Origin of the sequence: Dactylosporangium sp. NPDC006015, assembly GCF_040614215.1 — a bacterium.
Classification (GTDB): domain Bacteria; phylum Actinomycetota; class Actinomycetes; order Mycobacteriales; family Micromonosporaceae; genus Dactylosporangium; species Dactylosporangium maewongense.
The window spans coordinates 55,955-98,813 of sequence record NZ_JBEXUD010000047.1 but is presented as its reverse complement, the minus strand read 5'-3'; the positions used below and the strand labels follow the sequence as shown (position 1 = coordinate 98,813).

Annotated in this window: 32 protein-coding genes and 1 pseudogene (1 of these 33 only partly in view); 15 read left to right on the top strand and 18 right to left on the bottom strand. The window is 74.0% G+C overall.

Translation table 11 applies throughout. The annotated features are described in order from the left end of the window. A partial coding sequence (locus ABZ321_RS47460) for an Hpt domain-containing protein (RefSeq protein ID WP_354902966.1) occupies positions 1-1,307 on the bottom strand: 1,307 nt, incomplete at its 3' end. Positions 1,308-1,558: 251 nt separating this feature from the next. On the opposite strand from ABZ321_RS47460, the gene nhaA reads away from it, so the two are divergent. The 3 genes from nhaA (at position 1,559) to ABZ321_RS47445 (ending at position 4,326) form a co-directional block, all read left to right on the top strand. After that, positions 1,559-2,743 (top strand): Na+/H+ antiporter NhaA, encoded by a 1,185-nt coding sequence (gene nhaA, locus ABZ321_RS47455; RefSeq protein WP_344512960.1) that lies wholly within the window; start codon positions 1,559-1,561, stop codon positions 2,741-2,743. 184 nt (positions 2,744-2,927) lie between these two features. Next, positions 2,928-3,923 (top strand): sodium:calcium antiporter, encoded by a 996-nt coding sequence (locus ABZ321_RS47450; RefSeq protein WP_344512958.1) that lies wholly within the window; start codon positions 2,928-2,930, stop codon positions 3,921-3,923. Positions 3,924-3,957: 34 nt separating this feature from the next. After that, on the top strand, positions 3,958-4,326 hold the full coding sequence (locus tag ABZ321_RS47445; protein WP_344512956.1) for an STAS domain-containing protein: 369 nt from the start codon (positions 3,958-3,960) through the stop codon (positions 4,324-4,326). A gap of 78 nt (positions 4,327-4,404) precedes the next feature. Here the strand turns inward: ABZ321_RS47445 and ABZ321_RS47440 are convergent, their stop codons facing one another. From ABZ321_RS47440 to ABZ321_RS47430, 3 genes are all read right to left on the bottom strand, one after another. Next, on the bottom strand, positions 4,405-5,184 hold the full coding sequence (locus ABZ321_RS47440) for a hypothetical protein (protein ID WP_354902962.1): 780 nt from the start codon (positions 5,182-5,184) through the stop codon (positions 4,405-4,407). Between the two features lie 241 nt (positions 5,185-5,425). Continuing rightward, positions 5,426-6,085 (bottom strand): hypothetical protein, encoded by a 660-nt coding sequence (locus tag ABZ321_RS47435; protein WP_344512952.1) that lies wholly within the window; start codon positions 6,083-6,085, stop codon positions 5,426-5,428. 120 nt (positions 6,086-6,205) lie between these two features. Then, a complete protein-coding gene (locus ABZ321_RS47430; RefSeq protein WP_344512950.1) occupies positions 6,206-7,492 on the bottom strand; it encodes a citrate synthase in 1,287 nt (428 codons plus the stop codon). Between the two features lie 254 nt (positions 7,493-7,746). On the opposite strand from ABZ321_RS47430, the gene ABZ321_RS47425 reads away from it, so the two are divergent. Continuing rightward, positions 7,747-8,220, top strand: a complete 474-nt coding sequence (locus ABZ321_RS47425) for a hypothetical protein (protein ID WP_344512948.1) — start codon at positions 7,747-7,749, stop codon at positions 8,218-8,220. Next, a complete protein-coding gene (locus tag ABZ321_RS47420; RefSeq protein ID WP_344512946.1) occupies positions 8,217-8,888 on the top strand; it encodes a class F sortase in 672 nt (223 codons plus the stop codon). The genes ABZ321_RS47425 and ABZ321_RS47420 overlap by 4 nt, the downstream gene beginning before the upstream one ends. On the opposite strand, the gene ABZ321_RS47415 is transcribed toward ABZ321_RS47420, so the two are convergent. Continuing rightward, positions 8,848-9,900 carry a hypothetical protein gene (locus ABZ321_RS47415; RefSeq protein ID WP_344512944.1) on the bottom strand — a complete coding sequence of 351 codons (1,053 nt, stop codon included), beginning with the start codon at positions 9,898-9,900 and terminating at the stop codon, positions 8,848-8,850. The two genes, ABZ321_RS47420 and ABZ321_RS47415, sit on opposite strands and share 41 nt — an antisense overlap. A 332-nt stretch (positions 9,901-10,232) precedes the next feature. On the opposite strand from ABZ321_RS47415, the gene ung reads away from it, so the two are divergent. The 3 genes from ung (at position 10,233) to ABZ321_RS47400 (ending at position 13,830) form a co-directional block, all read left to right on the top strand. Further along, the gene (gene ung, locus ABZ321_RS47410; protein ID WP_354902959.1) at positions 10,233-10,907 is read left to right on the top strand and encodes a uracil-DNA glycosylase; all 675 of its coding nucleotides are present in this window, start codon (positions 10,233-10,235) and stop codon (positions 10,905-10,907) included. Between the two features lie 7 nt (positions 10,908-10,914). Next, complete coding sequence (locus ABZ321_RS47405) at positions 10,915-12,627, top strand: DUF5931 domain-containing protein (protein WP_354902957.1); 1,713 nt, start codon at positions 10,915-10,917, stop codon at positions 12,625-12,627. Between the two features lie 570 nt (positions 12,628-13,197). Then, on the top strand, positions 13,198-13,830 hold the full coding sequence (locus tag ABZ321_RS47400; RefSeq protein ID WP_344512967.1) for a response regulator transcription factor: 633 nt from the start codon (positions 13,198-13,200) through the stop codon (positions 13,828-13,830). Positions 13,831-13,832: 2 nt separating this feature from the next. Here ABZ321_RS47400 and ABZ321_RS47395 read toward each other — a convergent pair whose 3' ends face one another. Then, on the bottom strand, positions 13,833-14,132 hold the full coding sequence (locus ABZ321_RS47395) for a hypothetical protein (protein ID WP_354902956.1): 300 nt from the start codon (positions 14,130-14,132) through the stop codon (positions 13,833-13,835). A gap of 109 nt (positions 14,133-14,241) precedes the next feature. Between ABZ321_RS47395 and ABZ321_RS47390 the strand changes: the two genes are divergently transcribed. Continuing rightward, entirely contained in the window at positions 14,242-18,411 is a 4,170-nt protein-coding gene (locus ABZ321_RS47390) for a hypothetical protein (protein WP_354902954.1), read from the top strand. Positions 18,412-18,485: 74 nt separating this feature from the next. On the opposite strand, the gene ABZ321_RS47385 is transcribed toward ABZ321_RS47390, so the two are convergent. The 6 genes from ABZ321_RS47385 to ABZ321_RS47360 form a co-directional block, all read right to left on the bottom strand. After that, positions 18,486-19,379 (bottom strand): Gfo/Idh/MocA family oxidoreductase, encoded by an 894-nt coding sequence (locus tag ABZ321_RS47385; protein WP_344512934.1) that lies wholly within the window; start codon positions 19,377-19,379, stop codon positions 18,486-18,488. 57 nt (positions 19,380-19,436) lie between these two features. Further along, positions 19,437-20,423, bottom strand: coding sequence for a 1-acyl-sn-glycerol-3-phosphate acyltransferase (locus ABZ321_RS47380; RefSeq protein ID WP_344512965.1), 987 nt, complete (start codon positions 20,421-20,423; stop codon positions 19,437-19,439). After that, a complete protein-coding gene (locus tag ABZ321_RS47375) occupies positions 20,423-21,247 on the bottom strand; it encodes a patatin-like phospholipase family protein (RefSeq protein ID WP_344512932.1) in 825 nt (274 codons plus the stop codon). Before ABZ321_RS47375 ends, ABZ321_RS47380 begins: the two co-directional genes overlap by 1 nt. 39 nt (positions 21,248-21,286) lie before the next feature. Then, complete coding sequence (locus ABZ321_RS47370; RefSeq protein ID WP_354902952.1) at positions 21,287-22,966, bottom strand: serine/threonine-protein kinase; 1,680 nt, start codon at positions 22,964-22,966, stop codon at positions 21,287-21,289. 129 nt (positions 22,967-23,095) lie between these two features. Continuing rightward, a complete protein-coding gene (locus tag ABZ321_RS47365; protein WP_344512929.1) occupies positions 23,096-24,367 on the bottom strand; it encodes a glycosyltransferase family 4 protein in 1,272 nt (423 codons plus the stop codon). A gap of 206 nt (positions 24,368-24,573) precedes the next feature. Next, positions 24,574-26,496, bottom strand: coding sequence for an amylo-alpha-1,6-glucosidase (locus ABZ321_RS47360; protein WP_354902949.1), 1,923 nt, complete (start codon positions 26,494-26,496; stop codon positions 24,574-24,576). A gap of 147 nt (positions 26,497-26,643) precedes the next feature. Here ABZ321_RS47360 and ABZ321_RS47355 point away from each other — a divergent pair, with 147 nt between their 5' ends. After that, a complete protein-coding gene (locus ABZ321_RS47355; protein WP_344512925.1) occupies positions 26,644-29,301 on the top strand; it encodes a glucosidase in 2,658 nt (885 codons plus the stop codon). A gap of 7 nt (positions 29,302-29,308) precedes the next feature. On the opposite strand, the gene ABZ321_RS47350 is transcribed toward ABZ321_RS47355, so the two are convergent. The 3 genes from ABZ321_RS47350 to ABZ321_RS47340 form a co-directional block, all read right to left on the bottom strand. Then, the gene (locus tag ABZ321_RS47350) at positions 29,309-29,773 is read right to left on the bottom strand and encodes a hypothetical protein (RefSeq protein WP_344512923.1); all 465 of its coding nucleotides are present in this window, start codon (positions 29,771-29,773) and stop codon (positions 29,309-29,311) included. Between the two features lie 49 nt (positions 29,774-29,822). Beyond that, entirely contained in the window at positions 29,823-32,486 is a 2,664-nt protein-coding gene (locus ABZ321_RS47345) for an EAL domain-containing protein (RefSeq protein WP_354902947.1), read from the bottom strand. 95 nt (positions 32,487-32,581) lie between these two features. After that, on the bottom strand, positions 32,582-33,097 hold the full coding sequence (locus ABZ321_RS47340; protein ID WP_344512919.1) for a TetR family transcriptional regulator: 516 nt from the start codon (positions 33,095-33,097) through the stop codon (positions 32,582-32,584). 82 nt (positions 33,098-33,179) lie between these two features. On the opposite strand from ABZ321_RS47340, the gene ABZ321_RS47335 reads away from it, so the two are divergent. Continuing rightward, complete coding sequence (locus tag ABZ321_RS47335; RefSeq protein ID WP_344512917.1) at positions 33,180-34,301, top strand: FAD-dependent oxidoreductase; 1,122 nt, start codon at positions 33,180-33,182, stop codon at positions 34,299-34,301. Between the two features lie 73 nt (positions 34,302-34,374). Here ABZ321_RS47335 and ABZ321_RS47330 read toward each other — a convergent pair. Next, positions 34,375-35,097 (bottom strand): annotated as a pseudogene (locus ABZ321_RS47330) (protein phosphatase 2C domain-containing protein); the annotation flags it as partial. A gap of 63 nt (positions 35,098-35,160) precedes the next feature. Here ABZ321_RS47330 and ABZ321_RS47325 point away from each other — a divergent pair. Continuing rightward, a complete protein-coding gene (locus ABZ321_RS47325) occupies positions 35,161-38,535 on the top strand; it encodes a LuxR C-terminal-related transcriptional regulator (RefSeq protein ID WP_354902945.1) in 3,375 nt (1,124 codons plus the stop codon). Between the two features lie 105 nt (positions 38,536-38,640). Here the strand turns inward: ABZ321_RS47325 and ABZ321_RS47320 are convergent, their stop codons facing one another. Both ABZ321_RS47320 and ABZ321_RS47315 read right to left on the bottom strand, forming a co-directional pair. Continuing rightward, positions 38,641-39,993, bottom strand: coding sequence for a serine/threonine-protein kinase (locus tag ABZ321_RS47320; RefSeq protein ID WP_344512963.1), 1,353 nt, complete (start codon positions 39,991-39,993; stop codon positions 38,641-38,643). A 7-nt stretch (positions 39,994-40,000) separates the two neighbouring features. Then, positions 40,001-41,002, bottom strand: a complete 1,002-nt coding sequence (locus ABZ321_RS47315; protein ID WP_344512913.1) for a substrate-binding domain-containing protein — start codon at positions 41,000-41,002, stop codon at positions 40,001-40,003. A 192-nt stretch (positions 41,003-41,194) separates the two neighbouring features. Between ABZ321_RS47315 and ABZ321_RS47310 the strand changes: the two genes are divergently transcribed. The 3 genes from ABZ321_RS47310 to ABZ321_RS47300 all read left to right on the top strand — a co-directional run. Beyond that, positions 41,195-42,013: a serine/threonine-protein kinase gene (locus ABZ321_RS47310; RefSeq protein ID WP_344512911.1), complete on the top strand. Its 819-nt coding sequence runs from the start codon at positions 41,195-41,197 to the stop codon at positions 42,011-42,013. Positions 42,014-42,205: 192 nt separating this feature from the next. Then, a complete protein-coding gene (locus ABZ321_RS47305) occupies positions 42,206-42,373 on the top strand; it encodes an LPXTG cell wall anchor domain-containing protein (protein WP_344512909.1) in 168 nt (55 codons plus the stop codon). 3 nt (positions 42,374-42,376) lie between these two features. Further along, positions 42,377-42,859: the 5' end (the start) of a glycosyltransferase family 2 protein gene (locus ABZ321_RS47300; protein ID WP_344512907.1), read on the top strand. The gene runs 828 nt beyond the window's last position; only the first 483 of its 1,311 coding nucleotides appear in the window; the start codon lies at positions 42,377-42,379; its stop codon lies off the right edge, out of view.

The following is a 42,859-nucleotide window of genomic DNA, read 5'->3' as shown; positions in this document are numbered from 1 at the left end:
ACATGCCCACCCTCGTGATACGCCCGCAACGTCAGCGTCCCCTCAGGATTCTTCCCAGCCGCGACCCGCTCCTCAGGCGTCTCGATACCGTGATCCACAGCGTTACGCACCAGATGCGTCAACGGATCCTTCACCGCCTCGAGCAGAGACCGGTCCAACTCGGTCTCCTTACCCTCCTGCGCCAACCGGATCTGCTTCCCGAACGTCGAAGACAGATCCCGCACCACCCGCGGCAACTTCGACCACAAATGATCAATCGCCTGCATCCGGGTCTTCATCACCGACTCCTGCAACTCAGAAGTGATGAGATTCAACCGCTGACCCGTCCGCGTCATCGCCGGATCCGCCACCGAACCGATCGCCCGGATCAACTGATTCCGGGTCAACACCAACTCCCCCACCAGATTCATCAACTTGTCCAGCAGATCCACATCCACCCGGATCGACTGATCCGCGACACTCCGCTTCGACACCGCTTCGTCGGCCGCGACTTCCCCACCGCCCGGTCCACCGGGGGCTGCCGGCTTCACGACGGACGCCGGCGCGGCGGCGGGGGGCGTGGGGGCCGTGGGGGCCGCGGCGGCAGGGGCAGCGGCGGCAGGGGCAGCGGCGGCAGGGGCAGCGGCGGCGGGAGCGACCGGCGGAGGCGGTGGCGCGGCGGCCGGCGGCGCGGCGGCCGGGACGGCAGCGGGCGGCTCGGCGGCGGGAGGGGCGGCTGGGGCCTGTGGGGCTTGTGAGGCTTGCGGCGTCGGTGGAATGGACACCACGGTGACCGGCTGCACCACGAGCACCTCGGCGGCCGGGGCGGCCGTCACGGGTTCGACGACGTCTCCGCTCACCGCGGTCGCTGGAGCGCTCCCGGGTACATCGGCAGCAGCGGCCGCCTGAGGAGCCGGGGCGGGCGTCGAGGGCGCGGAGCCGTCGGTGATGCAGGCGTTCACCGCGGCGATCACGCCCGTGTCGTCGCCCTCGAGCTCGCGGCCGTGCTCCTCGATCTCCGACAGCAGGCCCCGGACCGTGTCGACCATCCGCAGCAGCGCGTCGGTCGTCGAGGGGGTCATGCCCTGCGCACCGTCCCTGAGGCGGGACAGGAGCGACTCGCCGACGTGCGTCACCTTCTCCAGGCGGTTGAACGCCAGGAAACCCGAGGTGCCCTTGATCGTGTGGATCGTCCGGAAGATGGACGACAGGAGCTCGCGCGACCCCGGCGCCGCCTCCAGTGCCACCAGATCCCGGTCGAGCTGGTCCAGGTTCTCGTGCGACTCCACGAGGAATTCCTGGACGATGTCACCCAACTCGTCGCTCACTGCCACGCTCCCCTTCTCCGACGGCCCAATCGACCGCCGGAGCGGGAACCTGAGAGCAAAACACGGCCCGAACGCCGCGGGCACGTGGCGGGCCGGGACACGGACATGAGGACCCCGGCGGCGGAGGCGACCGGGCGGCGCGTTGCGGTCCACAGTGGATCGTCGGCCCGATGGGGGTACCATTCGCCGCAGGTGTGCCGGGAAGTCTGGTCGGCGGACAGGATGAGTCTGCCCGCTGGAGGAGGCCCCCGATGGCACGTCGCACCGCACGGCGGCTGGACATGCTGCTGGAGTTCCTGCGCCTGGAGACGACCGGCGGCAGGCTGCTGCTCGTGGCGACCGGGCTCGCGCTGCTGTGGGCCAACCTGCCCGGCGGCACGTATGAGTGGTTCTGGTCGCTGCGCCCGCCGTCCTCGGCGCTGCTCGACGCGCTGCACCTGGACCTGCCGCTGGCGGGCTGGGTCACCGACGGGCTGCTGACCGTCTTCTTCTTCGTCGCCGGGCTGGAGGTCAAGCGCGAGCTGACCGTCGGGGAGCTCGCCGGCTGGCGGGCCGCGGCGCTGCCGGTCGTGGCGGCGCTCGGCGGGATGTTCGTGCCGGCGGTCGTCGCGATCGTCGTGTCCGGCGGCGCCGCCTCGCACGGCGGGGCGTGGGCAATCCCGGTCGCGACGGACATCGCGTTCGCGCTCGGGGTCCTGGCGCTCGCTGGCTCGGCCCTTCCGTCCGGGGTGCGCGTGCTGCTGCTGTCGCTCGCCGTCATCGACGACCTGGGCGCCATCACGCTCGTCGGGGTGTTGTTCGCGCACGACGTCCGGGTGTGGTGGCTGGCCGCCGGTTTGGCGTTGTGTCTGCTGTACGGGCTGCTGCACCGCCTCCGGTACGCCCCCGCCTGGCTCGTCGTGCCGGTCGCGGCCGGCGCGTGGGTGTGCGTGCAGGGCGGCGGCGTCCACGCCACCGTGACGGGCATCCTGCTCGGGTTGCTGACGCCGGTCCGGGCGGCCGCCGCGGACGCCGAGTCGCCCTGTGACAGGCTCCTGCACCGGCTGCACCCCGTCTCGGCCGGCGTGATCGTCCCGGTCTTCGCGCTCGCCGCCGCGGGCATCCCCCTCGCCGCGGCCGGTGACGTCATCGGTGACCCGCTCGCGCGGGGGGCCGCGGCCGGGCTGCTCATCGGCAAGCCGATCGGGATCATGCTCGGCGCGTGGCTGGCGGTGCGGGTCGGGCTCGGCGCGCTGCCGCCGTCGGTCCGCTGGGCTGACGTGCTGCCGGTCGCGATGCTCGGCGGGGTCGGCTACACGGTGAGCCTGCTGATCGCCCGCCTGTCGGTGCCCGGCGGCGGCGCCGACACGGCCGCGGCGGCGGTGCTCGGGGCCTCGATCGTCGCGGCGGTCCTGGCCACGGTCCTGGTCCGGTGGCGCGGCAACGCCCGGTCGTGACCGGCCGGAGAAATGGTGAGACCGGCATCCACGGGGGAAGACGCCGGTCTCGATAAAAACGATAAGGCTCACGAGCGCATTCCGCCAGCCGTGCGGGGGCTGATTCCCCCGGAACCGGTTACGGATCGCGGGATCGACAGGGGGAGGTACTGTGTCGGTCCGTTGACCCGGACCTAGGAGACTGATGTCGACGCTGCTCGTCGTCGGGCTCGGCCTGCTCGGGCTGGCGCTGCTGACCGTGGGCGCCGACCAGGCGGTGGTGGGCGCGAGCCGGCTCGCGACGCTGCTGCGGGTCGCGCCGGTCATCGTCGGTGTCGTCGTGATCGGGCTGGGCACCAGCGCCCCCGAGTTCGTGGTGTCCGGCACCGCCGCGGTCCGCGACAACGCGGGCCTGGCGCTGGGCAACCTCGTCGGCTCCAACATCCTCAACGTGACCCTGGTCCTGGGGGTCGTCGCGGTCGTGTCGCCGGTGATGGTGCGCTCGTCGGTGCCGGTGCGGGAGGCGCCGCTGATGGCGGCCGCGGTCGCGGTGTTCGGCGCGTTCGCGCTGGTCGGGCTGAAGTTCGTGGCCGGGCTGCTGCTCGCCGTCCTCAGCGTCGGCGCGCTCGCCCTGCTGGTGCGGCTGTCCCGGGTACAGGACGGGGATCCGCTGCCCGAGGACGTGGCCGCGTTCGTGTCGCCGGTCCGGGCGCGCCGCTGGTGGGTCTTCTGGTCGCCGGGGCCCCGCCGGTGGTGGGTCGAGGCGCTGCGGACCGTCGCCGGGCTCGCCGCGACACTCGGCGGGGCGCAGCTGCTGGTCGACAACGCGGTCACGCTCGCGCACCGGTGGGGCGTCAGCGACCAGGTCATCGGCTTCACGCTGGTCGCGTTCGGCACGTCGCTGCCGGAGCTGATGACGTCGGTGCAGGCGCAGCGGCGCGGCGAGGGCGACCTCCTCGTCGGCAACCTGCTGGGCAGCAACATCTTCAACAGCCTGATCGGCGGCGCGGTCGTCGGTCTCGCCGCGGGCAGCTCGACGATCGCGCCGTTCGGGTTCGCCGCGGTCACCGCGATGGTGTTCGCCGCGGTCCTCGCGTGGCTGCTGCTGTGGCGGGGCAGCAGGATCACCCGCCCGGAGGCTTGCGTCCTGCTGGCGGCGTACGTGTGTGTCCTGCCACTGCTGATCTCCGCCAACCCGTGAGTTTCCGTTTGGCGGGACTGGGTACGCGACTCGAATGGGCGACGCGATGGTCCGGACACACCGCTCCGGAGACGTACTTGTGGTGGAAGTGTTGGGTCCTCTGGAAGCCGCGACGGTAGGCGCGCTGCGGTCCGTGGTCCTCGACACGATCGACGCCCACCGGCCGGCGGTGCTCACCGTCGACCTGCGGCGCGTCCCGTTCATGGACTCGATCGGCATCGGCACCCTGGTCGCGATCAACAACAAGGCCCGTGACGTCGGCGGCCGGATGGAGGTGCGCAGCCCGTCACCGTTCGTGCACCGGCTCCTGCAGGTCACCGGGCTGACGGAGCTGTTCGGGCTGCCCGACCTTCCCGTCGACGCCCCGGTCTCGGGCGCCGGCCTGATCCTTCCATCGTCCTAGGTCTTTCCGGTTCCGTTTTCCGGCGTCGGTACCGGCGGCGCCGCCCACTTCGATCGCCGTCTTTGATCGGCGTCGGCGTCAGTACCGGTCGACGATGACGCTGGAGACGCCGGCGGTGTTGTCGATCTCGTACCTGTCGGCGGCGGCCGGGTCACCGCTGGAGAACGCGGCGCCGCCGGCCACGCCGTCGTGCCGGGTGCCGTCGAGCGTGACGCTGCCGGCGCCGCCGCCGGCGACGACCTTCACGGGCCCGCCCTGCGGCAGGTGGACGCGGAACGTGGAGGCGCCGCCGCTCATCCGCACGGGCACGACGCCCTTCGCGGCGGGCAGGGTCAGCTCGATGCTCGACACGCCCCCCACGTATTCGACGCCGCCGATCTCACGCAGCCCGCGCAGGTCCGCGGTGTTGCTCGTGGCACCGGCCGTGAACCGGACCGTCCAGCGGACGGCACGGTTGAGCTCGACGCTGACGACGCCCCTGTCGGCCTTGCCGTTTCCCGAGTCCCGCAGTTGCACGCCGACGCGGCCGTCGACGCTGGTGACGCTCGGGACCGTCCGGCCGTCGCCGGGCGTGCTCACCCGGAACAGCGTGTCGCCGAGGTCCGCGGCGGTGACCGTGACCGCGGTGGCCCCGCTGAGCAGGTCCAGGGTCGCCGGGTCACGGCCGGCGACGGGCGCGGTGACGGTGTGCTGCGCGCCGCCGCCCCGGGGATGCTGGATCCGCCAGATGAAGACCGTGACCGCGGCCAGCACCAGGATCGCGAGCAGGATCATCCCGCCGATGAGCCAGACGGTGCGTGGGGACGGCCCGGCGGCGTGCGCGGGGGCCGTGGCGCGGGGGCGGGAGACGGTCACCATGCCGATGTGGTCTCCGCGTCGGTGCGCATCGAAACGCGTCAGCGTCCTACTTCAAGACCGGGGCCGCCGCCACGGGGGAAGCGGCGGCCCCGGCGTCCTTGGGATGCAACGCAATGTACTCCCAACGTGAGCCACTGCACAGCCCCAAACCGTGCCGTCTTCCCACCTTCCGCGGAACTGTCCTATGTAGAGCGTCCGGCCGCACGCAACCGCACACAATCCCACAGCATCAGCCGATTCCTCAGCGGAGTGCCGCGGCGCGGCGGCCGGCCTCGGCCGGCGTGAGCAGTTCGCCGTCCAGCACGACGGCCCAGAAGGCGGACAGCGGGATCCGCTCGAACAGCGGCGAGCCGAGCCCGTCGAAGACCCGCTCCGGCGCCAGCTTCAGCGACGTGGTCACCACGATCGTGGGGATGCTCTGCGCGAGCGCCAGGGTGCCCTTGATGTTGAGCACCCGGGTAGGGCTGATCGCGTCGGCGCCGGCGATGCCGGTCACCGGCAGCAGTCCTTCGGTGCCGGGCGCGTCGACGGTGCCGGCGGGCAGCTGCGCCGCGACGGCCTTCACGAGGGCGCTGCTGGGGGCGGTGCGGGCCCAGCCGCCGCGCTGGTGCAGCAGGCGCGTCGCGGTGGCGACGCTCGCCTCGACGTCGCGGTCGAGCTGCTCGCGGATCGCCCGCAGCGCCGGTCCGGGGTCGTCAGCGTTCGCGGCGCGGGCGATGTGCCACATCGACGCGTACCCGGGCAGCAGGCCCGGCAGGGGCGCCACGACCGCACGCAGCGTGACCGGGTCGTGGACGAACTCGGCGAGTCCGTCGAGGACCTGCCGGGCCACGCCGGTCGCTCCGGACGTACGGTCCTGCACTGCCGCGGTGAGTAGCGGCGACAACGTTGGCGCGCTCATGAAACCGGTCTCCCCTGTCGAAAACGGACAACGACCCCAGATGGACCTCATGTATGAGACAGCCGGGGTCGATCTCCGTCAAGGTACAAACGAGCAAGAACCGGTCGGCGCTGCGGGTCTTTACCGACCAGCAATCGGCGTGTAATCCCGGGCGCCGTAACCGATGTAGACCTGGCGCGGGCGGCCGATCTTGGTCTCCGGGTCGTTGATCATCTCGCGCCACTGGGCGATCCAGCCGGGGAGCCGGCCGAGCGCGAAGAGGACGGTGAACATCGTGGTCGGGAAGCCCATCGCCTTGTAGATGAGGCCCGTGTAGAAGTCGACGTTCGGGTACAGCTTGCGGGAGACGAAGTACTCGTCGGAGAGCGCGATCTCCTCGAGCTGCATCGCCAGGTCCAGCAGCGGGTCGGGCTTCGCCATCCGGCCGAGGATCTCCTGCGCGGCCTTCTTCACCAGCGCGGCCCGCGGGTCGTAGTTCTTGTACACACGGTGACCGAACCCCATCAGGCGGGTGCTGGAGTCCTTCTTGTCCTTGACCCGGCTGACGAAGCTCGCGATGTCGCCGCCGTCGTTGTGGATCTGCTGGAGCATCTCCAGGACAGCCTGGTTGGCGCCGCCGTGCAGCGGGCCGAAGAGCGCGTTGACGCCGGCGGAGACGGAGGCGAAGAGGTTGGCCTGGCTGGAGCCGACGAGCCGGACCGTGGACGTCGAGCAGTTCTGCTCGTGGTCGGCGTGCAGCAGCAGGAGCATGTCGAGGACCTTGACCGCGACCGGGTCGATCTCGTACGGCGTCGCGGGGACGCCGAACGTCATCCGCAGGAAGTTCTCGACATAACCCAGGGAGTTGTCCGGGTACAGCATCGGCTGGCCGATCGCCTTCTTGTAGGCGTACGACGCGATGGTCGGGACCTTCGCCATCAGGCGGATCGTGGAGATCTCGACCTGCTCCGGGTCGAACGGGTTGAGGCTGTCCTGGTAGAACGTCGACAGCGCGCTCACCGCGGAGGACAGCACCGCCATCGGGTGCGCGTCGCGCGGGAACCCGTCGAAGAAGCGGCGCATCTCCTCGTGCAGCAGAGTGTGGTGCTGGATGCGGCCGGTGAACTCCTCCAGCTCGGCCGGCGTCGGCAGCTCGCCGTGAATGAGCAGGTAGGAGCTCTCCAGGAACGTCGAGCGCTCGGCGAGCTGCTCGATCGGATAACCCCGGTAGCGCAGGATGCCCTCGTCGCCGTCGATGTAGGTGATCGACGATACGCACGAGGCGGTGTTGACGAACCCGGTGTCGAGCGTGACCTGACCCGTGTCCTTGAGTAGTTTGGAGATCTCGAGACCCTCGGGCCCTTCCGTCGCCTTGCGTGCCGGCAGGTCGAGCTCGCCGTCCGGGTATGTGATCTTGTACTCACTCATGCGCGTCGTTCCCGTCTCGTCCCGCAGTCCGGCTCCTGGCCGCGGCCGCCATTGCCCGCGACCGGCGCTTATGGCGCCGACGCGCAGGATTCCAGATGCACCCGCCCCACGGTGAGGCGGGTCGCTCACGTGCGACATTTCCTACTCGTCAACCTCTTGACCAATCTTCCCACAGCCGTCGCGGACGCACTTCTCAGCGAGTTCCTCCGGCATGGGTGTTCGGCGGTCACCCCGCCTTGGTGGCCAATGGGAGCATGCGAAGAATCCTGCTGTCCGGCGGCGTGATCGCCGGCACGACGGCCGCGCTCGCCCTTCCCGGCGTCGCGTCGGCCGAAGGCGCCGGCTCGGTCACCCCGGACACGGTGAAGCCGGGCGGGAGCGTCACCTTCAGCACGGTCTGCCCGGACGGCGTGAAGTCCGCCGACGTCTCCGGCACCGTGCTCGGCCTGGCGGCCCGCATCCCGATGGAGGCGAGCAAGACGCCCGGTTCGTTCTCCGTCTCCGTCGACATCCCCGCGTCGATCTCCGCCGGCACGTTCAACGTCAGCATCGACTGCGGGGACGGCAGCTCTTCAGTGGTCAAGCTGATCGTGACGCCCACCGGCGGGGTGCCGACCGGCGGCGGGTCGACCGCGCGGGGCCCCAACCGCTCGCTGATGGCGGTCGGCGGCGGACTGCTGCTGGCCGGTGCCGCCGGGGCGCTGTTCCTGCGACGCCGCACGGTGTGAGGCACCGGCACCGGCCCCGGCACCTGCTCGTCAGGTCCAACGGCACCTGGCGCGGCGGCACCGCCGTGGGCGTCATCACCCTGGCCGTCGCGGGTGTCTCGCTCGTCGGCGCCGGCTACGGCGCGGGCCCGCCACCACCCGTCGTGGCGGCCTCCTCCGGTGCGGGCTCGGCCGGGATCGCGGGCGCCGCCGTGGCCGCGTCCACCCCGGTCAGGCTGCGCATCGGGGCGATCTCCGTCGAGGCCCCGGTCGAGCGGGTCGACGTCGACCGCGACGGCACGCTCATCCCGCCCTCCCTGCGCGAGGCGACGAAGGTCGGCTGGTACGAGCGGGGACCGACGCCCGGCGAGAACGGCAACTCCGTCATCGTCGGGCACGTCGACACCGCCGGCAGCGGGCCCGCGGTGTTCTTCCGGCTCGGCCTGCTCAAACCCGGCGACGCGATCGTCGTGGCGCGGCGCGACGGCTCGTCGGTCACGTTCGCCGTCGACGGCGTGCGGCTGTACTCCAAGCACGAGTTCCCCGCCGGCCTGGTCTACGGCCCGGCCACCCGCCCCCAGCTGCGGCTGATCACCTGCGGGGGCACGTTCGACCGGGCGACGAGCACCTACTCCGGCAACACCGTGATCACCGCGACGATGGTGTCGTGGCGAGCTGGTCCAGGGTGACGGCGTGGATCCGGCCGGCCGGCACCGACCGCTCCAGCAGCATGTTGCGCATGACCCCGACCGCGAGCGGCGAGCCGCACAGGTAGACGTCGTGCGACGTCCACTCGGCGAAGTCCACCACCACCTGCGGCAGGGATCCGCTGAGGTACGGGTGCGCCGGCCCCCTCGCCACCACCGGGTGCACGGTGGCGTGGGCGCAGGCCGCGGCGTGCTCGCGCAGCGACTCCAGGTCGTACAGGTCGTCGCGGGTCGAAACCCCCCAGAACAGGTGGATGACCCGGTCGTCCTGGCGGGCCGCCAGCTCGTCCAGCAGCCCCTTCACCGGGGCGACGTGCACGTCCTCGGCGACGATCAGGATCGCCCGGCCGTGCTGCTCGATGACGAACTCCCCCTCGGCCCGGTGCAGGCGGACCGCGTCGCCGACCCGCGTGCCGTGCACGAGCGCGCCGGTGGCGTCGTCGCCGGGAGTCGCCTGCACGTGCAGCTCCAGCCGGTTGCCGTCGGCCGGCGGGGCGGAGATCCAGCAGGGCCGCCACGCGCCCGGCACCATCGGGTGCTCGATGACGGCGCGCTGCCCCGCCCGGGCCGGGTACGGCAGGTCGGTCGCCAGGCGCAGCACCGCCACGTCGTCGCGGCGCTGGTCGTGGGCGACGACGGTGGCCGTCCAGAACGGGGTGTCCTCCTGCTGCATCGCCTTTGCCTGGCGCAACCAGCCGACGACGAACCGCCAGGCCTCCCGCAGCGTGTCCGGGTCGTCGGTCTGCACCGCCTCGACCAGCGCCGCCTCGAACAGGTCCAGCTGGCGGCTGTGCGGCCCAATCAGCGCGTCGAGCGCCGGTGCCAGCTGCGCGAGCTGCGGCACCACGGCGCTGGGCTGGTCGAAGTGGTCCAGCAGCCACACGAAGCCGCGCCCGGCCGCGGCCTGGTCCGCCGCGATCGCGCTGTGCAGGACCGTGCGCTGCTCCTGGGGCACCTCGGCGAGCCGCGCGACGACCGACCGCACGTCGCGCACGCTCTCACGCAGCCGCTGCTGGAGCTGCGCGAGATAGCCCAGATCGCCGGGTTTCGGCCCTTCCGCCGGCGCGTCCTGTGCAAGACTGTCCTTTGGCTGATCTTGGTGACGCCTGGGCCGCGGTGACGCCGCCCGATCCTGGGCGGCCTGCTCCAGCTGGGCTTGTCGCCATGCCCAGAGCACTGTCAACGGTTCGCCGCCATGTCCGACCGGTCCTACGTGCGCCACGCTTCCAGTCTCCCGGGTTCCGCACGGGAACGCGGGGATATGTCGGAATTGGCAACACTTTGCCCAGCTCCAAAATGTCGTACCTCTTTCGTAGAGTGCGGTGCATGTCGTTGGATTTGCTCGAGCTGCTCCCCGCCGGCTGGCGGGACCTGATGAAGCCGCACCTGGATCTCGAGATCGTGCACAAGCTCGAAGCGTTCGTGGAGGCGGAGTATGCGGCCGGCCCCGTCTATCCCCCGCTGCCCGACCTCTTCACCGCCTTCCGGCTCTGTTCCCCGGAGGCCGCGCGGGTGCTGATCCTCGGCCAGGACCCCTACTTCAAGGAGGGCCAGGCTCACGGGCTCAGCTTCTCGGTGCGCCCCGGCGTGTCGATCCCCCCGTCGCTGCGCAACGTCTACAAGGAGCTCCGCGACGACCTCGGCGTCACCCCGCCCACCAACGGTGACCTCACCGGCTGGGCGAGCGACGGCGTCCTGCTGCTCAACGCGGTGCTCACCGTCCGCGCCGGCAAGGCCGCCTCCCACGCCAACAAGGGCTGGGAGCACTTCACCGACGCCGCGATCGCCGCGCTCAACTCGATGCCCCGCCGGGTCGTGTTCGTCCTCTGGGGCGGCTATGCCCGCAAGAAGGCCGTCCTGGTCACTAACCCCCAGCACAAGGTCATCGAGGCCGGCCACCCCAGCCCGATGAACCCCGCCGGTTTCCTGGGCTCGAAGCCCTTCAGCCAGACCGACGCCGCGCTCGTCGAGGCCGGCCTGCCGCCGGTCCGCTGGGTCTGACCCCGCCGTGAAGGCCCTCGAGGGACCGTTGTGGCGGGCGCTGCTGGTCTTCCGCATCGCCGCGCTCGGTTATGCGGCCGTGCTGATGATCGGCAACTTCCGGCACTACTACTGGCCCCTCGGCGGCTGGCTGGTCCTGTCCGTCATGGCCGCCTGGACGGTGGTGAGCAGCCTCGCCTATGCGCGCCCCGAGCGCCGCGGCTGGCCGCTGCTCACCGCCGACCTGGCCGTCACCGCCTGCTGCCTGCTCTCCACCCGCTGGATCGTCCAGCCCGACGGCCTCGGCGTCGGCGCCCCCACCCTGCCGATGGCGTGGGTGGCGAGCCCGGTCGTCGCCTGGGCCATCTCCGGCGGCCGCCGCCGCGGCGCGATCGCCGCCCTGCTGATGAGCGTCGCCGACGTCGTCGTCCGCGACGGCTTCTCCCAGGCCACCGTCAACGGCCCCGTCCTCATGCTGCTGGCCGGCGTCGGCATCGGCCACATCGCGCGCCTCGCGATCGACGCCGAGGCCCGCCTGCAGCGCGCGACCGAGCTCGAGGCCGCGACCCGCGAGCGTGAGCGCCTCGCCCGCGGCATCCACGACTCCGTCCTGCAGGTCCTGGCCCTCCTCCAGCGCCGCGGCGCCGAGCTGGGCGGCGAGGCCGCCGAGCTGGGCCGCCTCGCCGGCGAGCAGGAGGCCACGCTCCGCGCCCTGGTCACGTCCAGCGGCCCCCTCCAGCACTCCACCGGCCGCTCCACACCGGCCTCCGGCCGCCGCCCGTTCCGCCTGTCCCGCGCCGCCTCGGTCTCCGCCGCCGGTCCTCCACCTCTCCGGGCCTCCCCTCCCGCTGCGACCGCCGCGGTGTCCACGGCTTCGGGCGGCGCGCGGGCAGCCGACGGTTCCGGCAGGTCGGGGGCGAGCGCCACCCGCGGCGCCCCTGGCTTCCTGGCCTGGCGCCGGCGGACGTCACAGTCCGCCGCCTCCCGCGCCGACACCGACCCGCCTTCTGCGGCCGCTGCTGGTTCCGACGCCAGCGCGTCGGGCGGCGCGCAGGCAGCCGACGGTTCTGGCACGTCAGGGGCGAGTGCCACCCGCGGCGCTGGCGCCCCGGCCCTCCAGGCCCCCCATGGCACCGACGCCCGGCCGCCCTCTGCGGCCGCCGCAAGCTCCGGCGCCGCCGCGGTTCCCGCCGCTTCGGGCGGTGCGCGGGCAGTCGGCGGTTCCGGCAGGTCGGGGGCGAGCGCCACCCGCGGCGCCGCTGGGTTCCTGACCTGGCGCTGGCGGGCGTCACGGACCGCCGCGTCCCGCGCCGCCGGCTCCCGGGGCCTGCCCGGCTGGGACGACACCGGGCACGACCTGGTCGACCTGCGCACCCTGCTCGACCGTCACAACGCGACGGGCGTCAGCGTCGCCACCCCCGCCACCGAGGTCCTCCTCCCCGCCCCGGTCGCCGCCGAGGTGGCCGCGGCCGTCGCGGCGGCCGTCGACAACGTCCATCTCCACGCCGGCCCGGCCGCCAAGGCCTGGCTGCTGGTCGAGGAGCTCGACGACACCGTGACCATCACCATCCGCGACAACGGCCCAGGCATCCCCGACGGCCGCCTCGCCGAGGCCGAGCAGGCCGGCCGCCTGGGCGTCGCCCAGTCCATCCGCGGCCGCATCCGCGACCTGGGCGGCACCACCATCGTCACCAGCAGCCCCACCACCGGCACCGAGATCGAGCTCCAAGTCCCCCGCTGACGCCAACCCCGCGCTTGCCAGGACGCTCCCGCCTCTGAGCCGCACGCTGATGTGCGGTTTCCCTGGCGACCCCCAAGCCCACAGCCAGCCCAGCGTCCGCACCGCAACAACAGACGCAGCGCCGAACTCACACCGCCGAGCAGGCCGGCCGTCTGGGCGCCGTCCAGTCCATCCGCAGCCGTATCCGCGACCCTCCGCGGAGCATTGTCAGCGTCTGCCCCATAGGACGCTCCGAAGGCGACCCGGTAACGCAAGACCTGATGCTGCGCCAGCTGTAGTCACGACAAAGCCGACGCTGCAGTGCTCCGCCGGCTCTGCGCCGCACCGACGCCGCCTCTTGCTCCGCCGTCTCGCTGAATGCCATCTCGTCCATCGCCGCCTCGCTGGTGCCGCCTCTTACCTCACGGCGGCGCCGGGCAGCATCCATCAACCTCGGCGGTGTCCGCACGGTTGCCGGGGTCTCCATGAACCCGAATGGTGGTGGCGGTCCTGGGTGGCAGGGAGCGGGCGGTTGGTTCGGTGGCGGGCCGATAGGGTGCTCGTGTGGACGCTGCGGGACGGCTTCGGGTCATGGTGGTGGATGACCATCCGATGTGGCGCGAGGGTGTCGCCCGGGATCTGGCCGAGGCGGGGTACGAGGTCGTCGCCGCGGTCGGGGAAGGGGCGCAGGCGATCCGGATCGCTGGGTCGGTGCGGCCCGACGTCGTGGTGCTCGACCTGCAGCTGCCCGACCTGTCCGGGGTGGAGGTCATCCAGGGGCTGCTCGCCTCGTGTCCCGAGGTGCGGATCCTGATGCTGTCGGCGAGCGGCGAGCAGCAGGACGTGCTCGACGCCGTCAAAGCCGGCGCCACCGGGTACCTGGTGAAGTCCGCGGCACGGGACGAGTTCCTCGCGGCGGTGCGCCGGACCGCTGAGGGTGACGCCGTGTTCACGCCCGGGCTGGCGGGGCTGGTGCTCGGCGAGTTCCGGCGGCTGGCCAGCGTGACGCGGGCCGAGGACCCGGACGCACCGCGGCTGACCGAGCGTGAGACCGAGGTGCTGCGGCTCGTGGCCAAGGGCGTCACGTACAAGGAGATCGCCGAACGACTCGTGCTCTCGCACCGCACGGTGCAGAACCACGTGCAGAACACCCTCGGCAAGTTGCAGTTGCACAGTCGCGTCGACCTCGTGCGGTACGCGATCGAGCGAGGGCTGGACGAGTAGCGTCACACGCCGTAGATGTCCAGCAGGTAGTGGCCGAGGACGGTCTGCGTGTGCAGGTCGAGGACCAGGACCAGAAAGACGTTCGGGGTCTCACAGTTCACCAGGACGTGCTGCAGACCGCCGTTGGGCATCTGCCACGCGTAGTTGACGCTTCCTTCGCTGAAGTCGTGCCCGCCCAGGTCCTCCTCGGGGATCGCGTCGAAGTAGGGCCAGAAGTCGAAGGGCGGCTCGTCGTCCGGGCCGATCTGCGTCGGCTCGGGCTCCATCGTCGCCTTGTACTCAGCCTCGGTGAGCAACCGCATCCAGCCAGCATGCCCCGTCACACACCGGACAGGAAGATCCTGTTACTCAGACGGGGATGAGTAGGGCACCGGATACCCGCAACCACCTTGCGGCGTCATCCTGATCACCATGACGACGTACCCGTGCCCGTTCTGCGGCGGCCAGGCCGACCTTGACGCCGGCTGCTCCGGCTGCGGTCGCCCGCCGTTCCCCGACGCCGCGGAGGTGGTGCGGCTGGGCGCCCGGGCCGGCGAGCTGCTCGTCGAGGTCGAGGCGGCCCGCGCGGAGCTCGACGAGGCACGCTCCAAGTACCAGGCGGCGGTCCAGCGGCTGAACGCGGTGCGCGCACAGCGCAACATGCTTGCGGCACGGGTCAGCCAGGCGGTGGAGATGGCGCGCCGGGCACTCTCCGAGGCGGCAGCGGCGTCGGTACGGCCGACGCCCGCACCCCCGCAGCCGCCGATCCGCCCCGTGCTCGTGCCGGGCCCGGGCGGTCCGGCGGTCCACGGGCCGGCCGCGGTGCCCCCGGCCGCGGCGCCGGCGGCGGAGGCCAGCCCCCGCACGGTGCAGAACCTGCTGTTCATCCTCGGTGGCCTGCTGCTCGGCAGCGCGGCGATCGTGTTCGCGGCCGTCGCCTGGGCGAGCTTCGGGGTGCTGGGCCGGGCCGCGATCCTGGCGACGGTCACGGTCGTCACCCTCGCGTTGCCGCCGCTCGCGCTGGCGCGGGGGCTGCGGTCCACGGCCGAGACGTTCGCCGCGCTGGGGTTGCTGCTCGTGCTGCTGGACGGCTACGCCGCCTGGTACGTCAACCTCGCCGGGCTCGCCGACACGACCACGCCGACCACGTACGCGGGACTGGTCTTCGGGGTGACCGCCGTCGTCGCCGGCGGGTATGCGCTCGCAACCGGCTTGCGGGGTCCCCGCTTCGCGGCCCTCCTCGCGGTGCAGCCGGTGCTGCCGTTGCTGGCGGCCGACCGGTCCTTCGAGGCGACGGGCTGGACGCTCACGTTCGTCGCGGTGGCGGCGCTCGACGTGCTGCTCGCCCGGACGGTGGAGAAGGCCGCCTGGGTCGGCGCCGGGATCGCGGTCGCGACCGCCGCGCCGCTGGGACTGCTCGCACTGTCCACCGTGGATGGCGTGACCGGCGCGCTCGGCGCCGGCGGGGCGATGCTGGCCCTGGCCGCGGTCATCGTCGCCGCCGGCCTCGCCCACCGGACCACCGCGCACGTCGGCACCGCGGTGGCGGTCGGCATCGTCGCGCTCGTCGCGGTGCGAATCCTCGCGGAGGTGCTGCCGGACCACCGGGCCATCGCGTTCGCGTGCGTGCCGGTGCTGCTCGCGCTCGCCGCGACCGTGCTGCCCGCCCGGGTCCGTGCGGGCGCCCGGGTCGGCGCGTACGTCGTCGCCGGCACGACCGCGGTCCCCTACGCCTACGCCGCCCTGTTCGCCGCCGGGTCGGCCGTCGACGCGGCCCTGCCCGCCTGGCACGGCCCGGCGTCCACCCTGGCACGGATCTTCTCCTGGCAGGTGGCGGCCGCCCTGCTGCCCGTCGCCGCGGCCGTCTTCGTCCTCACCCGGTCCCGCCTGGTGGTCTGGCCGACGCTGGTGCTGCTCGCGTTGGCCGTCCCGGGCACGTTCGACGCCCCGCTGCCGGTGGTGTCCGTGCTCGACTTCGCGGTCCTGGCGGCCCTCACGGTCACCGCACTGCGCTGGTCCACCCGGCCCGCGCCTACGCCTGTGGTCGGACTTGCCGCCCCGTCGCCCGCAACACCCTTGCAGGAGCCGTCGCCCGTCGCCGACCGGGCGCGGACGGCAATCCCGGCCGGGTGGTGGGCGGCGACGGCGCTGCCGGTGGTGGCGGCACACGCGGTCCTCGTCGGGCTGGACACGCCCCTGGCGACGCTGCTCACCATGGCCGGGTTGACCGTGATCTGTGCGGTCTTCGCAGCGCGGAGCGGGTCGGCCAGGTTCGCGGCGCCGGGGATCACCATCGGGCTGGCGGGATTGCCGCTGCTCGCGGCCGCCGCGGTCCGGCTCGCCACCAACGGTGAGGCGTGGTCGGTGCCGGCGCCGATGTTCGGCGCTGCGGGCGGCCTGGCGCTGGCCACGGTCCTGGCCACCGTGGCCCTGGGCAGGTTCGCCCGGACCCGGAACGGAATGGGCACACCGCAGAGCACGTCCCCAGCGCCGCACGGCGCGACCGGCCCGGCGCAGGGCGGGATCAGCGCGGCGCAGGGCGCGTCCGAGGGGCAGCACGGCGGGGTCGGTCCGGCGTACGGCGGGATCGGCGCGGGGCAGGGGACGGCCGGGGTGGGACCGGACGGGTCGGGTGGGGTCGGCTGGGCGGGGGTGCTCGGGGTCGCGCTCGGGGGGCTGGGGGTGACGCTGGCCGCGGTCGGGTTGTCGGTGGCCGATGGGGGGCGGTTGCCGTTCGGGGTGTTCGCGGCCGGGGTGATCCTCGCGGTGTGGTTCGCGGCGACCGGCGCGGCCGGGTGGGGGCGGGCCCGCGACGGGGGTCCTGCCGCGGGAGGAACGGCGGGCGCATGGCTGGTGACAGCGGTGCTGCCCGGGGTCGTCCCTGCGGCGGTCGTGCTGATCGCGGTGGTGCCGGCGGTGTTCGAGACGTTGGTGCGGCCGTACCGGTGGCTCGGGGCCGTCTGGCAGGGGGCGCCCGGCGGCGTGGGGCTTGATCCGGGCGGGCGTTGGTGGGCCGGGGAGGCGCAGGCGTTCGGGCCGGGGCCTGCCGCGGCGGCGCTCGGGCTGGTGGCGGTGCTGGCGGTCCTCGTCGCCCGGCGGACCCGGACGGCCGTGTGGACGCTCGCGGGGGCACCGCTCACCATGGCCGTTGTCCTGGGGTGCCTGGCTGCCGAGGCGCCGTGGCCGGTGGTGCCCGCGGTGACGCTCGCGGGTGGGCTCGGCACGGCACTTGCCGCGGCGCTGGTCAGGCCCGGTGCGCGGGCGATGCGGGTGAACGTGGGGGCGTTCACGTGCTGGTTCACGGCCGGGGCCGGGTTCGCCGGGTGTCTCGCGACGAGACCGGCCACCCTTGCCGCTCTGGCGGCCGTCCTGGTGACGGGCGCGGTCGTCGGCGTGGCGGGGCGGACCGCGGCGGCCAGGACGGCCGGCTGGCTGGTCGGTGCGGTCAGCGCCGGCTGGCTGGCGTTCGCCTCGGCCCGCGCGGCGGAGCTGCCGTTGCGATGGGCCGGCTACTGGGTCCTGCTCGCGGCCGCCGCCGTCCTCGCGGCGTCGGTGGTCGTCCGCCGGCTGCACCCAGCCGCAACCGGCGTGCAGGACGGCGGCGCACAGGTCGTCCCTGGGCACGACGGCGCCTCACCGGCGGCCGCCTCGCAAACGGGAGCCGCTCAGGCCGAGGCCACGCACGCATGGGCCCCGCCCTCAGTGCCCACGCACGAGGGGCCCACGCACGAAGGGGCCACGCACGAAGGGGCCACGCAGGCAGGGATCGCGCAGACGGAGGCAGCGGCGGCAGGAGCAGCCACAGCCGCCATCCACGCAGGGGCCGCACAGACGGAAGCCGTGCAAGCGGCACCGGCAGGCGCAGGAGCGGCGCAGGGCGGCTGGACCCAGGGCGGCGTCGGGCAGGTCCGGGACGGTCAGGGGCGGAACGCGCGGGCCTGGGAGGGGCTCGTGCTGGAGGTGGTCGCGCACGCCACGGCGGTGGTGGCGTTCCTGCTCACCAGCGGGGACCTCGCCGCGATGGCCGGGATCAGCAGCCTCTGGGGGCTCGCGCTCGGGCTGCGGGCGCTCACCGGCGGCCCCAGGGTCGCGTTCGCGGGGGTGGCCGGGGCGGCGCAGCTGGTCGCGTACTGGTTGGTGCTGGCCTCGAACGAGGTGGCGCTGCTGGAGGCGTACACGCTGCCGGCGGGCGCGGTCGCGGCGGGCGTCGGCTGGTACGCGACGCGGAAGCGGGCGGTGGTGGGACAGCGGCCGCTCGGGAGCTGGGTGGCGTTCGGGCCGGCGTTGCTCGCGGCGTTCGGGCCGAGCCTCGCGTCGGTGCTGGTGGTCGAGGGCGAACCCGTGCGGCGACTGCTGCTCGGGACCGGGGCGCTGGTCGTGGTCGTCGTGGGGGCGGTGCGGCGGCTCCAGGCGCCGGCCGTCACCGGCGGACTGGTGCTGACGGTCGTCGCGTTGCACGAGATCGCCGTGTACTGGGACCTGCTCCCCCGGTGGGCTCCGCTCGCCGTGGCCGGGCTGGTCCTGGTGGCCCTCGCGACGACGTACGAGCGACGCATCCGCGACGTGCGACGCATCCGCGACGCGGTGACCCGGATGCGCTGAACCCGCCCGGAGCCGCTGAAACCCGCCCGGATGCGCTGAAACCGGCGCAGAAGCGGCTGAAACCGAGTGGAACGTCAGACGGTGACGATCGTCTGGGTGCGGCGGGCCTGGTCCGCCGCGCTCAGAATCCCGGTGATGAGCGCCGCGTAGCGGACGTCGCACGGGTGCGGCGACCCCGCGGCCGCGGCGATCAGGGCCGTGACCGCGTGGCCGAAGGCGTCGACGGGGGTGTCGGCGCCCCACGCGGGCAGCGTCAGGGCGCCGTGCTCGCCGAAGTACGAGAACCCGAACGACGTGGCGTCGGGGGCCGCGTCCAGGGTCAGCGACAGGGTGCTCGCGGCGCCGCTGTCGTGCCGGAGCAGGAGATGCACGGTGTCGTGGGGCCCGTCGGCGGCGCTGAGGTCGACGACGGGGCCGAGCAGCGGCAGGATCACCGAGAGGGCGTGCGGGCCGAGGTCCCAGAGCCCGCCGTGCTCCTTGCGCCAGGTCGAGCCCGCATAGGGGTTGCCGGGCTGGAAGATCGAGGCGTACATGGTGGCGTGCGCGGCGTACCAGCCGCCGAGCGCGGCGTTGTCGCGCAGGAACGCGTCGACCGCGGGGATGAAGCGGTTGGTGAAGAACACGACGGACGCGACCCCGGTCGCGTCGGCGGCCTCGACGACGGCGGCGGCGGACTCGACGGTCAGCGCGAGCGGCTTGTCGAGCAGGAGGTGCTTGCCGGCGCGGGCGGCCCGGGCGGCGAGGCTCGCCTGGATCTCGGGCGGGAGCGCGACCGCGACCGCGTCGACGTCGTCCAGGAGGGCGTCGACGTCGTCATACGCCTTGGCCCCGAACGGCTCGGCGAGCGCGGCGGCCTTCGACGGGGAGCGGCCCCAGACGCCGGCGAGCGTGGCGTCAGGATGCGCCGCCAGGGCCACCGCCTGTGTCTTCGCAGCCCAGTGTCCCGTGCCCAGCAAGCCGAATCGCATCGGGCCATTCTCCACGAACGCCGCCCCGCGACCGCACGAGCCCCCGGGAAGGCCTTGTCAGTTGTGCCGGTCGATCCAGGTGTCGATGCGGGCCCACCACTCGTACAGCCAGTCGACCCGCTGCTCGTCACCGGCCGGCACCTCGGCGGCGTCGACGGACCACCAGCGCATGGTGATGGTCAGGTCCAGGGGCAGGTGCCGCCACACGTCGCCGGCGGTGAGCAGCCTGTCCAGGCCGGTGTGCGCGACCCAGATGACCCCCGCCTCGGGGGCGGCGTCGAGGGCGGCGAGGGTCCCGCCGGGCCGGGGTGCGAGGACGTGCCGGAGGCGGGCGGCGCGCTCGGCCATCGCGTGCAGGCCGAGGTCGCGCAGGCGCTGGATGGCGCGTTCGCGGCGGGTCGGGGTGAAGTTGCCGCCCTCGGGGAAGAGGACGAGGGCGTCGTTGTCGTCGAGGCCGGTGGCGAGCCGGGCGACGTGCGACGGGTCGCCGCCGCCGTCGGTGAGGAACAGGTTGGGCAGCCGGTTGAGCATGACGTCGATGACGGGGTCCCACTGCAGGGTGTGCTTGAGGACGATGCGCGGCTCCCGGTCGAACCAGTTCATCAGCGCGTGGATGAGCAGGAACGAGTCGCCCGGCCCGGCGTGCCGGCAGAAGACGAGCTCCGGCCGGCCCGGTGCCGCCACGTCCGGGTCGGTGCCCACCACCGCGACCTTGACGCCGAGCGCCCAGCGCGCCTGGTCGTACAACACGTGCAGGAACCGCCCGGTGAGGACGTAGTGCATCCGCTGGAACCGCGGGCCGCGCAGCTTCCAGCCGAACCCGCTGCCGACCCAGAGCCCGAACAGGACGACCAGCGCGACGGCCTCCAGCAGCAGGTAGACGGCGAGCATCCAGGTGACCCGCAGCGCGCGCAGCCGTCCGGACCCGAACGGTGCGGCCAGGGCCGCGACCAGCAGCCACACCGGCATCGTGGCCAGGACCGCGACGATGACCGCGAGGAACACCGGGGCCAGGACGACGCGGCGCAGCCAGCGGGGCGGCATCATGACGACAGGTACGCGCGCGTCGCCTCATACGCGCGGTCGATGCGGGCCCGGGCCAGGGTCATGTTGCGGTAGGACAGCGGTGAGTCGTCGCGTGCGGAGCCGCCGCCGGTGGGGAGGACGTGGACGGTGACGCCGGGCGGCGCCTCGGCCACCTCGCGGGCGAAGCGGTGCCGGCGGGCGACCTCGAACGCGACCTGCGCGACCTCCCACGGCCGGCGCGGCGGGCGCAGCGGCCGTTCGATCCGGCCGACCTGCATGACGAACACGGTGCGGGCCCCCAGGATGACGGCGCGGCCGACCGGCACGGAGTTGACGATCCCGCCGTCGATGAAGTGCTCATCCCCGAGGTGGACGGGCGGCAGCAGCCCGGGCACGGCGGAGCTCGCCAGGACCGCCTCGACGAGGGGTCCCTTGTCGAACCAGTGCTCGGCGGCGCGTTCGATGCTGGCGGCGCAGCACTGGAAGGGCACCGGCAGGTCGTCGAAGGTCGTGTCGGCGCCGAGCTCGCGGGTCAGCAGCCGGCGCAGCGGCGCCGGCGAGTGCAGGTGGGTCCGGCGGGCGAAGCGGCCCAGCTGGCGGGGCAGCGAGTCGCCGTAGACGGTGCGGGCCTCCGGCGACACCCACAGCTCGGTGAGGCGGTCGGCGACGCGCTCGTCCGGGGCGGCGGCGACGGCGGCGCCGTTGAACGCGCCGATGGAGGTGCCGACGACGAGGTCGGGGCGGATCCCGGCGTGCAGCAGCGCCCGGGCCATGCCGACCTCGACCGCGCCGAGCACGCCGCCGCCGCCGAAGACGAACCCGACAGGACCAGGGAAGCGCACGCCTCCGAACGTAACGCGAAGGCGCCGTGGCCGCAGAGGTCAGGCGCGGCCGGGCACGTACCGGGGCGGCGCCGACGTCGCGGAGCTCGCGGGGCGGCTGCCGGTCGGCTGCCCGGACGGGCGCGGACCGCCGCCGCCACCGAAGTCGTCCTCGCCCGGCGGCGGGGGCGGGGGCCGGTCGCCGTCGAACCCGCCGGGCGGTCCGCCGTCCGGTGGTCTCTCCGGCGGGACGCTGGCGGTGGGGCGGCTGCCGTTCTCCGGTGCCGGGACGAGGTCCGTGATCGGCGGGAGGACGGTGCCGCGCCGGCCCTCGGCGTAGCGGGTGTCGCAGGCGACGTCGTTGACGGAGAAGCTCGTCGGCATCGGCATCACGCCGTTGGCGCCGTTCATGCCGATGGTGACGGCCTTGCCGGGCGGGATGCCGATCTCGCCGGTGACGCGCACGCCGCCGCCGACCCGCTGCCAGCTGGCGACGCCGCCGTTGACGTGCGTGACCTCCTGCCCGCCGGGGAGCAGGAAGTGCAGCTGCCACGGTTTGACGGGCCGGTTGCCGGAGTTGGCGATGACGATCCGGGAGGCGAAGGCCTTGTCGACGTTCTCGACCGGCTCGGGCCGGCTGTAGTAGTCGATGCTGCACGCGGGCCGGGGCGCCCACGGCTTCCAGACGGCGAGCGCGCCGGCGCCGACGGCGAGGACCACCGCGGCGACCGAGCCGGCGAGGGCGCGGCGGCTGCGGCGCCGGGCCGCCCGCCGGCTGCGCGGGACCGTCACCTCCCGGCCGAAGGTCGGCTCGGGCGCCTCCCGGTGCCGTGGCACCGGGACCGCGGGCGCGTGGACCTCCTGCGTGGAGGAGCCGTCCTCCCCGGGTAGGACGACGTGGATGCCGGTGGCGGCGGCGAGGGTGCGGGCGACGTACGCCGCGGGTGGCCGCGTGTCGGGGTCCTTGGCGAGGCACTGCCCGACGAGCTGGGCGATGCCGGCCGGCAGCCCGGGGATGTCCGGCAGCGGGTGCGGCGGCTCGTACACGTGGTTGGCGATCATCTGCGTCGGCGTGTCCGCGTGCCACGGCAGCCGGTCGGTGAGGCACCGGTAGACGAGCAGGCCGACGGTGTAGACGTCGGTCGCGGGGATGACGCCGCCGCCGAGGAGCCGCTCCGGCGCGAGATAGGCGGGTGTACCGAAGACGGTGCCGTCCTCGTCGTCGGGGTCGAACGAGCCGGTGAGCCCGGCCACACCGAAGTCGAGGATCTTCGCGCCGGCGGCGGTGAGCATGATGTTGCTGGGTTTGATGTCGCGGTGCACGACGTGGCGCTCGTGCGCGGCGGCGAGCCCGGCGGCGACCTGGGCGCAGATCTGGGTGGCGCGGCGCCACGACATCGGCCCGCTACGCAGCCGGTTGGACAGCAGCTCGCCCTCGAGGAGCTCCATGACGACGTACGGGCGGCGGCCGTGCCGGCCCGCGGCGAGGTCACCGGCCTCGCCGTAGTCGTGCACGGCGGTGATGTTGGGGTGCTGGAGGCGGGCGACGACCTGCGCCTCGGCCCGGATGCGCTCCCGGTTGCCGGGTTTGTTGGCGAGCTCCTCGGCGAGCAGCTTGATCGCCACGTCGCGGTCGAGCACGAGGTCCTGGGCCCGCCAGACGACCGCCATGCCCCCGGTCCCGACCGGCGCGATCAGCCGGTACCTGTTACCGAGGACCTCGTCAGCCGTCCCGCTCACCCAACCGCCGTCCTGATCGATTCCGGTCGCTGTACCCCAGGAACCCTAATCGCCATCCGGCTGCGGCGCGAGACCCCATATGCGAACAGCCCCGGCAAACTTCTCGCCGGGGCCGTTCAAAGATGCGACTCAGATCGTCAGAAGGTTGCCGTCCGGCACGACGATCTGCGGCCGTCCGTGTTCGAGCACCGCGGCGGCCTGCCTCGCGGCGAAGCCGGGCGCCTCGGTGATGGCGGTGCGGTACACGTCGGCGGTGTCGGCCGCGATCGTGGACCAGCCGTACTTCTGGCCGACCATCGTGCGGGCCTTCTGGGCGACCCGGCGGGCGAAGGGCTCGTCGTCCAGCAGGGTGCCGACGGACGCGGCGAGCGCGTCCGGGGTCTTCGCCGGGAAGGTCACGCCGGTCTCGCCGGGCTGGACGATCTCGGCGAGGCCGCCGGTCGCCGCGACGGCGAGGGGCGCGCCGGCGGAGGCACCCTCGAGCGCCACCATGCCGAACGGCTCGTAGATGCTCGGCACGACGAGCGCGTCGGTGGCGGCCATGAGCGCGGGCAGCTCGCCCTCCCCCATGAAGCCGGCGAAGCTGACAGCGCGTTGCAGCCGCAGCCGCCGCACGTCCTCCTGGAGCTCCGCCCGGTGGGGACCGTCACCGGCGATGACGACCCGCAGGCCGTTGTGCCGGGCGCGCAGCTCGGGCAGGGCGGCGATGAGGTCCTGCACGCCCTTCTCGTACACCAGGCGGCCGGCGTAGCCGAGGAGTGGACCCTCGCCGGCGAAGCGGGCGCGGGCGGCGTTGACGGCGCGGGACGGCGCCTTCCAGACGCTGGAGTCGACCCCGTTGGCGACGACCGAGACGCGGGCGGGCGCCAGGTCCAGCAGCCGGGTCACCTCCCAGCGCATGTACTCGGAGCAGACCACCACCCGGCAGGCCTCGTGGCCGAGCCACCACTCGACGGAGTGGATGCACTTATTCATCTCGTCGGGCAGCCAGCCCTGGTGCCGGCCGGCCTCGGTGGCGTGGATGGTCGCGACCAGCGGCAGGTCGAGGCACTCCTTGAGGGTCACGGCGGTGTGCGTGACCAGCCAGTCGTGGGCGTGGATCAGGTCGTACTCCCCGGTGGCCGCGGCGCGCAGGGCGGCCCGGGTCAGGGTGTGGTTGAAGGCCATCGTCCACGCCAGCAGCGTGGAGGTCGCCAGGGGGAACAGCGGCGGGTCCTCCGCCGCGCGGACGACCCGGACGCCCTCGGCGTACTCCTCCAGGGGAGCGCCGGGCGCGTGCCGGGTCACGACGGTGACCTCGTGGCCCGCCGTCACCAGCGAGGTGGCGAGGGCGTGCACGTGCCTTCCCAGCCCGCCGACGACGACGGGTGGATACTCCCACGAGAGCATCAGAATTCTCATCGGTGTCGCCGCTTTGCCGATGGTCTGGTCCACGTGGCCGCCCCCACAGTCGAGTTGTCGATCAAAAACGCCCGCCCTGTTACCCACGCGCGCCAACGCTGACACACGCAAATCGGTCTCGCGTGTGACGCGGTGGGTGGGCTTGAGACTCATCCTGCCGGGCGAGGGTTACCAGGGAGGCAAATCTCATTTCTAGGGTGTAACGGTCAACCGACATTCCGTCGGACGCGCAGGCTCTCCGCGACCGACCAGGCCTGGAACGGGCATCCTGTCGCCCGGTGCGGCGCCTGTCCGTCAGCGGTCTCGCTGACCGAGCCGACGCCCCATTCGTCCAGGTGTGCCTCGATACCGGCCAGCAGCTCCCGGTCGTCGCCCCCCGGAGCGTGCCTGACCGCGTCGACGTACGGGCCGATCAGCCAGGGCCACACGGTCCCCTGGTGGTAGGCGCGGTCCCGGTCGCCGGGCGACCCGCGGTGCGCGCCGGTGAAGGCCGGGTCGTCCGCCGCCAGGGAGCGCGGCCCGAGCGGCGTGAACAGGTCGGACAGCCGCGCCGGCACGGGCGTGCCGCGCAGCGGGGCGTGCGGCAGGCTCCAGGCGAGGAGCTGGTTGGGGCGGGTCGACGGGTCGTCGCCGCCGGGGCCGTCGACCACGTCGAACAGCGGCGCCGCGTCCTGCCCACCGGCGGGGTGCGGGATCCGGAAGCGTGCCCCGAAGCTGACCGTGGCCTGCTCGCGGAGGCGGCGCAGCCCGGTGGCGTCGCCGCCGAGCCGCTCCTTGAGCCCGGCGACGGCGGCGAGCCCGTTGATCCACAGCGCGTTCACCTCGACGGGCTTGCCGGCCCGCGGCGTGACGGGGACGCCGTCGACGCGGGCGTCCATCCAGGTGAGCGCGACGCCGGGGGCGCCCTGCGTGACGAGGCCGTCGGCGGGGTCGACCCGGATGCCGTAGCGGGTGCCCGCGACGTGCGCGGCGACCACCTGCTCCAGGCCCGGCAGGATCTCCCGGGCCAGGTCCTCGTCGCCGGTGGCGGTGACGTGCCGCTCGACGGCGTGCAGGAACCACAGGGTGCCGTCGACGGTGTTGTACTCCGTCTGCCCGGTGTCGGCGGTGTTGGCGAGCATGCCCTCGGACAGGGTGGCGGCGTAGGCGCGCAGCAGCTCGCGGCCCTCGTCGCACCAGCCGGTCGCCAGGAACAGCCCCTCGTAGCTGGTCATCGTGTCGCGGCCCCAGGTGCCGAACCACGGGTACCCGGCGACAACATCCGGCGCGCCCTGCGCACCGGCGACGACGAACGCGTCGGCCGCCAGTACCAGAGCGGCATCCACCGCGTCGGAAGCGTCGTGCACCAGGGCACGGCTGCGCTCCTCCGCACGGTCGATGATCCGCTGTGCGCCGCGGGGCTGGCCGTCGCCGGCCCACGCCTCGACCTCGAGGGCCTCGCCGGGGCGCAGCTCGGCGCGGAACTGGCCGGCGAACCAGAGGTCCTCGGTCGCGTTGAGCCCGCGGGCGGCCTCCTCGCGGGCATAGGCACCCCGGTACCACTGACCGCCCGGCTCCCAGGAAGGGCCGTGCAGCCGGAACGCGCGCTCGACGACGGCACCGTCGCCGGATGACGCGACGACCGGCGGCGGACCGGAAGCACCCCGCTCGCCGTGGGCGTCGCGCCACGTGACGAGTGCCTTGAGTGTCAGTGTGACCGGGCCGGGCGCGCTCAGCAGCCGGTGCACGACGCCGACGTGCGGACTGCCGTGGACCATGGCGAGACCGCGCTCCAGGACGACCGGCCCGATCCGCCAGCGCCACCGCGGGAGGCCGTCGACGAGCTCGAAACGCTCCAGGAGGGTGTGGCCCTCGGGGCTGACGACGCCGCCGTCCCACTCATGCGTGGCGAGCGACACAGTGGCGCCGGACGGCAGCGTCAGGACGGGGTCGAGCGCGGCGAGGCCGAGGTGCCGCCGGGCCGGCCGCCCGGGCTCGGCGACTACCAGAAGGCCGTGGTACCTGCGGGTTCGTAACCCGGAGACGGTGCCCATCGCGTAACCGCCGGTACCGTCAGGAACCAGCCACTCACGCTCCGCTCCTACCGACAAATCACCGCATACCTGCGCACCGAACACCACCATGGGCACAATCTTGGTGGCAAGGAGTGGCAGGACGCGAGTGACTCGCGACAGGATTATTGATCAAGGCAAGATTGGTGGACTGACAAAAGCCACAAACGCAACACCGGGACCGCGCTCAACTTGAGCGAAACATCTGCGACGGAGAATGACTTCGTGATCGAGGACGATGGGAACGCCGAGCGCCGACGCCTCGCCGAGGCCGACAGCGGGGAGCGCCCATGGCGGGGCTGGGGGCCCTACCTCTCCGAGCGCGCCTGGGGCACGGTCCGGGAGGACTACAGCCCGCACGGCACGGCCTGGGACTACTTCCCGCACGACCAGGCCCGCTCCCGCGCGTACCGGTGGAACGAGGACGGGATGGCGGGCATCTGCGACGACCGCCAGACGTTCTGCTTCGCCCTCGGCCTGTGGAACGGCAAGGACCCGATCCTCAAGGAGCGGATGTTCGGTCTCGGCGGTGACCTCGGCAACCACGGCGAGGACGTCAAGGACTACTGGTGGTATCTGGACTCCACGCCCACCCACTCGTGGATGAAGTGGCGCTACCACTACCCGCAGCGCACGTTCCCCTACGACGACCTGGTCGCCGAGAACTGCCGCCGCGGGCGTGACGAGCCCGAGTACGAGCTGGTCGACACCGGCATCTTCGACGACGACCGCTACTGGGCCGTCGAGGTCGACTACGCCAAGGCCGGCCCGACCGACATGTGCGTCCGGATCACGGTCAAGAACATGGGGCCCGAGCCGGCGACCCTGCACCTGCTGCCGACCCTGTGGTTCCGCAACACGTGGGCGTGGGGGCTGCCCGGCCGCGACTACGAGCCGGAGATCCGCGTCAAGGACAACGGCCTGCTGGCCGAGCACCGGCTGCTGGGCCGCCTCGCGCTGACCGGCGACGGCGCGCCCCAGCCGCTGTTCTGCAACAACGAGACCAACGGCGACCGCATCTGGGGCAAACCGGGCCGCGAGTACCCGAAGGACGGCATCAACGACCACATCCTGCACGGCAAGGACACGGTCAACCCCGACCTCGTCGGCACCAAGGCGGCGCTGCACTACCTGATCTCCGTGCCCGCCGGCGGCACGCACGAGATCCGCCTGCGGCTCAACCTCAACGCGCCCGGCGCGAAGGACCTCGCCCCCGCCGACCTGCGCGCCGACTTCGACATGACCATGTCCCGGCGGCTGGCCGAGGCCGACGCCTACTTCGCCGACCTCGTCCCGCCGACCGCCACCCCGGAGGAGGCGATGATCGTCCGGCAGGGCGTCGCCGGCCTCATGTGGGGCAAGCAGTTCTTCCACTTCGACGTCGCGCGCTGGCTGGAGGGCGACCCCGTCTCCGAGCCGCCGCCGGACAGCCGCCGCCACGGCCGCAACAGCCACTGGTGGCACATGAACAGCTGCGACGTGCTGTCGATGCCGGACCCGTGGGAGTACCCGTGGTACGCCGCGTGGGACCTGGCGTTCCACTGCGTGGCGATCGCCCGCGTCGACCCCGGCTTCGCCAAGGACCAGCTGCTGCTGCTCCTGCGGGAGTGGTACATGCATCCCAACGGACAGATCCCGGCGTACGAGTGGGCGTTCGGCGACGTGAATCCGCCCGTGCACGCGTGGGCGGCGCTGCGCGTCTTCGCGATCGACGGCTCCAAGGACTTCGACTTCCTCGCCCGTGTCCTGCACAAGCTGCTGCTCAACTTCACCTGGTGGGTCAACCGCAAGGACGCCGAGGGCAACAACGTCTTCGAGGGCGGCTTCCTCGGCCTGGACAACGTCGGCCCGTTCGACCGGTCCGCGGCGCTGCCCGTCGGCGGCCGCCTGGAGCAGTCCGACGGCACGGCGTGGATGGCGATGTACGCGTTGAACATGCTCGACATGTCGCTGGCGCTCGCGGTGCACGACCGGGTCTACGAGGACATCGCCGCCAAGTTCCTCGAGCACTTCGCGTACATCGCCGACGCCGCCTACGAGTTCGGCCTCTGGGACGAGGAGGAGGCCTTCTTCTACGACGTGCTGCGCACCGCCGACGGGCAGCGCATCCCGCTGAAGGTCCGCTCCGTCGTCGGCCTGCTCCCGCTCACGGCGACCACCATCATCGGCTCCTCCACGCTGCGCCGCCTGCCCGACGTCGCGGCCCGCCTGCGCTGGTTCCTCACCAACAAGCCCGAGTACGGCGACGTCGTCGGCGCGAAGAAGAGCCGCGGCGGGCAGCAGCTGCGCCTGCTGTCGATGGTCGGGCCCGACCAGCTGATCCGCATCCTGCAGCGGATGCTCGACGAGGAGGAGTTCCTCTCCCCGTACGGGCTGCGGACGCTGTCCCGCGCCCACAAGGACGAGCCGTTCACCGTGCACATCGGCGAGGCGGACTACACCGTCGGCTACGAGCCCGCCGAGTCGACCAGCGGCCTCTTCGGCGGCAACTCCAACTGGCGCGGGCCGATCTGGTTCCCGGTCAACTACATCCTGATCGAGGCGGTCCGCCGCTTCTCCGAGTTCTTCGGCGACGACCTGCAGGTGGAGTACCCGGCGGGCAGCGGCAAGATGGCCACCCTCGCCGCGGTCGCCGACGACCTGTCGCGGCGCCTGGTCAACATCTTCCGCGACGACGACACCGGCCGCCGGCCCGTCTTCGGCGACGTCCCGCTGTTCCAGAACGACCCCGCCTGGCACGACCTGCTGCTGTACTACGAGTACTTCCACGGCGACACGGGGGCGGGGCTCGGGGCGGCGCACCAGACGGGGTGGACCGCGCTGGTCCTCGACCTGATCCTGACCCTGCACGCCCCGCCGCGCCCCCGCGCCACCGACTACTGAGCGGCGCTCAGGAGGGCACGCCGCAGACCTTCCAGGCGTCGCCCTCCTCGACGAGGGTGAAGACGTACCGCTTCGGGGAGCCCTCGGCGTACACCACGTCCATCGTGATGTCCGCCGAGGTCTTGCCGTTGACGTTCCGGATGAACGTGCCCACGACCTTGTGGCTCTGGATCTTCGGCTGCCGGCCCAGGGCCGCGACGTAGTCGTCCTGCGTGTGCTCGCCGCGCGTCGCGGCGCACGCCAGCCCGTACGCGGCGGCGAAGTCCCCGGACTCGAGGGCGCCGACGTAGGCCTCGGCGGCCGCCTGCGCCGCCGACGTCGAGTCGGCCACCTTGTTGAAGAGGAAGTAGGCACCGACGCCGCCACCACCGCAGCACAGCACGGCGAGCACGCCGACGACGATCAGCACTGTCCGCAGGGTGGTGTTCCTGCGCGGCGGCTGGGGCACCGTGTACTCGAACTGCATGGCCATGGATGATCACGGTAGAGCAGCGGCGCCCCGCCGCGTATCCCCGCTGCGGTCAGAAGAGCCTGGCTCGGTGGCGCTCCAGGTAGGCCTCGACATGCTCGGCGTGGTCGGGCCGGCTGAGCAGGTAACCCTGGCCCAGGCGGCAGCCCGCGGCCCGGACGACGTCCACGTGGGACTCGGTCTCCAGGCCGCACGCGACGACGTCGATCCCCAGGCGGCGGGCGAGGCCGACGACGACGTCGACGATCGGGGTGGCCGGGGCGCGCTGGCCGGCGGGCTCGCTGAACAGCACCTGGTCGATCTTCAGGACGTCGACGGGGAGGCGGCGCAGGTGGGCGAGGGCGGTCGGGCCGGTGCCGAAGTGGTCGATCGCGGTGCGGACGCCGAGGGCGCGCAGGCCGGCGAGCTGCTCGACGGCGCCGGTGTCGTCGGGCAGGGCGGCCTCGGCGACCTCGATGATCAGGGACTCGGCGGGGACGCAGTGGGTGTCGACGGCGGTGGCGACGGTGGCCAGCCAGCCGGGGGCGGCGAGCTGGCGGGCCGAGGCGTTGACGGACATCCACAGGTCGCGGCCGTCGGCGCGCCAGCGGGACAGCTGCCGGCACGCCTGGTGCAGGGCCCACTCGCCCAGCTCGTCGGCGAGGCCGAGCTCCTCCGCGACGGGCAGGAACTCGTGCGGCGGGACGACGCCGAGCCGGGGGTGCCGCCAGCGCAGCAGCGCCTCGACGCCGGCGGGGAGGCGGGAGCCGAGGTCGACGACGGGCTGGAAGACGAGGTCGAGCTCGCCGCGGCCGACGACGCCGGGCAGCTGCTGCTCCAGGTCGGTGCGGCGGACGAGGGCGGCCTCGAAGGACTCGTCGTAGCACTCGACCCGGCCGCCGTCGCGGCCGCGGGACAGCTGCCGGGCGCGGCGGCGGGCGATGTCGGCGCGGCGCAGGACGTCCTCGGCACCGGCCGCGCCGTGCGGGTGGCCCGCGCCGCGCAGGTCGGTGACGCCGACGTCGGCGGTGAGGTGGACGGTGTGGCCGGGCAGGTGGAACGGCTCGGCGAAGGCGGTGGCGACGCGTGTGGCGAGCGCGAACGCGTGCACGAGCGGCGCGCCGGTGAGCACGGCGAAGCCGGCGCCGGCGAGGCGGGCGGGCAGGTCCTCCGGGCCGACGGCGGCGCGCAGCCGGCGGGCGGCCTCGATGAGCACCGCGTCGGCGACGGTCGGGCCGTGCAGGTCGGCGACGCTCTCGAAGCGGTCGAGCTCGGCGACGAGCACGCAGCCCGCCTCGGCCGCCGGGGCGCGGTGGGCCTCGGCGACGGCGGCGAGGAACCGGCGCCGGTTGGCGAGCCTGGTCTGGTCGTCGGTCCAGGTCGCCTCGTCGAGGCTGCGCTGCAGCTGGGCCCGGTCGCCGACGTCGCGGACGTGGACGACGACGCCGGCGACCTCGGGTGCGGCGCGCTGGTCGCTGATGGTCGACTCGGTGTCGCGCCAGTGGCCGAACCCGTCGCGCAGCCGGGCCTGCAGCAGCACGTGCTGGCGGCCGGCGAGGACGGCCCGCAGCGCTTCGCCGGCCGGGCCCGCGTCGGCGGGGTGCAGCAGGTCGGTGAGCGGGCGGCCGAGGACGTCCTGGTCGGAGAGGCCGAACTGGCGGGCCGCGGCCGGTGACTGCCACCGCACGACGAGCTCGGCGTCCAGGACGATGGCGACGTCGGTGGAGCCGGCGACTAGCGCCCGGAAGTGCGCCTCCCGGGTGGCGAGGGTCCGCGCGTACCGCCGGATGTCGCGGGCCGCGAGGCCCTCCCGGCACGCGACGGCGACCGCCGCGGCGACGCCGAGACCGACGGCCACGGGGTCGAACCGGCCGCCGGTGAGCAGGTGCGTCACGGACACCGCGACGGCGAGCAGGGCCGGCCCGATGAGCAGCGGATAGCCGGCGAGGGTGCCGCCGGCGTCGGCGGCGTGCGGGCGGGTCGGCGCGTCGTCGGCGCGGCGGGCGCCGGCGAGGATCAGGAACGGGCCGGCGACGAGCGCGAGCCCGGCGACGGCGAGGCCCGCGGAGACCCAGCCGGCGCCGGGGCCGAACGGCTCGCCGGGGCGGCGCAGCTCGGCGAGCAGGACGGTGAAGAGGCCGAGCCCGACGATCGACAGCGCGGATCCGCCGGCGCAGGCGAGCGCGGCGGGGCGGTGCCGGACGGCGCGCAGCCCGGCGACGACGGCGACGGAGACCGAGACGCAGCAGGTGACCGCGACGGCGAGGGGCAGCGGCCCGGTGAGGACGGAGGTGGTGGCGGCGAGGACCCAGACGCTGTAGCACAGGGTGACGCCGATGCCGGCGCCGTCGAGGAGGCGGCGCAGCCGGGCGCGGACCGTGGGGGCCGTGCCGGGCAGCAGGAGCAGGCCGAGCAGGAACGTGGGCGCGGCGACGAGCGTGGTGACGGCGGCGGCGACGCCGGGCGCGGCGGTGGACGTGGTCAGCGCGACGAACCCGGTGACGGCCACGCCGGCGCCGGTGAACAGGGCGCCCATGCCGAGGAACCCGGCGCCACGGCACGGGCCGAAGTCGCTGCGGCCGTGGTGGATGCGCAGCGCGAGGCGGATCAGCGACACGGCGTGGACGAGCGAGCCCACGATGACACCGGCGGCGACGGCGCCGAAGGACAGCACCGGACCGGCGGAGGCCGCGGCACTGAACGCGGCGACCGCGGTGACCAGGACGAGCCAGAACATGCGCGGGTTGCTGACCACGGTCGTGTCGCTTTCGCGAGAGGGCGGGCACTGGGGGATTCATGCTCAAACCGGTCAACGATCCGGGCCGCCCGAGGTTATCGGTGGGTTGTGACTATTTCCTGGACGGCGGCGAGCCGGGCCCGGCGCTGCTCGTCGGTGACCGTGCCACGGGTCAGCTCGTCGAGCAGGAGCCCGTCGATGAGGGCGATCGCGAGCCGGGCGCGGTCCTGCGAGCCGAAGAGCTCCACCGCCCGCTGCACGAACCCGCCGGCCAGGTCGGCCGCGGAGGGGCCCAGCTCGGCCCGGGCCTGCGGGTCGAGCATGAGCATGAAGCGGGCCCGGGTGCGGGCCGCGTCGCCGAGCACCCAGCCGCGCAGCACCGCCGGGAGATCCGCGCCGGACGCGTCGGCGAGGTCCAGGGCCGCGATGCGGGTCAGGGCGGCGGTCAGCAGGGCGGCGCGGCTCGGGAAGTGGTAGCCGCAGGTGCCCTGGGGCAGGCCGGCGGCGGTGTCGACGGCCCGGTGGGTCAGCGCCCGGACCCCGCCGGTGCCGAGCACCTCGATCGCGGCGTCGGCCAGGAGCGTCTTGCGATCCGCGTCACGAACGTTCACACGGCGATGCTACAGGTGTAGCGTCGAGTTACTACACCTGTAGCAAATCCAATGGGAAGACGGAAGTCGGAAGGAGACGGCCATGCGCGCGATCGTGGTGGGCGGCGGTATCGGCGGGCTGGCGACCGCCCGCGGGCTCGGGCGGCAGGGCTGGGACGTCACGGTGCTCGAGCGGCGGCCGGACCTGTCCCAGGTCGGTGCCGGCATCTCCCTGTGGCCCAACGCGATGCGGGCGCTGCACCACCTGGGCGTCGGCGACGCCGTCGAGCGGGCCGGCGGGCGGATCCACGGCGGCGGGCTGCGCGCCTGGGACGGCCGCCCGCTCAGCCGGGTCCGGTTGCCCGAGCCGCCGGTCGTGCTGCACCGCGCCGACCTGCACGAGATCCTCCTCGACCGCCTGCCGGCGACCGTCCACACGGGACATCACGTCACCGGGGTCGCCGGGGTCGAGGCCCTGGACGCGGACCTGATCGTCGGCGCCGACGGCATCGGCAGCGCGGTCCGCGCCGCGTACGCCCCGCAGGTCCGCATCCGCGACAGCGGCCAGGTCTCGTGGCGGGCCGTCGTCCGGGGCGACGTCGACGGCGGCGGCGAGACCATCGGGCCGAAGGGCTGGCGCTTCGGGTACGCGCCGACCGGTCCGGGCACCGTCTACTGGTACGCCGCCGCGCCCGGCCCGCCGCGCGCCGGTGCACCGGCCGAGCAGCTCGCCGAGCTCACCGGCGCCCTGGCCGGCTGGCACGACCCGATCCCCCGCCTGCTCGCCGCGACCGCCCCCGGCCAGCTGTCCCACCACCCGCTGCTCGACCTGCACCCGGTCGCCCCGATGCGCTTCGGCACGCGGGTGGCGCTGGTCGGCGACGCGGCGCACGCCATGACGCCCAACCTCGGCCAGGGCGCCTGCCAGGCCCTGGAGGATGCCGTGACCCTGGCGCTCCTGCTGCCGAAGGGTGCTCCCGTCTCCGTCGCGCTCGAGGTGTACGACCAGCAGCGCCGCCCCCGGGTGGCCGCCGTCGCACGGCGGTCGTGGCAGGTCGGCCGGCTCGCCGGGGCGCGCGGCAGGCTCACCGGCGCGATGGTGCGGACCCTGTTCCGGCTGACCCCGGACCGCGTGACCGTGGCCGCCGCCGAGCGGGTCGCCGCGTGGACCCCGGACGACGTCCGGATCCCGGCGGCGGTCAGGCCGGCAGCCGCGCGCCGTTGACCTCGTCGCGGCCGAGCCACGTCCGCAGCCGGTGCCGCAGGCCCTTCGGCTCGGGCACGTCGTCGCCCACGATGTCGCCGACGACCGCGGTGATGTTGTCCGGTCCGCCGCCGCGCATCGCGAGGTCGACGAGCCGGTCGGCGCACTCGCCGACGTCGTCGTACTCGCGCAGGACCTCCTCGATCGTCTCCGCCCGCAGCACGCCCGACAGGCCGTCGCTGCACAGCAGGTACCGGTCGCCGGCCCGCGCCGGGACCACCGAGTAGACCGGGTCGGTCGGCTGACCCTGCAGGACCCGGCTGACCAGGGACCGCTGCGGGTGGGTCGCGGCCTCGTCGAGCGTGATGCGGCCCTCGTCGACGAGCATCTGCACGTAGGTGTCGTCGCGGGTCACCTGCGAGAACTCCTCGCCGCGCAGCAGGTAGGCGCGGGAGTCGCCGATGTGGACGAGCCCGACCCGGTCGCCGGAGAACAGGATCGCGGTCAGGGTCGTGCCCATCCCCTGCTTCTCCGGGTCCTCCTCGACCTCGTCGCGGATGCGCCGGTTGGCGTCGGAGACGGCGGTGCGCAGGGCGGTCAGCAGGTCACTGCCGGCGAACTCCTCATCCAGCGGGGTCATCGCCTCGATCGCCAGCCGGCTGGCGACGTCGCCGGCGGCCATCCCGCCCATGCCGTCGGCGACGGCGAGGAGCCTGCCACCGGCGAACATCGAGTCCTGGTTGGTGCTGCGGACCATCCCGACCTCGGTCCGGGCGGCCCATTCCAGCGTCAGGGGGCGCGGCTGCGACTCTTCCATGCCCGCCAGCGTCCCCGATCGACACACACAGCGTCTGTACGCACTTGTGCGTATCGTGGCCGCATGCCCGCCACCCCGTTCATCGGACGAGCCGAGGAGCTCGCCGAGATCACGGGTGCCTGGAAAGCCCTGAAGGCCCTGAAGGCCCTGAAGGCCCTGCCCGGCCTGCCCGCCACGGGACGGCCGGCGTCCCCGGCGCCGTCCGCGCCCCGGGTCGTGCTGGTCACCGGCGAGGCCGGCAGCGGCAAGAGCAGGCTCGTCGCCGAGTCGCTCGACCGCCTCGACCCGCCGCCACCGGTCGTGCTGGCCGGCGCCGCCCGTACCCTCGGCGCGGCACCGCACGACTGGCTGGCGTCCGTCCTCAGCGGTCACCCCCTCGACGGCGGCGTGCCGGCCGAGCTCGCGCAGCGCTCCCCCGCCCCGGGCGGCGGCACCCGGCTGGCGCCCGCCGCGATGCTGCGCGCCGCCGTCGACGTGGTCCGCCGGCTGCTCGACGGGCGCTGCGGCGTCCTCGTCGTCGAGGACCTGCACGACCTCGACCCGGCCAGCCTCACGCTCATCGGCGAGCTCGCCGCGGCCGCCGCGCTGCCCGCGCTGCTGCTGGTGACGAGCCGGCCGCCGCAGGAGGCCGCGTTCGCGCCGGCCGCCGCCCGCACGCTGCGCCGGCTCGGCGGCGCGCCGTCGGTGGTCAGGGTGCACCTGGCCCCGTTCGACGCGCGCGAGACCGCCGAGCTGATCGAGGCGCACCGCGGTGCCGCGCCGCCGCCGGAGACCGTCCGGGCGATGCTGACCCGCACCGGCGGCAACCCCTTCTGGCTGACCGAGCTCCTCACCGCCCGCGGCGACCTGGCCGGCGCCGTCACCACCCGCGGCGACCAGGTCGGGGCGACGCTGCCCGCGCACGTCGCCGGCCTGCTGGTCGAGCCCCTGGCGGGCGAGCCGGCGCTGGTCGGGCGGGTGGCCCGCGCCGCGGCGCTGCTCGGCGACCCGGTCGAGACCGACGTCCTCGTGCACGTCTGCGAGGGCGAGATCGAGCCGGCCCTGCGCCGCCTGCTGGACCTCGGAATGCTGGTCATCGCCCCTGACCTGGCCCCCGCGGGCCCGCTGCGCTTCCGGCACCCGCTGCTGCGGGACGCCCTGGCCGGCAGCGCGTTGCCGAGCGAGCGGGCGCGGGTGCACGGCCTGGCCCGGACCCTCGCCGTCGAGCTGGGCGACGACGCCGCCCTGGCCAGGCACGCCGCGGCGCTTGGCCGTCTCGATGAGGCGTCTGCCGCTGCTGTACGGGGAGCGCACGCCAACCTGGCCGCCGGCCTGCCGGACGCCGCCCTGGACCTGGTCCACCTCGGCCTGCGCGCTCCCGACGCGGGCACCCCGTCGGCGGCCGACCGCCGGGAGCTGCTCCGGGCGGGCGCGCTCGCCGCGTTCGTGGCGGGCCGGTTCACGGTCGCGGAGCGGCACGCCGCGGACTGGCTGCGCCGCGCGTCGGACCCCGCTGAGATCTCCGACGCGCACCGGCTCCTCGCGGAGGTCCGCTGGTGCCTGGCCGACCGGGCCGGCCACATCGCCTCGCTCGCCGACGCCCGCGCCGCCCTCACCGCCGCCACGACCGACCGCCCCGCCGCCGTGACCGACCGCGCCACCGCCGTCACCGGCCGCGCCACCGCCACAACTGGCCGCGCCGCCACCACATCGGGCCTGGCCGCCGCCACATCGGGCCTGGCCGCCACCACATCGGGCCTGGCCGCCGCTCCGGGCCGGGCCGACGAACGGGCCGGGGACGGTAGAAGCGGCGACGGCCGCCGGGCGGCTGAAGGTACAGGAGCGGCTGACGCGGCAGGAGCGGCTGGCGCGGGCTGGATCGGGCAGGCGTGGGCGCGGCAGCTGGCGGCGGAGGCGGCGAGCGCGCTGCGGACCACTGCGCCGGGCGTGGTCGTGCCCCTCGCCGAGGCGGCGATGGTGGCCGCGGAGCGCAGCGGGGAGAGCATCGCCTCGGCCGGGGTGACGCTGGGGACGGCGCTGTCGTTCGGGGGGTGGCGGGACCGGGGGGTGGCGCTGCTGCACGCGTGCCGGCAGATCGCCGAGCACGACCGGGACCCGGTGACCGTCGGCCGGGCCATCAACAACCTCGTGGCGGTCGGGCTGCCGGGGCTCGGCGACGTGACGGGGCGGCGGTTGTTCGACGAGGCGATGGCCGCGATCGGCCGGGCCGGGCTGGAGTTCTGCGCGGGGCGCACGACCGCGCTCGGCATCGCGCACGCGCTGCGGACCGGGGACCTCGCCCGCGCCGAGGCGCTCACCTGGTCGCGGCTGCCGATCGAGACGGATCCGCTGGAGCGGGTCAGGTTCGTGGCGACGGCGGGTCTCCTCGCGGTCGAGCGCGGCGACGACCCGCTCGCGGTGCGCCTCCTGGCCCGCGCCGACGGGGAGGGGCGCGACGTGGGCCTCGTCAGGGTGCTGCGGGTGGCCGTCGCGGCCCGCGGGGCGCATCCGGCCGACCCGGCTCTGGCGCTCGCCGACTGCGTCGGCCACTGCCGGCCCGCGCGGCTGGTCGAGGCGGCCCGGTGGGCCCTGCACGGCGGCGTGCCGGCGGCGACGGTCGAGGATCTCGTCGGCGACGCGGTCGGCGCGGCGCCCCAGCTCCGGCTGCTCCTGGCCGTCGCGGCGGGCCGGGACGCCGCCGCGGTCGACCTCCTGCCGGCCGCCCTTCACCACGGCGGCCCACCCACCCCGCACCCCGGCCCCGCATCCACCCCGCGCCCCAGCACCGCGGCCACCCCACGGCCAGGCACCGCCATGAGCCACGGCGACCCGGCCGCACCCCACCACAGCGGCGCGACCGCCCTGCAGCCCCGGACCGCCGCGCGGCACGGCGACCCGGCCGCTGCGCGCCCCGGCACCATGACCACCCAGCAGCCCGGCACCGTGACCGCTCCGCAGGCCGGCGGCGCGGCCACCCGGAACACCACGCAGCACGGCGATCCGGGCGTGTCGCACCACGGCAGCGGTGCGACGGTCGCGGACCGCGGCGACGCTCGACGAGGTGGCGCGGATGTCGAGGTGGTGGAGGCGGCGCCGTACGACGCCGCGGTCCACACGGCCGTCGCGCACGCGCTGCTGCGGCTCGGCCGGGCCGGCGACGCGCGGCAGCACGCGGAGCGGGCGGTGGCGCTGCTCGTGCACTGGCCCGGCTGGCGGCTCACCGAGGCGGAGACGCTGCTGCACAGCCTGCGGGCCGGCGGCGACCTGACCGCGCGGGAGATCGAGGTGCTCGGCTGTCTCGCCGCCGGCATGTCCAACCAGCAGGTGGCCAGCTCCCTGGGCATCTCGGTCCGGACCGTCACGGTGCACGTGTCCAACCTGCTGCGCAAGACCGGTGCCGCGTCCCGCACCGAGGCCGCGATGTGGGCGGTCCGCCACCGCGTCGTCACACCCAGCTGAGGACCGGCTCGGCGCCGCGGCGGGCACGGCCGCCCGGTGCGGTCAGGCCGCCGACGCGGCGCGCCGCCCCGCCCGGCGGGGCCGGGTGACACGCCACCTGGCCGGTCAGGTGAGCGACGCGGCGAGCACGCCCACGGCGGCGTCGAGCTCCTGGTATGCGGCGGCGGTGGTGATGGAGCCCTCGCGCCGGCGGTCCACCAGCTGGTTGCGCAGCCGGTCGATGCGGGGCGCGGCGCCGACCGGGTTGATCATGATGTTGTTGACCTGATTCCTGATGTCGTCCACCACGTCGGAGCGGAGCTCCCCGGCGGCGGAACGGCGGTCGACGACGTCGAGGACCGCCTGCCCGGCCTGCTGCGGGGTGAGCCGGGACGGCGCCGGGGTCGGGTTCGGCGACGGCGACGCCGCGGGCGCCCCGGACGACGGGCGGCCTTGCGGGGCCGCCTGCGTGGCGGTGCGGGTCGCCGCCGGTGGGGGCTGGACCGTGACGGGCGGGAGGATGGAGACGAAGATGCTGACCGTCGGGGTCGGCGACGCGGTCTGCCCGTCGTCGCGGTTGCGCCACACATAGGTGAGGCCCACCAGTACCAACGCCGCCAACGACACGGCGAGGACCGGCACCCAACGGCGTCCGTGCCGCTGCGACGACGACTCCAGGGTCGCGGCGACCTCGGCGGCGGTGGGGCGCTCGGTGGGGTCGGTGTTGAGGCAGCGCAGGCAGACGGCGGCGACCGCGGGTGGCAGCCCGTGCACGTTGAGGGCGGGGCGGTGGTCGGCGGCGACGGCGCGCTCGAGCTCCTCCCACGTGGCGGCCCGCAGGGGCGGGTGCCCGGTGAGCATCTCGAACAGCAGGACGCCGAGGGCGTAGACGTCGGTGGAGCCGCTGGCGGGCGCGCCGACCAGCCGCTCCGGCGCGACGTACGGCGGGGTGCCGAAGGTCAGCGTGTCGCGCTGGCCGACGTCGGCGGCGATGCCGAAGTCGAGCAGCTTGACGCCGTCGGTGGTGAGCATGACGTTCTCGGGGGTGACGTCGCGGTGCACGACGCCGCGGCGGTGGGCGGCGTGCAGCACGTCGGCGACGGTGGCGGCGACCGCGATCGCGTCCGTCCACGGCAGCGGGCCCTCGGCGAGCCGGCCGGCGAGGGAGGTGCCGTCGAGGAGCTGCATGACGACGTACGCGGCGATCCGGCCGTGCGTGGTGACGGTCTCGCCGTAGTCGTAGACGCCGATCGCGTTGGGGTGCTCGATCCGCGCGGCGGCGCGGGCCTCGCGTCGGATCCGGTCGCGCTGGCCGACGTCGGTGCCGATGGGACCGTCGAGGACCTTGACCGCGACGGTGCGCTCCAGGGTGCTGTCCCACGCGCGCCAGACGACGGACATGCCGCCTGCGCCGACCGGTTGTTTCAGGATGTACCGGCGGGCCAGGACATCGCCCTCCCGGAGCTGACCGTCGTGCATCACGTCCCTAGCTTGATGCCCGGACGACGAGCTCGGTCGGCAGCACCGGGCAGTCCTGCTCGCCCTCGGAACCGCTCAGGAGCAGCGCGACGGCGACCGCGCCGAGCTCGGAGACCGGCTGGCGCACGGTCGTGAGCGGCGGCGTGGTGTAGGAGGCGAGGGGCGCGTCGTCGAAGCCGACGACGGCGACGTCCTCGGGGACCCGGCGGCCGGCCTTGCGCAGGGCCTGCAGCGCGCCGGCGGCCATCGCGTCGGAGGCGACGAAGAGCGCGTCGAGGCGCGGCATGCGGTCCAGCAGCCAGGCGGCGGCGTGGCCGCCGGATGCGGTGGTGAAGTCGCCGTACGCCACGTGGGGCACCCTACCGGCCGCCTCCATCGCGCGGCGATAGCCGTCGAGGCGGTCCACGGCGGCGGGCGAGTCGGGCGGCCCGGCGATCGCGGCGATGGCCCGGCGGTGGCGCAGGATGAGGTGCTCGACGGCCTGCCGGGCGCCGTCGCGGTTGTCGACGTCGACGAACGGGATGTCGAGGCCGTCGGCGGGGCGGCCGGTGGCCCGCAGCGGCACCCGGGACGCGGCGAGGGAGACCGCGAGGGGGTGGCTGCTGTGCCCGCCGAGCAGCAGGACGCCGCCGACGCCGCCGGTCGTCAGGAACTGGGTCGCCGACGCGATCGTGCCCCGGGTCGCGGACATCGTCAGCAGCGGGATGCCGTGGCGGGTCAGCTCCTCCTCGGCGCCGGCGAGCAGCTTGGCGGAGAAGGTGTCGTGGAACAGCCGGGCCGTGGGCTCGAAGAAGAGCGCGGCGACGGGGAGCCGCTGCGGCAGCCGGTCGGGCCGGCGCGGCCCGCGGTGGCGGACGTAGCCGAGCTGGGCGATGGCGTCGTGCACCGACACCCGGGCCGAGGTGCTGACCCTGACCCGGCCGGTGAGGACTCGGGACACGGTTGCCGCGGAGACCCCCGCGGCGGCGGCGACCTCGGTGACGGTTGGTGGCGATGGCTCGTCAGTCATCCCGTCTCCTGTGGGAGCGATTCCTGCGGCCAGCGTCAGCCACGGTTACCCGGATGTCAACTATGGGTTTCGATCGGCTGTGCGGTTCCTTTGGTACGCCCGACATATCCGGACTTATCACATCGACACGGGCTGTGGTAATCATCGCTGGGGCTTCCGTGATCGGCAGCTTTTAGGGAATAGTCGGCGATTGTGTCGGAGATCGAGCTTGGCCGCAGGGTGCTGGAGCGCTTCCTGCTGGTCCGCCCGATCGCCCGCGGCGGCATGTCGCTCGTCTACGAGGCCGTCGACCTGGAGCAGCTGCGCCCCGCCGCCGTGAAGGTCCTCGCGCCGGCGTTCGCCAACAACGGCCGGGCCGTGCACTCGGCCCGCCGGGAGCCGCTGCTCATGCAGCGGATGCGGCACCCCACGGTGCCGAAGATCTTCGGGTACGGCGAGCTCGACACCGGCCGGGCGACGGTGCCCTGTGTCGCGATGGAGCTGCTCAACGGCGTCCCGCTGACGAAACGCCTCGCCGAGGGGCCACTGCCGTGGCAGCACGCGGTCGAGATCGCCGCGTCGGTCGCCGAGCTCCTCGCCGTCGCGCACCGCCGTGGCATCGCGCACCGCGACCTGACCGCCGACAACGTCATGCTGACCACCGCCGGAGTCAAAATCATCGACTTCGGGCTGGCGGTGCCGTTCGCGCACCCCGCGGCCTCACGCGTCGAGCACGCGCCGGCATGGGACGTCTACGCGCTGGGCGTCCTGCTGTACCAGATGCTGACCGGCCGCTCGCCGCACGCACCGGGCGCCAGGCTGCTGCAGCCGGTCGCCACCCCGGTCCTGCTCGCACCCGGCCTGCCACGCTCCGTAGCGGAGCTGTGCCGCCAGTGCATGGCCAAGCGGCCGGCCGACCGGCCCGAGAGCGCCAGCGTCGCTCTGTCCCTCTGGGCGGAGTTCGCAACCGACTGGCAACACCCCGCCTCCTTCACTGAGAGCTACCGCACACGGTCCGACCACTCTGCGTAGCGGTCGAGTTTTTCCTGCGTAAACGCTCTGTCAGGTCGTTGGGCGGACTTGGTCCGCGCGAGCGCATCCGACCATGCTCACCCATTGTGATTGCCCCTCGGCGCCTCCAAGCTTCTGGAGGACAAGGTGCACGACGGTTGCCAGCAAGGAGCCGCCGGGCACCGCCGGAGAGATAGCCGAGGGGAAGCTGTCATGTCAGGTACGAAGGTCATCGGCGTCATCGGGGCCGGCGGATCCACCGCCGCTTCGCTGCCCGTCACCGGAAGCCCCGTCTTCGCCATCGTCGCCGCAGGTGTCGCGCTCGTCGTCACCGGTGTCCTGATGGTGCGGGCGTCCCGCTTCAACCGCAGCGCCGCCTGACGCATGACGGCGATCCTTCTGGTCGGCTTCGCGCTCCTGACGCTCTGGCCGGCGTACAACCTGGCGCTGGTGGCCCTCACCACCCGCGACTCGGCCACCGCCGGTCGTCGTCGCCGGCGCGATGCCATCGCGCCGAACGAGCACGAGCCGCTGACCTTCTGGATCGTCGTGCCCGCCCTCAACGAGGAACGGGTTGTCGGCCGGACCGTCGGCGCCGCGCTGGCGCTGCAGGGCCCGGCAGGCACGCGCACCAGGGTGATGGTGGTCGATGACGGTTCGGACGACGGCACCCCCGACGTCCTCGCCGCCATCGACCACCCGGATCTGACGGTGCTGCGCCGGGACTTCCCCAACGCCCGCAAGGGCAAGGGCGAGGCGCTCAACGCCGCGTTCCGGGCGATCCGGGACCTGTCCCTGCTGCACGGCGAGGACCCGGCGCTGGTCGCGGTCGGCGTCATCGACGGTGACGGCCGGGGCAGCGCCAAC

Excerpts from the sequence above, each read along its gene's own strand:
- nhaA (WP_344512960.1), top strand. The coding sequence starts at position 1,559 with ATGGCACGTCGCACCGCACGGCGGCTGGACATGCTGCTGGAGTTCCTG.
- ABZ321_RS47450 (WP_344512958.1), top strand. The coding sequence starts at position 2,928 with ATGTCGACGCTGCTCGTCGTCGGGCTCGGCCTGCTCGGGCTGGCGCTG.
- ABZ321_RS47445 (WP_344512956.1), top strand. The coding sequence starts at position 3,958 with ATGGGCGACGCGATGGTCCGGACACACCGCTCCGGAGACGTACTTGTG.
- ABZ321_RS47440 (WP_354902962.1), bottom strand. The coding sequence starts at position 5,184 with ATGGTGACCGTCTCCCGCCCCCGCGCCACGGCCCCCGCGCACGCCGCC.
- ABZ321_RS47435 (WP_344512952.1), bottom strand. The coding sequence starts at position 6,085 with ATGAGCGCGCCAACGTTGTCGCCGCTACTCACCGCGGCAGTGCAGGAC.
- ABZ321_RS47430 (WP_344512950.1), bottom strand. The coding sequence starts at position 7,492 with ATGAGTGAGTACAAGATCACATACCCGGACGGCGAGCTCGACCTGCCG.
- ABZ321_RS47425 (WP_344512948.1), top strand. The coding sequence starts at position 7,747 with ATGCGAAGAATCCTGCTGTCCGGCGGCGTGATCGCCGGCACGACGGCC.
- ung (WP_354902959.1), top strand. The coding sequence starts at position 10,233 with ATGTCGTTGGATTTGCTCGAGCTGCTCCCCGCCGGCTGGCGGGACCTG.
- ABZ321_RS47400 (WP_344512967.1), top strand. The coding sequence starts at position 13,198 with ATGGTGGTGGATGACCATCCGATGTGGCGCGAGGGTGTCGCCCGGGAT.
- ABZ321_RS47395 (WP_354902956.1), bottom strand. The coding sequence starts at position 14,132 with ATGCGGTTGCTCACCGAGGCTGAGTACAAGGCGACGATGGAGCCCGAG.
- ABZ321_RS47390 (WP_354902954.1), top strand. The coding sequence starts at position 14,242 with ATGACGACGTACCCGTGCCCGTTCTGCGGCGGCCAGGCCGACCTTGAC.
- ABZ321_RS47385 (WP_344512934.1), bottom strand. The coding sequence starts at position 19,379 with ATGCGATTCGGCTTGCTGGGCACGGGACACTGGGCTGCGAAGACACAG.
- ABZ321_RS47380 (WP_344512965.1), bottom strand. The coding sequence starts at position 20,423 with ATGCCGCCCCGCTGGCTGCGCCGCGTCGTCCTGGCCCCGGTGTTCCTC.
- ABZ321_RS47365 (WP_344512929.1), bottom strand. The coding sequence starts at position 24,367 with ATGAGAATTCTGATGCTCTCGTGGGAGTATCCACCCGTCGTCGTCGGC.
- ABZ321_RS47350 (WP_344512923.1), bottom strand. The coding sequence starts at position 29,773 with ATGGCCATGCAGTTCGAGTACACGGTGCCCCAGCCGCCGCGCAGGAAC.
- ABZ321_RS47345 (WP_354902947.1), bottom strand. The coding sequence starts at position 32,486 with ATGTTCTGGCTCGTCCTGGTCACCGCGGTCGCCGCGTTCAGTGCCGCG.
- ABZ321_RS47335 (WP_344512917.1), top strand. The coding sequence starts at position 33,180 with ATGCGCGCGATCGTGGTGGGCGGCGGTATCGGCGGGCTGGCGACCGCC.
- ABZ321_RS47325 (WP_354902945.1), top strand. The coding sequence starts at position 35,161 with ATGCCCGCCACCCCGTTCATCGGACGAGCCGAGGAGCTCGCCGAGATC.
- ABZ321_RS47320 (WP_344512963.1), bottom strand. The coding sequence starts at position 39,993 with ATGCACGACGGTCAGCTCCGGGAGGGCGATGTCCTGGCCCGCCGGTAC.
- ABZ321_RS47315 (WP_344512913.1), bottom strand. The coding sequence starts at position 41,002 with ATGACTGACGAGCCATCGCCACCAACCGTCACCGAGGTCGCCGCCGCC.
- ABZ321_RS47305 (WP_344512909.1), top strand. The coding sequence starts at position 42,206 with ATGTCAGGTACGAAGGTCATCGGCGTCATCGGGGCCGGCGGATCCACC.